The 57,671-nt window shown below is 57.3% G+C and carries 48 protein-coding genes (2 of these 48 running past the window's edge); 42 read left to right on the top strand and 6 right to left on the bottom strand.

Annotated features, from left to right (window positions below):
• The 18 genes from ACP26L_RS19110 to ACP26L_RS19025 all read left to right on the top strand — a co-directional run.
• Nucleotides 1-3,584: the 3' portion of an endo-1,4-beta-xylanase gene (locus ACP26L_RS19110; RefSeq protein ID WP_426445457.1), read on the top strand. Its footprint begins 2,230 nt before the window's first position; only the last 3,584 of its 5,814 coding nucleotides appear in the window; its start codon lies beyond the left edge, outside the window; it ends in the stop codon at nucleotides 3,582-3,584.
• Between the two features lie 277 nt (nucleotides 3,585-3,861).
• Entirely contained in the window at nucleotides 3,862-5,469 is a 1,608-nt protein-coding gene (locus ACP26L_RS19105; RefSeq protein ID WP_426445455.1) for an AraC family transcriptional regulator, read from the top strand.
• A 98-nt stretch (nucleotides 5,470-5,567) separates the two neighbouring features.
• On the top strand, nucleotides 5,568-6,566 hold the full coding sequence (locus ACP26L_RS19100; RefSeq protein WP_426445453.1) for an ABC transporter substrate-binding protein: 999 nt from the start codon (nucleotides 5,568-5,570) through the stop codon (nucleotides 6,564-6,566).
• An 11-nt stretch (nucleotides 6,567-6,577) separates the two neighbouring features.
• Nucleotides 6,578-7,585, top strand: coding sequence for a FecCD family ABC transporter permease (locus ACP26L_RS19095; protein WP_426445451.1), 1,008 nt, complete (start codon nucleotides 6,578-6,580; stop codon nucleotides 7,583-7,585).
• A 28-nt stretch (nucleotides 7,586-7,613) separates the two neighbouring features.
• The gene (locus tag ACP26L_RS19090; protein WP_426445450.1) at nucleotides 7,614-8,603 is read left to right on the top strand and encodes a FecCD family ABC transporter permease; all 990 of its coding nucleotides are present in this window, start codon (nucleotides 7,614-7,616) and stop codon (nucleotides 8,601-8,603) included.
• Nucleotides 8,604-8,791: 188 nt separating this feature from the next.
• Complete coding sequence (locus tag ACP26L_RS19085) at nucleotides 8,792-9,667, top strand: alpha/beta hydrolase (protein ID WP_426445448.1); 876 nt, start codon at nucleotides 8,792-8,794, stop codon at nucleotides 9,665-9,667.
• A complete protein-coding gene (locus tag ACP26L_RS19080) occupies nucleotides 9,664-10,449 on the top strand; it encodes a 2,3-dihydro-2,3-dihydroxybenzoate dehydrogenase (RefSeq protein WP_426445446.1) in 786 nt (261 codons plus the stop codon). Before ACP26L_RS19085 ends, ACP26L_RS19080 begins: the two co-directional genes overlap by 4 nt.
• 27 nt (nucleotides 10,450-10,476) lie before the next feature.
• Nucleotides 10,477-11,703 carry an isochorismate synthase DhbC gene (gene dhbC / locus ACP26L_RS19075; RefSeq protein WP_426445444.1) on the top strand — a complete coding sequence of 409 codons (1,227 nt, stop codon included), beginning with the start codon at nucleotides 10,477-10,479 and terminating at the stop codon, nucleotides 11,701-11,703.
• Nucleotides 11,704-11,743: 40 nt separating this feature from the next.
• The gene (locus ACP26L_RS19070) at nucleotides 11,744-13,378 is read left to right on the top strand and encodes a (2,3-dihydroxybenzoyl)adenylate synthase (RefSeq protein ID WP_426445443.1); all 1,635 of its coding nucleotides are present in this window, start codon (nucleotides 11,744-11,746) and stop codon (nucleotides 13,376-13,378) included.
• Between the two features lie 42 nt (nucleotides 13,379-13,420).
• The gene (locus ACP26L_RS19065) at nucleotides 13,421-14,374 is read left to right on the top strand and encodes an isochorismatase family protein (RefSeq protein WP_426445440.1); all 954 of its coding nucleotides are present in this window, start codon (nucleotides 13,421-13,423) and stop codon (nucleotides 14,372-14,374) included.
• Between the two features lie 24 nt (nucleotides 14,375-14,398).
• A complete protein-coding gene (locus ACP26L_RS19060; protein WP_426445438.1) occupies nucleotides 14,399-21,625 on the top strand; it encodes an amino acid adenylation domain-containing protein in 7,227 nt (2,408 codons plus the stop codon).
• The gene (locus ACP26L_RS19055; RefSeq protein WP_426445436.1) at nucleotides 21,622-21,858 is read left to right on the top strand and encodes an MbtH family protein; all 237 of its coding nucleotides are present in this window, start codon (nucleotides 21,622-21,624) and stop codon (nucleotides 21,856-21,858) included. The genes ACP26L_RS19060 and ACP26L_RS19055 overlap by 4 nt, the downstream gene beginning before the upstream one ends.
• Nucleotides 21,855-23,297 (top strand): DHA2 family efflux MFS transporter permease subunit, encoded by a 1,443-nt coding sequence (locus ACP26L_RS19050; RefSeq protein ID WP_426445434.1) that lies wholly within the window; start codon nucleotides 21,855-21,857, stop codon nucleotides 23,295-23,297. The genes ACP26L_RS19055 and ACP26L_RS19050 overlap by 4 nt, the downstream gene beginning before the upstream one ends.
• 41 nt (nucleotides 23,298-23,338) lie before the next feature.
• A complete protein-coding gene (locus ACP26L_RS19045; RefSeq protein WP_426445432.1) occupies nucleotides 23,339-26,443 on the top strand; it encodes an S-layer homology domain-containing protein in 3,105 nt (1,034 codons plus the stop codon).
• 209 nt (nucleotides 26,444-26,652) lie between these two features.
• On the top strand, nucleotides 26,653-27,399 hold the full coding sequence (locus tag ACP26L_RS19040; protein WP_426445430.1) for a PadR family transcriptional regulator: 747 nt from the start codon (nucleotides 26,653-26,655) through the stop codon (nucleotides 27,397-27,399).
• A gap of 28 nt (nucleotides 27,400-27,427) precedes the next feature.
• Nucleotides 27,428-27,760: an antibiotic biosynthesis monooxygenase gene (locus ACP26L_RS19035; RefSeq protein ID WP_426445428.1), complete on the top strand. Its 333-nt coding sequence runs from the start codon at nucleotides 27,428-27,430 to the stop codon at nucleotides 27,758-27,760.
• Nucleotides 27,726-28,043, top strand: coding sequence for a response regulator (locus ACP26L_RS19030; protein WP_426445427.1), 318 nt, complete (start codon nucleotides 27,726-27,728; stop codon nucleotides 28,041-28,043). Before ACP26L_RS19035 ends, ACP26L_RS19030 begins: the two co-directional genes overlap by 35 nt.
• Before the next feature lie 90 nt (nucleotides 28,044-28,133).
• Nucleotides 28,134-28,760 carry an esterase/lipase family protein gene (locus ACP26L_RS19025; RefSeq protein WP_426445425.1) on the top strand — a complete coding sequence of 209 codons (627 nt, stop codon included), beginning with the start codon at nucleotides 28,134-28,136 and terminating at the stop codon, nucleotides 28,758-28,760.
• Nucleotides 28,761-28,911: 151 nt separating this feature from the next.
• Here ACP26L_RS19025 and ACP26L_RS19020 read toward each other — a convergent pair whose 3' ends face one another.
• Nucleotides 28,912-29,673, bottom strand: a complete 762-nt coding sequence (locus ACP26L_RS19020; protein WP_426445423.1) for an SDR family oxidoreductase — start codon at nucleotides 29,671-29,673, stop codon at nucleotides 28,912-28,914.
• Between the two features lie 181 nt (nucleotides 29,674-29,854).
• Here ACP26L_RS19020 and ACP26L_RS19015 point away from each other — a divergent pair, with 181 nt between their 5' ends.
• Nucleotides 29,855-30,769 carry an AraC family transcriptional regulator gene (locus tag ACP26L_RS19015; protein ID WP_426445421.1) on the top strand — a complete coding sequence of 305 codons (915 nt, stop codon included), beginning with the start codon at nucleotides 29,855-29,857 and terminating at the stop codon, nucleotides 30,767-30,769.
• Here ACP26L_RS19015 and ACP26L_RS19010 read toward each other — a convergent pair.
• On the bottom strand, nucleotides 30,766-31,611 hold the full coding sequence (locus ACP26L_RS19010) for an AraC family transcriptional regulator (protein WP_426445419.1): 846 nt from the start codon (nucleotides 31,609-31,611) through the stop codon (nucleotides 30,766-30,768). The genes ACP26L_RS19015 and ACP26L_RS19010 overlap by 4 nt on opposite strands.
• A gap of 179 nt (nucleotides 31,612-31,790) precedes the next feature.
• Between ACP26L_RS19010 and ACP26L_RS19005 the strand changes: the two genes are divergently transcribed.
• Entirely contained in the window at nucleotides 31,791-33,848 is a 2,058-nt protein-coding gene (locus ACP26L_RS19005) for a beta-galactosidase (RefSeq protein ID WP_426445417.1), read from the top strand.
• Nucleotides 33,849-34,058: 210 nt separating this feature from the next.
• Here ACP26L_RS19005 and ACP26L_RS19000 read toward each other — a convergent pair whose 3' ends face one another.
• Nucleotides 34,059-35,282 carry a low temperature requirement protein A gene (locus tag ACP26L_RS19000; protein WP_426445415.1) on the bottom strand — a complete coding sequence of 408 codons (1,224 nt, stop codon included), beginning with the start codon at nucleotides 35,280-35,282 and terminating at the stop codon, nucleotides 34,059-34,061.
• Nucleotides 35,283-35,442: 160 nt separating this feature from the next.
• Nucleotides 35,443-36,084 carry a hydrolase gene (locus tag ACP26L_RS18995; RefSeq protein ID WP_426454999.1) on the bottom strand — a complete coding sequence of 214 codons (642 nt, stop codon included), beginning with the start codon at nucleotides 36,082-36,084 and terminating at the stop codon, nucleotides 35,443-35,445.
• 343 nt (nucleotides 36,085-36,427) lie between these two features.
• Here ACP26L_RS18995 and ACP26L_RS18990 point away from each other — a divergent pair, with 343 nt between their 5' ends.
• Genes ACP26L_RS18990 through ACP26L_RS18980 form a run of 3 tightly spaced genes read left to right on the top strand, consistent with a single transcriptional unit; the run spans nucleotide 36,428 to nucleotide 38,697 of the window.
• Nucleotides 36,428-36,598: a DUF1427 family protein gene (locus ACP26L_RS18990; RefSeq protein ID WP_426445413.1), complete on the top strand. Its 171-nt coding sequence runs from the start codon at nucleotides 36,428-36,430 to the stop codon at nucleotides 36,596-36,598.
• A 48-nt stretch (nucleotides 36,599-36,646) separates the two neighbouring features.
• Nucleotides 36,647-38,482 carry an amidohydrolase gene (locus ACP26L_RS18985; protein WP_426445411.1) on the top strand — a complete coding sequence of 612 codons (1,836 nt, stop codon included), beginning with the start codon at nucleotides 36,647-36,649 and terminating at the stop codon, nucleotides 38,480-38,482.
• A 20-nt stretch (nucleotides 38,483-38,502) separates the two neighbouring features.
• On the top strand, nucleotides 38,503-38,697 hold the full coding sequence (locus ACP26L_RS18980; protein WP_426445409.1) for a CDGSH iron-sulfur domain-containing protein: 195 nt from the start codon (nucleotides 38,503-38,505) through the stop codon (nucleotides 38,695-38,697).
• Nucleotides 38,698-38,874: 177 nt separating this feature from the next.
• Here ACP26L_RS18980 and ACP26L_RS18975 read toward each other — a convergent pair whose 3' ends face one another.
• The gene (locus ACP26L_RS18975) at nucleotides 38,875-40,095 is read right to left on the bottom strand and encodes an MFS transporter (protein WP_426445407.1); all 1,221 of its coding nucleotides are present in this window, start codon (nucleotides 40,093-40,095) and stop codon (nucleotides 38,875-38,877) included.
• 198 nt (nucleotides 40,096-40,293) lie between these two features.
• Here ACP26L_RS18975 and ACP26L_RS18970 point away from each other — a divergent pair, with 198 nt between their 5' ends.
• The 13 genes from ACP26L_RS18970 (at nucleotide 40,294) to ACP26L_RS18910 (ending at nucleotide 51,382) form a co-directional block, all read left to right on the top strand.
• A complete protein-coding gene (locus ACP26L_RS18970) occupies nucleotides 40,294-40,731 on the top strand; it encodes a Dps family protein (protein WP_426445405.1) in 438 nt (145 codons plus the stop codon).
• 339 nt (nucleotides 40,732-41,070) lie between these two features.
• The gene (locus ACP26L_RS18965; protein WP_426445403.1) at nucleotides 41,071-42,021 is read left to right on the top strand and encodes a ring-cleaving dioxygenase; all 951 of its coding nucleotides are present in this window, start codon (nucleotides 41,071-41,073) and stop codon (nucleotides 42,019-42,021) included.
• Nucleotides 42,018-42,638, top strand: coding sequence for an alpha/beta hydrolase (locus tag ACP26L_RS18960; protein WP_426445401.1), 621 nt, complete (start codon nucleotides 42,018-42,020; stop codon nucleotides 42,636-42,638). The genes ACP26L_RS18965 and ACP26L_RS18960 overlap by 4 nt, the downstream gene beginning before the upstream one ends.
• A 36-nt stretch (nucleotides 42,639-42,674) precedes the next feature.
• Nucleotides 42,675-43,673, top strand: a complete 999-nt coding sequence (locus ACP26L_RS18955; protein ID WP_426445399.1) for a type I glyceraldehyde-3-phosphate dehydrogenase — start codon at nucleotides 42,675-42,677, stop codon at nucleotides 43,671-43,673.
• Nucleotides 43,674-43,858: 185 nt separating this feature from the next.
• Complete coding sequence (locus ACP26L_RS18950) at nucleotides 43,859-44,089, top strand: DUF896 domain-containing protein (RefSeq protein WP_426445397.1); 231 nt, start codon at nucleotides 43,859-43,861, stop codon at nucleotides 44,087-44,089.
• A gap of 432 nt (nucleotides 44,090-44,521) precedes the next feature.
• A complete protein-coding gene (locus ACP26L_RS18945) occupies nucleotides 44,522-46,039 on the top strand; it encodes a malate:quinone oxidoreductase (protein WP_426445396.1) in 1,518 nt (505 codons plus the stop codon).
• 267 nt (nucleotides 46,040-46,306) lie between these two features.
• Complete coding sequence (locus ACP26L_RS18940) at nucleotides 46,307-46,414, top strand: serine O-acetyltransferase (protein ID WP_426445394.1); 108 nt, start codon at nucleotides 46,307-46,309, stop codon at nucleotides 46,412-46,414.
• On the top strand, nucleotides 46,402-46,806 hold the full coding sequence (locus ACP26L_RS18935; RefSeq protein WP_426445392.1) for a hypothetical protein: 405 nt from the start codon (nucleotides 46,402-46,404) through the stop codon (nucleotides 46,804-46,806). The genes ACP26L_RS18940 and ACP26L_RS18935 overlap by 13 nt, the downstream gene beginning before the upstream one ends.
• A complete protein-coding gene (locus ACP26L_RS18930; protein ID WP_426445390.1) occupies nucleotides 46,803-48,014 on the top strand; it encodes a beta-ketoacyl synthase N-terminal-like domain-containing protein in 1,212 nt (403 codons plus the stop codon). Before ACP26L_RS18935 ends, ACP26L_RS18930 begins: the two co-directional genes overlap by 4 nt.
• A gap of 32 nt (nucleotides 48,015-48,046) precedes the next feature.
• A complete protein-coding gene (locus ACP26L_RS18925) occupies nucleotides 48,047-48,622 on the top strand; it encodes a TetR/AcrR family transcriptional regulator (protein ID WP_426445389.1) in 576 nt (191 codons plus the stop codon).
• Between the two features lie 297 nt (nucleotides 48,623-48,919).
• The gene (locus ACP26L_RS18920; RefSeq protein ID WP_426445387.1) at nucleotides 48,920-49,249 is read left to right on the top strand and encodes a PadR family transcriptional regulator; all 330 of its coding nucleotides are present in this window, start codon (nucleotides 48,920-48,922) and stop codon (nucleotides 49,247-49,249) included.
• 11 nt (nucleotides 49,250-49,260) lie between these two features.
• Nucleotides 49,261-50,124 carry a pentapeptide repeat-containing protein gene (locus ACP26L_RS18915; RefSeq protein WP_426445385.1) on the top strand — a complete coding sequence of 288 codons (864 nt, stop codon included), beginning with the start codon at nucleotides 49,261-49,263 and terminating at the stop codon, nucleotides 50,122-50,124.
• 13 nt (nucleotides 50,125-50,137) lie between these two features.
• On the top strand, nucleotides 50,138-51,382 hold the full coding sequence (locus ACP26L_RS18910; protein WP_426445383.1) for a serine hydrolase domain-containing protein: 1,245 nt from the start codon (nucleotides 50,138-50,140) through the stop codon (nucleotides 51,380-51,382).
• A gap of 442 nt (nucleotides 51,383-51,824) precedes the next feature.
• Here ACP26L_RS18910 and ACP26L_RS18905 read toward each other — a convergent pair whose 3' ends face one another.
• Nucleotides 51,825-52,367, bottom strand: coding sequence for an alpha-hydroxy-acid oxidizing protein (locus ACP26L_RS18905; protein ID WP_426445381.1), 543 nt, complete (start codon nucleotides 52,365-52,367; stop codon nucleotides 51,825-51,827).
• A 252-nt stretch (nucleotides 52,368-52,619) separates the two neighbouring features.
• On the opposite strand from ACP26L_RS18905, the gene ACP26L_RS18900 reads away from it, so the two are divergent.
• From ACP26L_RS18900 to ACP26L_RS18875, 6 genes are all read left to right on the top strand, one after another.
• Nucleotides 52,620-53,075 (top strand): MarR family winged helix-turn-helix transcriptional regulator, encoded by a 456-nt coding sequence (locus ACP26L_RS18900; protein ID WP_426445379.1) that lies wholly within the window; start codon nucleotides 52,620-52,622, stop codon nucleotides 53,073-53,075.
• Nucleotides 53,076-53,164: 89 nt separating this feature from the next.
• Nucleotides 53,165-54,037: an aldo/keto reductase gene (locus tag ACP26L_RS18895; RefSeq protein ID WP_426445377.1), complete on the top strand. Its 873-nt coding sequence runs from the start codon at nucleotides 53,165-53,167 to the stop codon at nucleotides 54,035-54,037.
• A 421-nt stretch (nucleotides 54,038-54,458) separates the two neighbouring features.
• Entirely contained in the window at nucleotides 54,459-55,097 is a 639-nt protein-coding gene (locus tag ACP26L_RS18890) for a hypothetical protein (protein ID WP_426445375.1), read from the top strand.
• A 490-nt stretch (nucleotides 55,098-55,587) separates the two neighbouring features.
• Entirely contained in the window at nucleotides 55,588-56,004 is a 417-nt protein-coding gene (locus tag ACP26L_RS18885; protein ID WP_426445373.1) for a hypothetical protein, read from the top strand.
• Between the two features lie 85 nt (nucleotides 56,005-56,089).
• The gene (locus ACP26L_RS18880) at nucleotides 56,090-56,518 is read left to right on the top strand and encodes a hypothetical protein (protein ID WP_426445372.1); all 429 of its coding nucleotides are present in this window, start codon (nucleotides 56,090-56,092) and stop codon (nucleotides 56,516-56,518) included.
• A 237-nt stretch (nucleotides 56,519-56,755) separates the two neighbouring features.
• A protein-coding gene (locus tag ACP26L_RS18875; protein WP_426445370.1) for an aminoglycoside phosphotransferase family protein crosses the window boundary here: on the top strand, nucleotides 56,756-57,671 show its 5' portion. It continues 119 nt past the right edge of the window; the window shows 916 of its 1,035 coding nt (coding positions 1-916); its start codon is at nucleotides 56,756-56,758; its stop codon lies off the right edge, out of view.

The following is a 57,671-nucleotide window of genomic DNA, read 5'->3' as shown; positions in this document are numbered from 1 at the left end:
CCGCAGCAGGACTGAAGCCGGTTCAAACGGACATCGACCGCTTGAAGGAGGTATATGCGGATTACTTCAAGATTGGGGCCGCAGTGGAACCGGCGCAGCTCGAAGGTGGTGTGCATGAGCTGCTGGATTACCATTACAGCTCCATCGTTGCCGAGAATTCCACGAAGCCGGCCTCTCTGAACTCCGCGCCAGGCGTATGGAAGTGGGAATCCGGGGATGAGATTGCGCAGTATGCGAAGGAGCACAATATGGACTTCCGGCTGCATACGCTCGCCTGGCATTCGCAGGCTGCCGAATGGATGTTCCAGGATGGCAGCGGCCGGCCTCTTGAAGCTACGCCGGAGAACAAGCAGCTCGTACTGGACAGACTGACGGCCTATATTCAAACCGTGCTGCGCCACTTCAAGGACATGGGAGCCGCCATCCATGCCATCGACGTTGTTAACGAGGTCATTGACGAAGGACAGCCGGACGGCATGCGGAAGAGCGAATGGTTCCGCCTGACAGGCAAGGATTTCATCCGTACCGCCTTCACCGTGGCCCGGCAGGAACTGCCCGGTGCCAAGCTGTATATCAACGATTACAACACGCAGGATCCGAAGAAGCGGGACTTCCTCTTCAACCTGGTTACGGAGCTCAAGGCCGAGGGCATTCCGATCGACGGCGTCGGTCATCAGACGCATATCAATATCAGCGGGCCATCCGTGCAGCAAATTTCCGATTCCATCCGGAAGTTCGCCGAAGCCGGCTTTGACAATCAGCTCACGGAGCTGGATGTGTCTGTCTACACGAACAACAGCACCAGCTACGATCCGGTTCCGGAGGAGATCCTGGTCAAGCAGGGCTACCGCTTCAAGGAGTTGTTCAAAGAACTGGTTCGGCTGGACCGGATGGGACAAGAGGCCGGCAATCCGGAGGGATGGATCAGTAGCGTGACGCTGTGGGGGATTGCGGACGATCACACCTGGCTGCACAACCGGGGAACGACCCGTCAAGACGCTCCTTTCCCGTTCGACAAGCAGTACCAGGCCAAATATGCTTATTGGGGCATGGTGGAAGCGGTGAAGCCCCTTACGCCTTCCAAGCTCCCGGTATCGGCCAAATCTGCGAATACCGCACAGGGCACCCCGGTGATCGGTCAAGAATCGGATCCGGTCTGGAACACGGTTGCGGCTCTGAAGACCGAGCGGCTCGGAACACTGGAGGCCGACGTGAAGACGCTGTGGGATGCGGAGCATCTCTATGTCCGGGTAGCGGTAAAAGACAGCACACCGACCGACACCGATGGGATCGAGCTCTTCGTAGATGAGAATGGAATCCGAAAGCTGACATTCGCGCGGAATCATCCGGCGGTAACTGAAGCGGCTGGCGGCTATGTGCTGGAGACGGCCATTGCGCTGCAGGGAGCATTGGGCAAGCAGGTCAAGTTTGATGCGAGGGTAACCGATAAAGGGATGAACGACGGGACAGAGCAGGGCGGCAACGGCGCCATCGTATCCTGGAGCGACCCTCGGAGTGCGCAGGACAGCGACAGCCAAGGGTATGGAATCCTTACTTATACGGAAGTGGTCCGAACCGCAAGCGCCGCCTACGGCACACCTTCCATTGACGGAGAAATGGATGGAGCGTGGGCCAAGGCGCCGGTTTATTCGACGGATGTACGGGTCGAACAGAACGGCGGCGCCAACGCCCGAGCCGAATTCCGCACGTTATGGGACGAGGGGCATTTGTATATCTATGCCGTTGTCCGTGACAGCGTATTAAGCGATGCCATTGCCAACGCCTGGGAGCAGGATTCGGTCGAAATCTTCGTTGACCAGAACAACGGCAAAACAGCCGCCTACGAGGAAGATGACGGCCAATACCGTATCAGCTACAAGAATGTGAAGACGGTCGGCGGCCATGCGGCGGCCAGCAATTATGCTTCGGTCACGAAGCAGGTCTATGGGGAACAAGCTGGTTATATCGTGGAAGCCGCAGTAGCGCTGGATACGATTACGCCCGCGGAGGGGACCGAGATCGGGTTCGACTTCCAGGTGAATAACGACCAGGACGGCGGCAGCCGGGACAGCGTGTTCACCTGGAATGATCCTACCGGCCAATCGTATGCGAATACCTCGAGATTCGGGGTAGTGCGGTTTGCGCCTGTCGGGGGCCTTGACCCGGGTACCGATCCGGGTACTGATCCGGGTACTGACCCGGGTACTGATCCAGGTACTGATCCAGGTACTGATCCAGGTACCGATCCGGATACCAATCCAGGCACCGACCCGGGGACTAACCCGGGTGCTGATCCAGGTACCAATCCGGACACTAACACGGATACCGGTTCGGACTCTGGCTCCGATTCGGGCACCGGCTCAAGCTCAGGGTCTGGATCTGGAATAGGTTCCAGCCCAAGTCCAAGCCCAAGCCCGGCTCCGAACAAAGGCCCGGCCGTCTCGGCCCATCCAGTGACTGCCGTCTTGGATGCCCAGGGCAGAGCGGAGGCCGTTGTAGGCGCGCAGGCTTTGACCGAGGCTTTGAAGCATGCCTCAGCCGGCCGCATCCGCCTGGCCGTCGAGGTGCCTGACGGCGCGAAGACCATCACCGTCAGGCTGCCTGCCGAACAGGTGAGAGCGGCAGCGGGTGCCGGCGTCCAGCGGATTCAGGTGGACATGGGTCTGGCCAAGCTTGAGCTTCCCATATCCTTGTTCGCCGGCTCTGAGCAGGCCGCCGACATGGAAGTAAGCGTGAGCTTGGTGGAACCCCGCACCCTGCCGGAAGCCCTGCGCAGCAAGCTTGGAAGCGGCCGGGTGCTGGACTTGAGCGTAAGCGCGGATGGCAAGCGAATCGGCGAATTCGGCGCCGGCCGGGCGGTTCAGGTGTCCATCCCTTACAATTTGAAGCCAGGTGAGAAACCGGGACAAGTTGTAGTCTACTCCATCTCGGAGAACGACGGCCTCAAGGTGGTCAAGAACGGACATTATGTTCCTTCTACGGGAACGGTAGACTTCAAAGCCCTTCATTTCAGCAGATACGCGGCCGCACCGGTTCAGGTCACCTTCTCGGATGTGACACAGACGGCTTGGGCTGGGGACAGCATCTCCGCACTGGCGGCCCGCGGCATTGTAGATGGCGCCGCCCCCGGACAGTTCGCACCGGAGAAGGAAGTAACGAGGGCCGAATTCGTGCAGATGCTTGTCCGGACACTGGATCTACCAGCGAAGGAGGCGGTGAATCCGTTCAGCGATGTGCTGGATGGCGAGTGGTATTACGAGGCAGTGGCGGCGGCCCGGCAATCCGGTGTCGTCACAGGTCAAACTCCGGGGGTATTCGGCGTCCATGACAAGATCAGCCGGCAGGATATGGCCGTCATGACCTACCGGGCCATGACAGCCGCCGGGCTGACCCTGCCGCACGCCAAGGAAGCGGCGGCATTCAGCGACGCCGCGCACTTCGCCGACTACGCGCAGGAAGCGGCGGCGTCCCTGCAGCAGGCGGGACTGATCAGCGGCATGGGTGACGGCACATTCGCTCCGGAGGCTTCCGCCACCCGGGCGCAGGCAGCCGTCCTCCTCAGCGAACTGCTCAGTCAAAACTGATCCCATCCGAAGCGGTGGTACAAGCAGCTCCGGCTAAAGATTCTTAAGAAGGCTGTCATGCTCACCGGGCCGCTGGCCCTAAGGCATGACGGCCTTTTTCTGCCGTCTGCCTTTCTTTTCGTGTCATGGGTCGTATGCACAGCGTGAATGCCTGTTGATCCCCTTAATAGGTTCATTTTTGTGCGTTCATCAAGGATTTGAGTGTTGACTAGTTCACAGCCGTATGATAACTTATCGTCGATAATGATTCTCATTTTCGATTGCAGGGAGGCTATTCATGTTGTATGCCCAGGACTTTGAACACATTTCTACGATGAATCCTATCCTGATCCATTTTCGTTCCGCCCAGCTCATTCAGGATGGGGACTTCGAGCCCCGTTTGCTTACTTCTTATTGTGTCGTTGCGGTCAAACAAAGCGAATGCTATTTGAGCCTCGATCTCCAGAAGGAATGCCGTTTAACTCCGGATGCCGTGTACATCGCCGCCCCGGGCCATACGTTAGCCATTCATCCTGAGACCGGCCGGAAGCCTCATGTCTTTCTCATCGAGTTCGATCTGGGGCAGGGGGGACAGGCGGATGGCGCATTTCCTCTGACGGGAGAAACACCTGTCCGTTATGACCTGCGAATGATTCAGTTATGCGAACACCTCTGCGAATGCAGCCAAAGTGGAAAGGGCATCGAATGGCTGCACGGGCAGTCTCTGCTTTATGAGCTGCTGTATTGGATTCTGACCCACCGATCGCAGAGCCAGGAAAGCCTGGATTCGCGGGCCTCCATGGAGCGGACCAAAGAGTACATCGATGCAAACTACAGTGACAGTCTGAGCCTGGAGCAGCTGGCCCAAATGGCCGGGATCTCCCCCAAATACTACGGCAGCCTGTTCAAAAAAAGGTTCGGCAAAACAGCCATCGATTATTTGACCGAGGTTCGAATCCACAACGCGAAACGCATCATGATGCAGTCGGACGTCCGCCTGAAGGATGTTGCGTTCAAGGTCGGCTATCACGACGAGTTTTACTTCAGCCGGATGTTCAAACGGGAGGTCGGCGTGTCGCCAACCGCTTATCTGAAGAACCGGAAGCACAAGATTGCCGCTTACTCCGCGCCCGTTCTGGGGCAGCTGCTTACACTCAACATCATGCCTTACGCTGCACCGCTGCACCCCAAGTGGACTTCGTACTATTATGACAAGTACCGTTCGGAGATCCCGCTGCACCTGAGCGGCTTCCGCACGAATGAGAATTGGGAGGCCAATCTGGAGACGCTGTCGGGCAGTGATGTCAACTTCATCATTACTACGGATCAGCTGCATCCGCTGGAGAAAGAGCGGCTCGAACATATAGCGCCGGTACATACGATTCCTTTATACGATGAGACATGGCGCGAGCAGCTGCGAAGAACCGCGCGAATCGTGGGCGCCTCCGACCAGGCCGAGGCCTGGCTGGACGGATACGAACGGAAAACGGCCGTTGTTCGGGAGAAGCTGCAGGATCTCATCCGGGAGGAGAGCGTGCTGATCGTCAGCCAGTTTAAAGACGCTTACCATATTTACCCGACCCGGGGAATGAAAGAGGTGATCTACGGAGATCTTCAGATGAAAGCTCCCGCGGAGGCTGAGGGGTATGCCACCGGGCAGAAGCTGAGCCTGCAGCAGATCGCTGCCATGGATGCGGATCATCTCTTTCTGAATATATGCCAGGAGACGGAAACCCTGCAGCACTGGGCGCAGATTCAGACCACCGCGCTGTGGAGGAACCTGAAAGCGGTGAGAACGAACAAGGTGCATTTGATTTCGTCCGACCCTTGGCGGGAATACTCCGCCTATGCCAGCGAACGGATGATGAATGATCTCGATCATCACTTATGCGGGAATTGTACATGAAACTCTCGGTACATCGTTCATGTACCAGAAGGCGGTCATCCACTATACTCTACTGAGAATGATTATCATTAACAGCCAGAAAGAGGGGGACTTTTTTTATGAAAAAAATATGGACTATCGGCGCCGCGACGCTGACACTGATGACACTCATGGCGTGCGGCAAAGCGGAGCCGACCGCAGCGGTCAATACGCCGTCACAGCAAACGGGCAGCACGCCACAAGCGGCAGGGGAGCCGGCTTCCACCAGCACTAAGGTCATCCAATACGGCGGCAAAAGCTATACCGTTCCGGCCCAAACGCAAAAGCTGGTCATTACCGGGGCGCTGGAATCGATGGAGGATGCCCTGCTGCTGGATGTGAAGCCGATCGGTGCCATTACGGTCGGGGGAGTGTTCCCGCCGTTGTTCGCCCCCATTACGGATAAAGCGGAGGGCATCGGCGAGAAATCCCAGCCGAACCTGGAGGCCATTCTCAAGCTGAAGCCGGACGTGATCCTCATGAGTACGAAGTTCCCGGCCGAGACGATCGAGAAAATGAGCAAGATCGCCACCACCATTCCAGTATCCCACATTGCCAGCGACTGGGAGAATAACCTGGGCCTGCTGGGGGAGCTGACCGGCAAGCAGGACAAGGTCACGGAGGTTCTGGCCCAATACAAGGCGGATACGGCGGCCCTCAAGGACAAGATCGGCCCGGTACTGAAGGATAAGAAGGTGCTCGCCATCCGCGTGCGGGCAGGCAGCATGTTCGTTTATCCGCAGGATGTCTTCTTCAACCCGTCGATTTATGCCGAGCTCGGCGCCGCCGTTCCGGACGTCGTCAAGCAGGCGAAGGCGCAGCAGAACATTTCCCTCGAGAAGCTGTCGGAGATCAATCCGGATTACCTCTTCGTGCAGTTCTCCGAGGACGAGAATAAGGAAACGCCGAAGGTGTTTGAGGAATTGAAAAGCAATCCGATCTTCCAGAGCATTCAAGCTGTAAAAACCAACCATTTGTACACGAACCTTGTTGATCCCCTGACGCAGGGGGGGACAGCCTACAGCAAAATCAAGTTTCTGGAAGCGCTGAGCCAAAGCAGAATCGTGCAGGCCAAGTGATCCAGGCTGTCATGAAACGCAGAGTTCCCGCGCATACCCTGATTTTGGCCGCAGCCCTTCCGGTCCTGCTCATCACTATCCTGCTGTCCGTCATGTACGGGGCCAAGAGCATGGAGGCCGGTCGAATCGTCGAAGCGCTGCTGCATTTTGACCCGGGCAATGTAGACCACCAGATCATTATGCACTCCCGGCTGCCCCGGGTGATCGGCGCGCTGCTCGTCGGCGCGTTCCTGGCGGTGTCGGGCGCACTCATGCAGGGAATGACACGCAATGATCTTGCTTCCCCTTCCATTATGGGGATCACCGACGGGTCCGCCTTCGCCGTTACGGTCTGCATGGTCGCCATGCCTTATGCTTCGTCGATGGGCATGATTCTCGCCTCGTTTGCCGGCTCCTTCCTGAGCATCGTACTGGTCTTCGGCATGGCCTCCCTGCTGCCCGGCGGAATGTCGCAGGTGCGGCTGGCGATCCTCGGAACGCTGACAGGCACCTTCCTGAGCAGCGCCGCGTCGGCCATTGCGATGTATTTTCAGGTGTCACAGAACATCAGCTTCTGGTACAATGCGCGCCTTCATCTGATGGACCCCAAGCTGATCGTGCTCGCGGTGCCGTTCGCGGCCGCCGGCCTGCTGATCGCGCTGGGGGTATCGAAGCACATCACGATCTCAGCGCTGGGGGATGAGATGGCGGTATCGCTGGGGCAGAATACCGCACGGATCAAGCTGCTGACCACACTCAGCGTCATTCTGCTTACCGGCATATCCGTTGCGATAGCGGGGCGGATCGGCTTTGTGGGGCTGATTGTTCCCCATCTGACACGCTTTCTTACCGGTCTGGATTACCGCCATATCATTCCGTGCTCGGCGGTCATCGGCGGCGTATTCCTCGCTCTATGCGACGTGCTGAGCCGGTTCCTGAACTATCCGTACGAGATGCCGATCGGCGTCGTCACCGCCATCATCGGGGTTCCCTACTTTCTTTATCTGATTCGGACGAGAGGAGGGAAGAGCTATCGGTAAAGCGTTAAGACTGCCCATTGCCGCACTTGTGACGATAGGCCTGGTGCTGGTGCTGCTGATCGCCTACATCTCGCTGACGAACGGTGTGTTCGACATCTCCGTGAGCGACACGGTCCGCACCCTGCTGCGGATGAATCCGCGGCAGGATTACGATCTGGTGATACTCGAGTTCCGGCTGCCCCGGATTGTGATCGGGGCCTTGGTCGGCATGGGCCTCGGGACGGCCGGAGCCGTGATCCAGAGCCTGACGCGCAACAACCTGGCCGATCCGGGCATTCTTGGGATCAATGCCGGCGCGGGTGCGGCGATGGCGGTGTTCCTGTTCTTCTTTCAGGGAAGCATCCAAGGCACCTCCTGGGGCGCCGTGATGGCGATGCCGCTGGCCGGCTGGGTGGGCGGCCTGGGCGCGGCTCTCCTGATCTATGTCTTCGCTCTGCGGCAGGGCCGGCTGGACCCGCAGCGCCTGCTGCTTACGGGGATCGCTGTGTCATCGGGGCTCTCCGCGGTCTCGGTCTTCGTTACCCTCAAGATGAACGCCCAGGACTTCGAGATGTCCGCCGTGTGGGTATCCGGTTCGATTTATAACGCGAACTGGAAGTATATTCTGGCGATGCTTCCCTGGCTGGCAGTGCTGATGCCGGTCCTCCTGCTGCGCTCGCGCAAGCTTGATTTGTTCCCGCTGCATGAAGACAGCTCCCGCGGACTCGGCCTCGAGGTCGAGAAGGAGAGGGTCCTGCTGCTTCTCTGCAGCATCGGGATCGTCAGCGCCTGCGTCAGCGTCTCCGGCGGCATCGGCTTCATCGGTCTGATATCTCCGCACATCGCACGACGGCTTACCGGACTTGCGCATCGGCGTCTGCTGCCTCTGAGCGCTGTCATCGGTGCGCTGCTGGTCATGGCGGCCGATTTGATCGCGAAGACGGTATTCGCTCCGGTCGAGCTGCCCGCAGGCATTGTGGTAGCCCTGATCGGTGTGCCTTATTTTGTCTGGCTGATGTACCGCAGCAAGCATTCGTAGAGAAGCCGCCCTTCGGTAGCAAGGGGCGGCTTCTTGCATGTTCAGAACGGATAACCCGCGTTCATCCATTCTGTACATAGTACATTGGGATATCCGGAGATCGTTCATGTTCCAACGGCGAAGATGGCCTTATAATCAATAATGATAATCATTCTCATAAAGAGTGATTGAAAAGAGGTGCAGACCAGTTGACCCGTTTTCAGGAAGCGCCCTCGCCGTCTCCGGACGAGGAGAAGGGCGGCGGAGCGTACGTGCTGCCCGGCACAGAGCAGTTTCTGCTGCAGGCGGAAGGGCGGCAGCAGCCTTACCGAATCATGGCGGCCGCACCGCTGCAGGAGCCGCCGCCGCAGGGCTACCCGGTGATGTATGTACTCGATGCGAACGCTTTGTTCGGCACTGTCGTGGAAGCCATGCGTGTACAGTCACGGCGCCCCGAGAAGACCGGTGTTCATCCGGCCGTCATCGTGGGGATCGGGTATCCGCACAACGAGCCGTTTGACCCGAGCCGGTTCTATGATTTTACGATGCCCACTTCCCTGGAGGTGCTCAGCGCCCTCCCCGTGAGGAGACCCGGACAGGAAGTGCCGCCCACCGGAGGGGCGGACCAATTCAGAAGCTTCATGGAGCACCGTTTGAAGCCCCGCATCGAGCAGGACTATCCGATTGACCGCAGCCGACAGTCGGTCATAGGCCATTCGCTGGGCGGGCTGTTCGTCCTGCAAACCCTGCTGACCCAGCCGCATACGTTTCAGACCTATATTGCCGGAAGTCCTTCGATCCATTGGAACAAGGCGATGATTGCGGAGCAGATGAAGCAGCTGTCTGCCCGTCTGCCTCTGATCAGCTCTCGGCTGAATCTGCTGATCACCGTTGGCGAGCTGGAGAGGGACCATCCCAGCCGGATGTGTGACAATGCCAGAGAGCTGTACGATCGCTTAGCCCTATTATCCTTCAAGGGCCTGAACACCGGGTTTCACGAATTCGAAGGGGAAGGGCACGTGACCGTGCTTCCGGGAATGGTCAGCCGGGGTCTGCGCTTCGCACTGGGAGGGCCGTCCTCATGAACCAAGATGAATTTAAAGATAAGGTCGTACTCGTCACCGGAGCCGCACAGGGAATCGGAGCGGCTGTCGTCCGGGCGTTCGCAGAACGCGGAGCCAAGGTGGCGGCTGTCGACATGCAGACCGCGGCGTTGGAACGGATGGCGGGCGGATGGTGCGGCGAAGGCCGGACCGTACTGCCCATATCAGCCGACGTCCGTAGGGCACAGGGCGCGCAGGTAGCCGCCGCCCGGGCGGAACGCGAGCTGGGGCCGATCAGCGTGCTGGTTCACGCCGCAGGCATTCTGCGTACCGGTCCGCTCGACACCTTCAGCAGCGAAGACTGGTCGGACACCCTCGCCGTCAATATCGGCGGAGTGTTTCACATGTCGCAGGCTGTCGCCGCGTATATGAAACCCCGAAGCAGGGGAGTGATCATCGCGGTCAGCTCCAATGCGGCAGCCGTCCCGCGGATGGGGATGGGCGCCTATGCGGCCTCCAAGGCGGCGGTGACGATGCTGACCAAGTGCCTCGGCCTGGAGCTGGCCGGCTACGGCATCCGCTGCAATATCGTCTCGCCGGGCTCGACCGATACGCCGATGCTCAGGTCCATGTGGACCGATGAGCAGGACAAGCAGGCGACCCTGAACGGTTCGCTGCCGAGCTACCGTACGGGCATCCCGCTGAACAAGCTCGCGACGCCTGAGGATATTGCCGCAGGCGTGCTATTCCTGGCCTCCGAGCAGGCAGGCCACGTAACCATGCATGATCTTCGAATTGACGGAGGAGCTACACTTGGGGTTTAACCCAGCAAAGGAGGCCAAATCCAGCCTATGAATACGAATATTCAGCTTCAACCTCCCCAAATCGCCGATGATCTCCTGGAGGAGTACCGGCCGGGAACTTCTTTCTTCTTCGCTTCCCCGAGCGCAACCCTGCTCGCTCAAGGGACATTGGCGGTCCTTCCGGGCACTCCCGGACCGAATGAGCTGGCCTCGCTGCCTCAGCGGGCGGCTCAGCTGCTGGCCCATATCCGGCAGCCGGGACAGGACATCCCGGTGCTTGTCGGAGCGGTGCCGTTCGATCCGGCGCAGCCGGCGCAGCTTGTCGTGCCCCTGGCCGTGCACAAGCTTGGCCCGCTCAGTCATCCACAGGCCGAGGGCGCCCATGCTCCGGTCGGAACCGATTTTGCCGCCATGCCGGTACCCGCTCCAGCCGCTTATGTAGGCGGGGTAGAGCAGGCGCTGAAGCGCCTGAGATCCGGCGAGCTGGACAAGATCGTCCTCGCCCGGTCGCTGCGTCTTACCTCCGCGGAACGGGTGAATATCCGCCAGCTGCTGCGCAACCTGGCACAGCATAATGCCCACGGCTACACCTTCGCCGTTGATCTGCCCAAGCGGATCGATGGCAGCGCACAGGCGCAGCCATCCGTTGAGGGCCGCACGCTGGTAGGGGCAAGCCCCGAGCTGCTCGTAGCGCGGAAAGGGCGTGAGATCACCGTCAATCCGCTGGCCGGTTCGATTCCGCGCAGCGAGGACCCGGCGGAGGATGCACGGCGGGCCCAGTCGCTGCTTGCCTCGCCCAAAGATCTGCGCGAACATGCGCTGGTCATCGACGCGGTTGCCGCTGCGCTGCGGCCCTACTGCGACCCGCTTCACGTGCCTGCGCCGGCCCTGGTGCAAACGTCAACGATGTGGCATCTCTCGACCGAGATCAAGGGCAGGCTCATCGACCCGAACGTCTCCTCGCTGGAGCTCGCGGTTGCCCTGCATCCGACACCCGCCGTCTGCGGAGCGCCAACCGAGCCTGCGCGTGAAGCGATCCGCGATATCGAACCGTTCGACCGCGGATTCTACACCGGCCTGGTCGGCTGGTGCGATGGGAGCGGAGATGGAGAGTGGGTCATTACGATCCGCTGCGCCGTAGCGGAGAACCGGACCTTAACTCTGTATGCCGGTGCCGGCGTCGTGGCGGAATCCAGCGCCGAATCCGAACTGAAGGAGACGACAGCCAAATTCCAGACCATGCTGCAGGCCATGGGGGTTACCCATAAGGAATGAACCCGCAGGCATGAGTATATAAGAACAAGGAGGGAAGCTAATGTTAAAGGGATATGTGGCATGGCCTGGAGCCGTGGCCGCCAGGTATAGAGAAGCAGGGCTGTGGCGCGGTCAGACCCTGGGCGCGATGCTCACCGAGTGCGCCGAACGCTTCGGAGAGCGGACCGCCGTGGTCAGCGGGAGTGAACGCTGGAGCTATAAGGAACTGGACGACAAGGTGGACGCCCTTGCTGCGGGGCTTCTGCTCCTGGGGCTGAAGCGGGAGGACCGGGTTGTGGTGCAGCTTCCCAACATAGGCGCTTTTTTCACTGTCATTTTCGCCTTGTTCCGGATCGGGGCGATCCCCGTCTTTGCACTTCCCCTGCACCGCCAGAGCGAGATCCGCTACTTTTGCGAACACAGTGAAGCGGCAGCGTACATCATTCCGGATATCGAGGGGAGCTTCGATTACCGGGGGCTGGCCGCAGACATTCGCAGCGTCGTTCCGACACTGCGGCATGTCCTTGTCGCCGGCGAAGCCGGTCCGTTCGTCTCGCTGGACGAAGCGGCCGTCATGGGGGGCGGCAGGGCCCCCGGCGGCTGGCCGGAGGTGAAGGCCGGCGATGTGGCCTTCCTGCAGCTCTCCGGCGGCAGTACCGGCCTGCCGAAGCTCATCCCGCGCACGCATGATGATTATGCCTACAGCTTCCGGCGGAGCGCCGAGATCTGCAGACTCAGCGAGCAGAGCGTCTATCTGGCGGCGCTTCCGGTCGCCCATAACTTCCCGCTGAGCTCCCCGGGCGTCCTCGGCACGCTGTATGCCGGGGGGACTGTAGTGCTCTCCCCAAGACCGGGACCGGACGACACGTTCCCTCTCATCGCGCAGGAGAGGGTTACGATCACCGCGGTGGTGCCGCCGCTCGCCCTGATCTGGATGGAAGCCGCCGCCTCCCGCGAATGCGACCTGTCGAGCCTGGAGGTGCTTCAGGTCGGCGGAGCCAAGTTCAGCGCGGAAGCGGCCGCCCGGGTGGGGCCCGTCCTGGGCTGCAGGCTGCAGCAGGTGTACGGGATGGCCGAAGGCCTCGTGAACTACACGCGCCTGGACGATCCGGATGAGCTCGTCCTCCATACGCAGGGCAGGCCGATGTCTCCCTGGGACGAAATTCGCGTGCTGGACGAGGATGGCCAGGAAGTGGAGCCCGGCGAGATCGGCGAGCTGGTCACCCGGGGGCCTTACACCATCCGCGGATACTACAAAGCGTCCGAACATAACGCCAGAGCCTTCACGGAGGACGGCTTCTACCGGACGGGAGACCTCGTAAGGGTCAATGCCGCAGGCTATATCGCCGTCGTGGACCGGGCCAAGGACCAGATTAACCGGGGCGGAGACAAGATCGCTGCCGAAGAAGTGGAGAACCATCTGCTGTCGCATCCGGGGATCTACAACGCTGCGATGGTATCGGTTCCCGACCGCTTCCTGGGCGAGCGCTCGTGCGCATTCATTATTACGCGCCAGCCGGGCACACCGTCCGCTGCGGAGATCAAGAGCCACCTGCGGGAGCGGGGGCTCGCGCCGTACAAAATCCCCGACCGAATTGTCTTTGTGGACCAATTCCCGCTGACGTCTGTCGGCAAAGTAAGCAAAAAGGCGCTCCGCGAGTCGCTGGCAGCGCAGGTGCCGCAGTTAAGTCAGTAACGAATCCATTCAAATTATGATGAAAACGAAAGAAGGTACATTATGGCACTTCCAAAAATCGCACCCTATGAGATGCCTGCAGCTTCCACGCTGCCGGACAACCGGGTATCGTGGACCATCGAGTCGCAGCGGGCCGTCCTGCTGATTCATGACATGCAGCAGTATTTTATCAATGCATTTAACGTTCAAGCATCGCCGGTGACCGAGCTGCTGGCCCATATCGGGCTCCTGCACAAGCAGTGCAGGGCGCTGGGCATTCCCGTCGTGTATACGGCGCAGCCTGCCGCACAGACCCGGGAGCAGCGCGGACTGCTCTTTGACTTCTGGGGATCGGGGCTTAACGATCATCCCGATCAAGTGCACATTGTTCCCGAGCTTACCCCGCTCGAAGGCGATATCCAGCTAACGAAATGGCGATACAGCGGCTTCCGGAAGACCGAGCTTGCCGAGATTCTGAAGAACAGCGGACGAGATCAGCTTATGGTCACCGGCGTCTACGCCCATATCGGCTGCCTGATGACCGCTTGCGAGGCGTTCATGCAGGATATCCAAGCGTTCTTCGTCGCCGACGCGGTTGCTGATTTCTCCCTCGAGAATCACCGGATGGCCCTGAACTACGCAGCCCAGCGCTGCGCGATGACGCTGACCACACAGGATATGCTGACGCAGCTGGGAGCCGGTTCTTCTGCCGGACTGCCGCAGGAGCCGCAGGTACTGGAAAGGGTGGAGGACGCCCCGCTGCCGTACAGCCGGCAGGCCCTGCGGGAGAAGATCGCGGGCCTGCTGTTCGAAGCGCCGGATACCCTAGGGGATGAGGAGGATCTCATCGAGCAGCATGGGCTGGATTCCATCCGGGTGATGAGTCTGGTGGAGAGCTGGAGACGGGCCGGTGTGGATGTGTCGTTCGTGGAGCTGGCGGAGAATCCGACGATTGCCGGCTGGTATGAGCTGCTCGCGTCCAAAGTGAAGGTTACGGTTCCCAATCTGGACTACTAGCGGAGAAGAGAGGAGGCAGCAAGTATGCTTGTCCAAGTAGAGACCCGGCAGCCTTTGACCGGCGCTCAAGCGGGCATTTGGTTTGCCCAACAGCTCGATGCGGAGAACCCGATGTATAACACCGGGGAGTTCATTGAAATAGGCGGTCCCATCGATCCTGCTGCGTTCGAGCAGGCGCTGAAGCAGGTGATCCTCGAGGCGGAAGCGCTCCATGTGACGTTCGGGGATGACGGTGACGGACCCTGGCAGATCATATGCCCGGAGCCCCGGTGGCCCTATCAGTACGTGGACCTGCTGGAGGAATCCGATCCATACGGTGCCGCACAGGAGTGGATGAAGAGTGATCTCTCGATCCCGTGCTCCTTAACGGAAGGACCGCTCTTCGCCGAAGCGCTGCTTCGGATCGGTACCGAACGCTTCCTCTGGTATCAGCGGATTCACCATATCGCGATCGACGGATACGGCTTTGGTCTGCTGGCCAAACGGGTGGCGGAAGTATATTCGGCCGCAATGAACAAGCAGCCGGCCTCGCACAGCTCCTTCGGATCGTGGCGGCAGGTGCTTGAGGAGGACGAAGCGTACCGCAGGTCGGAGAAAGCGGATCAGGACCGCCGGTTCTGGCTGAACCGCTTTACGGACGATCCGGATGCGGTCAGCCTCGCAGACCGCTCGCAGCGTCCTGCAAGAAGCTTCCTCAGGCAGTCGGCACAGCTGACACCGGACCAGACCGCACGGCTGCGCTCCGCCGCACAGCTACAGAATGTTACGTGGCCGGAGCTGGTGCTCGCCGCCACGGCAGCTTACATGCACAGACTCACAGGCTCACCCGATGTGATTCTCGGATTCCCGATGATGGGACGCATCGGCTCGGCGGCGCTCGGGACGCCGGGCATGGTCATGAACATCCTGCCTTTGCGGTTAACCGTACGCCCGGGGATGCTTGCTTTCGAGCTGGCAGAGCAGGCGGCCCGCGAGGTACGTTCCATCCGCAAGCATCAGGGATACCGGCACGAAGAACTGCGCCGGGACCTGAAGCGGGTCAGCGATAACCGGAGGCTGTTCGGTCCGCTTGTGAACATCATGCCGTTTGACAACAGCCTCCGCTTTGACGGCTACCCCGGCCGCAAGACCAATCTGTCGGCAGGTCCCGTGGATGATCTGACCTTCCACATTTATCCGCATACGGATGAGGGCAGCCTGCAGATCGATCTGGACGGACATCCGGGGCTGTATTCGGATGAGGAGCTGCTGGCCCATCTGCGCCGCTTCACCCGATTCTTGTGCGCATGGGGAGACGCTTCACCCGCGGAGCCGATCGGCCGGATGGAACTGATCTCCGGAGAAGAACGCCGGAAGGTGCTCCAGGAGTGGAACGAGACGAGCAGGCCCCCAGCCGCTTCCAGAACCAGCGTTCTCTTCGAAGCGCATGCGGCGGGAACCCCCGAGCAGCCCGCCGTTACCCATGGACGGGACACTGTCAGCTATAGAGAGCTCAACGAACGGGCAAACCGGCTGGCCCGGTTCCTGATCGAACTTGGAGCGGGGCCCCAGAAGATCATCGCCTTGTCGCTGCCCCGCTGCACCGAGATGATTGTCTGCATGCTGGCTGTACATAAGACGGGGGCGGGCTACCTGCCGCTGGATCCCGAATATCCGGCGGACCGCACCGGTTACATGCTGGAGGATGCCAAGGCGCTCGTGCTCCTGACGAACCGGAAGACGGCTGCCCGGCTCCCGGAGCTCCAGGGGACAAGTCAGGTGCTGCTCGATGATGCACAGACGCTGGGGCACCTCGAATCCCTGTCTTCCGCGAATGTGGAGAGCAGCGAGCTGCTCGGACAGCCGGCCCTTACCGATCCGGCTTACATCCTGTACACCTCCGGGTCGACCGGCCGGCCCAAAGGCGTGGTTATCCCCTTCGGCAGCCTGACGAACTTCCTGCTTGCGATGCAGGAAGGGCTCTCCCTCGGCACCGAAGACCATCTGCTGGCCGTGACGACCGTCGCTTTCGATATTTCCATCCTTGAGATCTTTTTGCCGCTGCTGAACGGGGCCCGGCTCACGGTGGCAAATAAAATCACCGTACAGGACCCGCTCGCCCTGTCCCGTCTGCTGACAGATACGGCTCCTACCCTGATGCAGGCGACGCCTTCGCTCTGGCAGTCGCTTGTCGAGCGGCCTGAGGCTCCGCTTCAGGGACTGAGGGTGCTGGTCGGCGGCGAAGCCCTGTCGCCGGAGCTTCTGCATGCGCTGCAGTCCCGGGGCTGCACGGTGACGAATCTGTATGGCCCGACGGAGACGACCATCTGGTCTACGGTTCATGACATCCCTGCCGGAACGGTCAAACCGACGATCGGCAGGCCGATCCGCAATACGCAGGTCTACGTCCTCGACAGCGGACTTCAGCCGCTGCCCGCAGGGGCCATCGGAGATCTGTACATTGCCGGGGAGGGTCTGGCGATCGGGTACAAGGACCGGGCGGCCCTGACGGCCGAACGGTTCACCGCCAATCCGTACGGGCCCCCGGGCTCACGGATGTACCGTACGGGCGACCTGGCCCGCTGGCTGCCGGACGGCACGCTGGACTACATCGGCCGGGCCGATCATCAAGTTAAGATCCGCGGGTTCCGGATCGAAACCGCCGAAATCGAGTCGGTCATCGGAAGCTATCCGGGAATTCAGAAGGCGGCGGTCGTCGTCCGCGAGGACCGGCCCGGCGACAAGCGGCTTGTCGCTTACGCTGTATCGCCAGAGGCCTCAGGCATCGACCCGACGGCCGTGCGGGAGTACGCCGGCCGGAAGCTGCCGGACTACATGGTGCCGGGCGCTGTCATGCTCCTGAGCGAGCTGCCGCTCACGCTCAACGGCAAACTGGACCGCAAGGCGCTGCCGGCGCCAAGCTACAGTTCGGCCGAAACGAAGCGGACGGCCCGCACTCCGCAGGAGGAGATCCTGGCCTCGCTGTTCGCCGAGCTGCTGGGGGTTCCGTCGGTAGGAATCGACGACGACTTCTTCGAGCTGGGCGGCCACTCCTTACTGGCCGGGCGGCTCATGAGCCGCATCCGCGACGGGCTCGGCGTGGAGGTGGGCATCTCCGCCTTGTTCGATTCGCCTACCGTCGCCGCCCTGGCCCGCAAGCTGGATCAGGCGGCAGCGGCACGGCCGCCGATCCGGGCGGCCGGGAGACCCCGGGAGATCCCGCTGTCCTTCTCCCAGAAGCGGCTCTGGTTCCTGAACTGCCTGGAAGGGCCCAGCCCGACGTATAACATCCCGCTCGTCGCGCGTCTTCATGGTCCCCTGGACCATGCGGTGCTGCAGGAGGCGCTCTTCGATCTCGTGAAGCGGCATGAGAGCCTGCGCACGATCTTCCCGGAGCATCAGGGAACGGCCCGGCAGCTCATCTTGGAGCCGGCCGATTCGCGTCCCCGCCTGATCACAGCGGAAGTATCAGCGAAGGAGCTTGACGAAGAGCTCCAGCTGGCGGTGCGCTACGGATTTGATCTGGCGGCGGAGCCGGCATTCCGCGTGAATCTGTTCCGTATTGTTCCGGAGCATCAGGCAGAGAGGGAAGAGGGCGGCAGCCAGGAGACGGAGGAGCATGTGCTGCTCCTGCTGCTGCACCATATCGCAGGGGATGGCTGGTCGCTTCACCCGCTGACGCAGGATCTGTCCGCAGCCTATACCGCGAGGGCCAGAGGAGAGGCGCCTGACTGGCCGCCGCTGCCCGTACAGTACGCCGATTATGCCATCTGGCAGGAGGCGCTGCTGCGCAGCGAAGCGGAGGCGGACAGCCTGATCGCCGGCCAAACGGCTTATTGGCGGCAGGCGCTCCGGCAGCTGCCGGACCAGCTGGAGCTGCCGACGGACTTTGCACGGCCGGCCGAAGCGACGCACTTCGGCGATACGGTCCGGATGAGCATCCCGCCGGTGCTGCACGGCCGGCTTGCGTCGCTGGCCCGGGAGTCGCGGACGAGCCTCTTCATGGTCATCCAATCCGCTCTTGCCGCACTGCTGACCCGCCTTGGGGCCGGAAGCGATATTCCCCTCGGCAGTCCGATTGCCGGACGCAGCGAGGATGCGCTGGGCGGGCTTATCGGCTTGTTCATCAATACGCTGGTGCTCCGGACGGACACCTCGGGCGATCCGAGCTTCCGCGAACTGCTGGAGCGTGTGCGCACCGCGAACCTCTTGGCGTACGAGCATCAGGACGTGCCGTTCGAACGGCTTGTTGAGGTGCTGAATCCGCCCCGGTCGCGCGCCAGGCACCCGCTGTTCCAGATCATGTTGGCTTTTCAGAATACGCCGGAGCCCCGTCTGCAGCTTCCGGGCATCCGCTCCGAGCTGGCGCTGCATACGGTCGGCCGGGCCAAATTCGATCTGACCATCGAATTCCGCGAGCGCCTCACAGCCGATGGCGCACCGGACGGGATCGACGGATGGCTGGAGTATTCCAGCGATCTGTATGAACGGGAGAGCGTAGAGAAGTTCGCCGAACGGCTGCTTCTGTTCCTGGAGCGCGCAGAGGAGCAGCCCGGCCGATCCATCGGCATACTGGACATCCTGACGCCGGATGAACTCGAGTTCAGGCGGGTCCGGCCGCAGCCGGAACAGGGCAGCGCAACCTTGGTGGACTTGTTCGAAGAGCAGGTGCGCCTCTATCCGGATGCCGCTGCAGTGGTATGCGGGGAAGAGTCTCTCACGTACAGCGAGCTGAACCGCCATGCCAACCGGGTGGCCAGGCTGCTGATGGCCCAGGGTGCAGGCCCGGGACACATCGTCGGCCTGATGCTGCAGCGCTCCGTCATGATGCTTGTCGGCATCCTCGGCGTGCTGAAGTCCGGTGCGGGCTACCTGCCTCTGGATCCCGACTATCCGGCGGACCGGCTGGCGTTCATGCTGGAGGATACGCGGCCGCTCTCGGTGATCGGCAGCAGTCAGAGCAAAACCCTGTTGGAAGAGCTCGGTGTTTCGCTGCCGGTTCTTCTCGACAATCCGAGCACCACGCAGCTGCTGTCACAGCAGCCGGACACGAATCCTGCCGGAGCCGAGCGGCATACCGGGCCTACTGCGGAGAGTACGGCCTATATCATTTATACTTCCGGCTCAACCGGGAGGCCCAAGGGCGTCGTAATAGAGCACCGGAATGTCGTCAGACTGTTCACGTCGACGGATGCGTGGTTCCGCTTCGGTCCGGAAGACACATGGACGCTGTTTCACTCTTACGCCTTCGATTTCTCTGTCTGGGAGATGTGGGGGGCCCTCTTGTACGGCGGCCGCCTCGTTGTGGTGCCGCATGCGGTCAGCCGCTCGCCGGAGGAATTCCTCCGCCTGCTTGCCGAAGAGCGCGTAACCGTGCTGAATCAGACGCCGTCCGCTTTCTATCAGCTCATGCAGGCTGACCGCGAGCATCCGGAAGTCGGGGCGAAGCTCGCCCTGCGGTACGTCGTATTCGGGGGAGAAGCCCTGGACCTGCGCCTGCTTGGCGACTGGTACGGGCGCCATCCGGAGGATGCCCCGCGCCTGGTCAATATGTACGGCATCACCGAAACGACGGTTCATGTAAGCTACAACCCGCTCTCCGTGGAAATGACCGAAAGCAAGGCGAACAGCCTGATCGGCGGAGCGATTCCCGACCTCGGCGTGTATGTGCTGGATTCGCACATGCAGCACGTGCCCCCGGGTGTGACCGGTGAGATGTTCGTCTCCGGCGCCGGACTGGCACGCGGGTATTGGCAGCGTCCCGGCTTAACGGCCGAGCGGTTCATCGCGGATCCGTACGGGGAGCCCGGCTCCCGCATGTACCGTACGGGGGATCTGGCGCGGTGGCGCAAGGACGGCACGCTGGATTACATCGGGCGGGCCGACCAGCAGGTCAAAATCCGCGGCTTCCGCATCGAGCTCGGCGAGATTGAGGCGGTCCTTACTCAGGCGCCGGGCGTGCAGCAGTCGGTCGTCATTGCACGCGAGGATGTGCCTGGGGACAAACGCCTCGTCGCCTATGTGATCCCCACGGCGGAGGCGGCGGGAAGCCTCCACTTCGGTGTCCTGCGGCAGACCGCCGCAGGCGCGCTGCCGGGCTACATGGTGCCGTCCGCTTTTGTGGAGCTCGAAGCCCTGCCGCTCACCGTGAACGGCAAGCTCGACCGCAAAGCGCTGCCTGCTCCTGAAGTCTCCCGTACGGCTGGAGGCCGAGGACCGCGCACCCCTCAGGAAGAGTTGCTGTGCAGCTTGTATGCCGAGACGCTGCATGTGACACGCGTAGGCATCGATGAAGGCTTCTTTGATCTCGGGGGGCATTCCCTGCTGGCCGTTCAATTGATGAGCCGGATCCGCGAATCCCTCGGGGTCTCCCTCGGCATCGGAACCTTGTTCGAAGCGCCGACGGTGGCGGAACTCGCGGAGCGGCTGGAGGGAGGAGGCAGCGGGAAAGCGCTGGAAGTGCTCCTGCCCCTGCGTCCGGGCGGTACGCGCCCGCCTCTGTTCTGCATCCATCCGGCAGGCGGTCTCAGCTGGTGCTATGCGGGGCTGATGAAGTCGCTGGGCCCGGGCTACCCGATCTTCGGACTGCAGGCACGCGGCATCGCCCGCACGGAGGATCTCCCGGGCAGTCTCCGGGAGATGGCTGCCGACTACATGGCCCACATCCGCAGCGTTCAGCCCAAGGGACCTTACTATCTGCTCGGCTGGTCGCTGGGCGGCAACGTGGCCCACGCGCTTGCACAGCTGTTCCAGGAAGCGGGGGAAGAGGTGGCTCTGCTCGTCATGCTCGATGCGTTCCCAAGCCACTTCCTGCCCCTGCGCGAAGGGCCGGACGAGAAAGAAGCGCTCATCGCCTTGCTGGCGCTTGGCGGATACGATCCGGACAGCCTGGACGGCAGGCCGCTGGATATGGAGGGAGCCATCGAGATTCTGCGCAGCGACGGCAGCGCCCTGGCAAGTCTCGAGCCGCATGTGATCCGGAGCCTGAAGGATACGTATGTCAATTCCGTGCGCATCCTGGCGGAATTCAAGCCCGGCGTATACAAGGGAGATCTGCTTTTCTTCCATTCGACCGTCATTCCCGACTGGTTCACGCCAATCTCGCCGGATACCTGGATGCCTTATATCGAAGGGGAGATCGAGCGGTATGACCTCGAGTGCCGGCACAAGGATTTGTGCCAGCCGGCCCCTCTGGCCGAGATCGGACGCATTCTTTCGGAGAAGCTGGAAGCCATGCAGCATCATCAACAGACAAAGGAGATCAAGCCATGAGCAACCCGTTTGAAAGTACGGACGACGCCTATGTCGTGCTGATCAATGAACTCGGCCAGTATTCCCTCTGGCCGGCATTCGCCCTAGTGCCTGCAGGCTGGACACAGGTGTTCGGGCAGGCCGCCCGGGAGGAATGCCTAACCTATATTGAAACCCACTGGACGGATATGCGTCCTCAGACCAGGCAGACGGAAGGTGCCGCTTCGGCAGCGGCCGCCGGAGCGCAGGGATGAAAGCCTCGGGCACGCTGACCCTCCGTCTCGTATATGTGGCGGCCATGTTCCTGGTCGCCATGGATGCGACGATCGTCAATGTGGCGCTGCTCACCATCGGGAGCGAGCTTCAGGTGCCGCCGGCGCGGACCGGCAGCATTAACATCGGCTACCTCATCGCGGTGGCCCTGACCCTGCCGGTGGCCGGCTGGCTCGGTGACCGATTCGGTGTGAAGCGGGTTCTCCTCAGCGCCATAACCCTCTTCACGGCGGCCTCGGTGTGCTGCGGGCTGGCCGTCAGCCTGGAGCAGCTTACCTTGTTCCGGATTATCCAAGGAGCCGGAGGCGGACTCGTTGCTCCCGTTGGGATGGCCATGCTGTTCCGTGCGTTCCCTCCGCAGGTGCGGGCCAAGGTGTCACGGTCTCTGATCCTTCCCATTGCCGCCGCTCCGGCGGTCGGTCCGGTGATCGGCGGATTCCTGGTCGATGAGCTCTCCTGGCGGTGGTGCTTCTACCTAAACGTGCCTGTCGGCCTCGCTGCCGTGCTTCTCGGAGGCTTGCTCCTCCGGGCAGAAGGGCAGCCATCCGCCGGGCGGCTCCACCTGCCGGGCTTGCTGCTCAGCGGACCGGGCTTCGCCATGGTGATCTATGCGTTGACCCAGGGAACATTCCTCGGCTGGACATCGCCCGCCATTCTGACCAGCGGTTTCGGAGGGCTCGTCATGCTGGCGGCCCTGGTCTTTACCCAGCTGCGCGCAAGCCAGCCGCTGCTGCAGCTCCGATTGATCGGAGACCGGCTCTTCCGCACGGCAGGACTTATCGCGTTCTGCCTGTCGGCCGGACTGCTCGGCATGCTGTATGTGTTTCCGCTGATGTATCAGGATGTATACGGAGCCTCAGCGCTGGCTTCGGGATTGACCACCTTCCCCGAAGCGCTCGGCCTGATGGCCGCTTCCCAGCTCATGCCGTGGTCCAACCGGCGTCTCGGGCCGCGCAGGCTGATGGTGATCTCCCTATTCGGAGCCGTGATCCTCTTCGCGCTGATGTGCCTGGTCCGGTCGGACACGAGCCCTTGGCTGATCCGGGTGCTGATGTTCGCGGGGGGCTTCACGCTGGGGCACGCCGTCGGAGCCGTCCAGCTGCTCGCGTTCGCCCGCATGCCCGGGCCCAGCATGGGCCAGGCCTCTACCTTATACCAGGTGCTGAACCGTCTCGGCTCGGCACTGGGCGTGGCGCTGCTCGGCAGCATCATGGCCTATGCGGGCGCAGCGGATCCGGCGGTACCGTCCGCCCCAGACGGATTCGCCTACCAAGCGGCGCTGCTGGGAGCCGCCGGCTTCCTGCTCCTCGCGTGGTGTCTGGCGCTGACAATCCGCAGGGAAGACGAGGAGGCCGTCCGCCCGGCATCCAAGCCCGCGGTACCCCCGGTACAAGCGGCGCCCGCCAAACCAACGATATAGAATACTACGAACGGGTTTATTATTAGAAAGGGAGAGACAGCATGAACCACAAATACATACCTATCCTCGTATCCGCAATGACCGCACTCACCCTGTTTACCGGAGCAGCCCTCGCCACAGGCCAGGCTGCCCCAGCGGACGCCGGAGGCGGCAGGACGTCCGCGGATTTTAAAGATTTGACGGACACCGATGCCGCCTTGAGAGCCAAGATCGATGCCCTGCTGAAGGCCGGCGTGCTGGAGGGGCCGGGGCCGGACACCTTCGGAATCCAGGAGAACCTGACCCGGGCCCAATTCGCCAAGGTGCTTGCCGGTATCTACGGCATTCCCGTCGATCACTCGCTGACCGCTTCTACCTTCACCGATGTACAGCCGGATGACCAAGCGAACGGCTGGGCGCTTCCTTATATCGAGGCAGCCAAGAAAGCTGGCCTTGTGAACGGCAAGTCCGACACCCTTTTCGATCCCGGTGCACAGCTGACCCTGGGCGAGATTGCGGCAGCGCTGCTGAGAGGCATCGGGGTGACGCCTGATGTTCAGGGCACACCTTGGTACCAAGATGCCATCCGGGAGGCCGCCAGCCATCACATGCTTCCTGATGGGGCGGACGGCTCCAGGACGGCAACCCGGGCCGATCTGGTGGCCGGTGCCTATGGCGGCCTGCAGGCTTATGCCACTGCGAAGACAACCGGACCGGTATCCGTCGCTTCCGTTCAGGCGACCGGGGTTAGTAAGGTACGGGTCACCTTCGACGGGGAGGTCGATACAGAGAAAGCCGCGCTGGTCCTGACTTCCGGTACGGCGACTATGGCTGCCGCAGTGAAGTTCGCGGAGGACAAGAAGTCCGCCGTACTGACGCTCTCGGACACCCCTCTCCGTTCGGGAGAATACAAAGTCACGCTGGGAGGGCTGGACGCTTCGTCTATAGGGACGAACTCCGGCACGTTCACCGTCCAGGACGAATATGTCAAAAAGCTGGAATTCATTCATGCGGGCGATACGGTTGCCAAGTCCACTCACGTCACTGTGAAAATCAAAGCGACCAACCAGTATGATGAGCCGGCGACATTGCCTGCAGGGAATTACACCGCTTATGGAGATATCGTCAAGCTGGCCATAAGCGCCGACGGCTACCTGCTGGCCACGCTGAACACCAGCGGTGCGGCTGCCGGCAGCGGTGTGGTTACCGCCTCGGTCGTAAACAATGACAGCCGGGTGAGCGCCGGCGCCTCGTGGAAGGTCGGCACAAGTCCGTTCCTGTCCAAGGTGGAGCTTGGGGCGGCGCAGTATGGGGATGGTACGGCCATACAGGGCGCAGGGGACCATGCCAAGTTCCCGCTCACCTACTCCGATCAATATGGCAGCCCGATGGACTACGACGCGGTCACCGAGCTGGACGCCACGCCTACGCTGCAGTGGAGAGATTATTTGGAGGGCCTGACCTACGAAGTGGAGGAAGATGGGGACGGACTTCCTGTGCTGGATATTACGCTGAACCGGAATGTGGATAAGGGCGGCGAGTTCCGTTTCTCCTTCCTGAATCAGGCCACTGCAGCGGATGGGGTTGTCTTAATCAAACCCGGCAAGCTGGCGGCCAAGGTGGAGCTCGGCGCACCTGCGGATGTCATTGCGGCGGGCGACCTGGCAGCCTACATCCCGTTTACCGCCTATGATGCGCAGGGACAGAAGCTGAGCACCGAGGACATTCTGAGTAAGGAGAACCTGAAGCAGATCAACATCAGTTCGAATGACTCCTCCGCAGCCATAGCAACCGCCGGCGAGCACAAAGGGAAAATCAAGATCGGCTCGGTCCCGGGCCGCAAAAACAGCTCTGTAACCGTCAGCATCTTCATTGCTTCGGCAAACAGCTCCAGCAGCGATTCGAAAAGCTTCCAGGTTCAGGCAGCCCGGATCCCGGAGCGTATCAAAGAAGTCACTGCGCCGCTGAAGGGAATGGTTCCCGGCGCGACTACGGTATTCACCTATGTGGTGCTTGACCAGTACGGCAAACAGCTCGACAGGCTGATTCCGGTGGACGATCAAGGCAATGCCGTTGCAAACGGAGGTTCCGCGTATCAAGTACAGATGACCGCCAAAACCTACGGCTCCAAGGACTCTTCGCCGGATGCGGTCACCGGGGACTTAACCTCAGGCGCTCCGGAGACCACAGGCACCCCGCTTTCACCGGAGCATCCGCTGCTCGTGATCGGGGATAAAGAAGCGGCCCTCGGCAACAGGGCACTGCTCGGCAGCGAACCGACCCTGCTGTTCAATCTGAGAAGCCAGATTAATAACAAGAAGTTCCGGTTTGCCGCCTTGAACAACGCTTCGGCCATTGATCACAGAATGGAGCTGGAGATCACCATCTTGAAAGACCAGACTGAGGTCAGCACGTTAAAGAGGACGGTGACCATCCTGGATCCCCAGTCCGCGGATCTGACCTACTCCCTGAACAACATCCCCGCGCTTTGGTATGCGAAAGACAGCGGGGCCGTATTCGACAATGTGTACAATTCCGTCACGGACGCAACGTATTCCTTCTCCGAGGACAGCCAGCTTCGTGCCGACAGCAAGTTCGGACGCGGGGTGGCTTACACAGCCAAGAATGCGGCAGGGGAAGTGATCGGCATGCGGCCGAAGCAGATCGTGTCGGTGGCAGCATCGGACCAGAGCATCGTGAATACCTTTACGAACGGTGCGGGTTCCGGATATGTGATCGGCAGCAAGGCGGGTACGGCCAAGGTGACGGTCAGCTTCAAAGCCGCCGACGGTTCGACCCGGACCCTGTCCACGAACGTCACGGTCAAAACCGATCCGCTGCGCATCGATAAGCTGACCTGGGACGACAGGGAATACAACGAAGGATTGGGCTTCAATGCGTTTACCGGCTTGAATGTTACGGACAATTACGGAGTTCTGTACGAAAATGCGGATGCCCAGAAATATAATCCGGCTCTGGGGGCTGCCTTCTCCATCTCCAACATCTCGGATGAGGGGCATTCGATCAGCATCGATCCTTACGGCAATGTAAAGATCTCCGGATCCGGACCTGTATCCTTTGACTTAACTGTAACCTCGCCGGCGGGCGTGTCGGCGACGGTAACAATCTATGCCTCACCGGAGACCACGGTACGAACAGCGCGTTGATCCCGGACTCGCCAATGCTCCAATGTCTAAAAGCATTACCTTATCATGCCGCCTTCGTGCGGCATTTTTGTTTTTGATTTTCTAGACCCACAAGGCCCTGCCTGGGCCCCCAAAGGGCATCTGCTCGAAAATCGGAACGCTTGGGATCTTGACTCAATACGATATATCGTTATATTATAACGATATATCGTATTGAAGGAGGAATTGGAATGAAGCATGACAAACACCATTCGTGGAAGGGACGTCATTCCCAGCATAGAAGATCCGACCTCGAGGGCGGTTACCCTGATTTGTTCCTGAGGCACCGGCATGACGGTCCGCGCGGCGGATTCGGCGGACGGGGAGAAGGGAAGCGGTTCTTCGAACGCGGACAGTTCAAGTTCGCCCTGCTGGAGCTGCTGGCCGCAGAACCGATGCACGGCTATCAGCTGATTAAGGCCATGGAAGACAAGACCGGCGGATTGTATTCGCCGAGTCCCGGCTCCGTATACCCCAATCTGCAGCTGCTTGAAGACATGCAGCTGATCGGCTCGAGCGATGCGGATGGCAAGAAGCTGTACCATATTACGAAGGCGGGGGAGGCCTATCTCCGCGAGAGAGAGGAGGCCGGTACACAGCCCCCGGAGAACCGCTGGGACCATCATGGACGTCATGGCGGGCATGGACACCATGGGCCGCACGGCAAGCATGGAAGGCATGGCGGGCGCGGCAAGCATGAGCTGCGCGGCTTGATGAAGGACTGGTCCGATGCGGTCTTCCTGATGGCGAAAGCCGCTGAAGCGGCGAAGGAAGCTCCATCCTCGAAGCAAGCAGCCCAGTTTCAGGAACTCATGGGCCAATTGCAGGAGAGTCTGAAGGGGCTGCTCGCCTCGATTCCCGAGTCCTCAGCCCAAGAACCGGCGGCACCGCCGACCGGGAGTGATTCCGCAGCAGAGGACAGCGGTGCCGGCCAATAACAGTTCATATTATAGGAGAAGTGATACCATGTTGATTCAAACAAGAACGATCGTTGTCCAAAAGGGCAAGTCGGATCTCGTCCTGGAGCGGTTTTCAAAAGAAAGCCCAATGGATGCGATGGAGGGGCTGATCGACAAAACCATCATGGTAAACCGGAAGAAGCAGGAAGATTGTGAGGAAGTCATGATCATGATCCGCTGGAGGTCCTTAGAGGACTGGAAGAACTGGGAGAAGAGCGATGCCCATATTCAAGGGCACCGGCAGAACAGAGGCCAGCCGAAGCCGGAACATATCATTAGTGTGACGGTGAATATGTACGAATTGAATGCGGTCCGGGAGGGCGCGAACGGAGCTCAGTAACCGCAGGATTGACCCTGGTAGAAGAAAAGCAGTCCCCTATCCCCACACCTGCCGAATTTGCTGCCAAGCACGGGTGTGGGGTTTTGACTGTTGTGACGACAGCCCTGACGTCCACGACACGGTAAACATGTATCTTCAAGAGGAAGGGATGGCATTCTCCTCGGCCTATTCCGGAACCGAAGCCCTGCGCATGTTCGAGCGAGTACAGCTGGTCCTGATGCTTCTGGATATCATGATGTCGGAAATGTTGGGGACTTTGCTCCTGAAATGTCCTTTGATGTAAATATGTGGGTCTTTAAGTCCTTTTTTCTACCTTTCTCTTTACATATAATCAAAAAGGTTTACTATTTAATTACATAGAGGAGATGCATGTATGAGAAAGAGCAAGGTTTTGATTTCCGCTTTCATCAGTATGGTTATGGTCTTTTCCTTGTTTTTGTTCACCCCGGCCTCCCATGCCGCCGGTGAAGAAGCAGTTGAAAATGCCACAACCGCACATACACCTATTGTTTTTGTGCATGGGTTAAGCGGTTCATCCAGCAATTTTATTTATATCAAAGCCTATTTGAAATCGCAGGGTTGGTCCGACGATGAGCTGTATGCTATCGAACTCCCAAGCAAGCAGGGGAACCAACTGTTAAATTCAGCTGCCCTGGACAGCTTCGTCGATAGTGTGCGGAGTAAGACCGGGCATACCCATGTGAACATTATTGCCCACAGCATGGGCGGGGCCAACAGTTTGTACTACATTCTGAACCGCAGCGGCTCCTCGAAGGTGGACAAGCTGATCACCCTGGGCGGCGCGAACCGTCTAACCACCAGCAGTGCTCCGGAAGGCGTGAACGTTACGTCGATCTACTCCACGAGTGATACGATTGTGGCCAACTATCTTTCCATTTTGACCGGTGCCAATAATATTCAAATTTCCGGCGTTTCTCATATCGGTCTTATCTTCAGTTCCCGGGTAAACGAGTTAATTCTCACTGCTTTGCAGCAGTAAGGGTGAAGGGGTCTCCAGTTGATAACGAGAGGCAGCCAATCTTGATTGGCTGCCTCTCGTTATCTTATCCTTCCCGAAATCCGAGCATAAACGTTCATTTCCATTCCGACTGAGGCAGGGGAGAAGAAGGTCTCCGAACAGCCCCGTCGCCTTATCCCTGCGCCGTCGGACGGATGACAATCTCGTTCACATCCACGTCGGCCGGCTGCTCGATGGCGAATCCAATCGCGCGGGCCACCGCTTCGGGCGGCATCGCCAGCTCATCCCGCATGGCGGCGAGCCGATCCCTTATTTCCCTCTTTGTTACCCCCTCTGTGAACGGAGTTCTCACGATACCAGGCGATATAATCGAAACGCGCAGTTGATCGCCTGCTTCTTGGCGCAGCCCTTCCGAGATTGCACGAACGGCGAACTTCGTCCCCGAATAAACCGATTGATCCGGTACCGTCCGATGTGCTGCCGTAGATGCGATGTTCACGAACTGCCCGAAGCCCTGCCTGCGAAAAATGGGGAGCGCGGCGGCAATGCCGTACAGCACTCCCTTCATGTTGATGTCGATCATCGCCTCCCAGTCCTCCACACGCAGGTCATCAAGGGGCGAGATCGGCATAACGCCGGCATTGTTGATGAGCACATCAAGCCGGCCGTACCGTTCGCATGCCAGAGCAGCCAGACGGGACATGTCTTCACGCCGACTGACGTCCGTGCTTGCGTACACGGCTTCGCCCCCATTACTGACGATGCGCTTCCCCAGCGCCTCAAGCCGGTCCGCTCCGCGCGCACCCAGCACGAGCTTCGCTCCACGTTCGGCGAGCAGAAGTGCGGCGGCTTCGCCGATTCCGCTGCTTGCCCCTGTAATAATGACGACTTTGTCCTTGATTCCTGCCGTGAACGCATTTCCTTCCAGGCCCATCTGCGATTCCTTCTTTCCTCTAAGCTATGGACCGCAGCTGTCCCTGCGATCCTGCACTTAGCATTATAGAAAGAATTCGATGGAACGAGGTAGATGATTCATGCGCATTTCTTGCCTGATCCTGTCCGGCTTGTTTACAATACGTTTATCAGACTGCATGGAACAGGAGGCGTGAATCCACATGACCCAGCACGATTCCCCGACAGCCATTTCGGCCTATCAAGAAGAACTGACAGAGCGCATTAAGCGGCATGCGACTGCTGACGGCACGCATCCCACCGCGATACCCGAGCTTTGTCTCAGACGGGCTTCCACGGAGTCGGAGCCGTTGCATACCATCCATCTGCCTTCGCTTTACTTGATCGCCCAGGGCTCCAAGACGGCTGTGCTGGCCGGGACAAGCTGCCGATGCGATTCCTCTTCCTATATGGTTACTTCGGTGCACCTGCCGGTCATCGGGAGAATTACGGGCGCCTCGCCCCAGATTCCCTATGTAAGCCTTCAACTCACGCTCCATCCGGATGTTCTCCTGGATGTCGTCAAGCATAGCCCGCCGCCGGGAAGCAGGGAGACCGGCAGCGGGATGCTGTTGAATCCGTCCACCCCTCCCTTGATGGAGGCGATCGTGCGGCTTGTCAGACTGCTGGATACTCCTGCGGATATACCGATGCTTTCTCCGCTCATCATCCGCGAGATATTTTACCGGGTGCTGCAGGACGAGCAGGGGGCATCGCTCAGACAGTTCGCCGTCATCGGAAGCTGTGCGCAGGGCATCTCCCAAGCCATACACCGGATTAACCGGGATTATTCCATGCCCCTCAACATTAGCGAATTGGCCAAAGAAGTAAGCATGAGCGCCACCTCGCTGCACAAGCATTTCAAAAAAGTAACGGCCATGAGCCCTTTGCAGTATCAGAAGGTCATTCGCCTGCAAGCCGCACGCCGGCTGCTGCTCACCGAAGGCTTGGATGCTGCTGCGGCGGGATTTCGGGTCGGGTACGAGAGTCCTTCCCAGTTCAGCCGCGAATACGCCCGCTTCTTCGGGCGCCCGCCGATGCGGGATGTCAAGCTCCTGCGCGATTCCAGTCTGATCTAAACCTGATGCCGATGCCGAAACTCCAGGGGCGTCATGCCCTCCAGGGTCCGAAAGCATCTGCCGAAATAGCTCGTTTGGGAGAAGCCGGTTTGCAGGGCGATGAGCTTGACGGATAAGCCCGTAGAAGCCAACAAGCGCTTGGCCTGCAGAATCCGGGATTCCATCAGGAACTCAGGGAAGGATTGGCCGAACGTCCTGCTGAACTTGCGGCTGAAGTAATGCGGACTGTACCCGGCAATGGCAGCCGCCTGTTCCAGGGTGAACGGCTCATGGCAGTGGGCACGCACATAGTTGGCTGCCGCACGAATCCGGTCTGCTGCCGGGTTGACGGGAACATTGAGCTGATCGGCCATGGACTGGATCCGGGTCAGCAGTTCATACAGCGTGGAGGCCATCGCGTATTCGTCATTCACTTCATACGCTCTCCCCAGGTGCAGCAGCCTTTCGATTAAAGTCACGACCGGCGCGGGATCCGAGAGTCCGAACAGCCACGGCTCGTCGAGCCCCTTGCCGCCGAGCAGCTCCTCCAGGCGCCCCCCGTAGAAATGGACCCACCGGATGTTCCATGGCTGATCGGAATCCGAGTGATACGTCTGCCTGAGGCCTGGCCCGTATAAAAAGCCTTGTCCGCGCGTCAGCTCGTAGGATCCTGTTTCCGTATGCAGAAAGCCTTTGCCGTCAAGGACAAGGTGCATATTATAACAGCGGTCCAAATTATTCTCCTTGGTTGCGTATTCACGCCGGACGGAGTGTTCGGGGTATTCGCTGTACCCACCGATAAAATCGGGAAAGCAGACATGCCGCGGGAAAACCGGTTTCGGCAGAAAAATGTGTTCTTTCATGCAGCACCTCGCGAGCTACGCAATATTTTTACACACAGAAAACAAAAGGATTGTTTTGTTCATAGGTGTCCGAATAATCAATGACAATATTTTAATATACTTCGCATGATTTTGTCATATCCATCTGCAGCGCCGTTTACTAGAATGAAGGTACAAGAACCGTTGGGAGGCAGGCATGGATGGCAAAATCGATACATATGGACGAATTAACGCTGGGCGTTTGTTATTATCCCGAACATTGGCCGGAGGAGCTGTGGGAGGATGACTTCCGGCGGATGCGCGAGATGAACATATCCGTGATCCGGATGGCTGAATTTGCTTGGTCGATCATGGAACCGGAGGAAGGGCGATTCGATTTCCGTTTCTTTCACCGGGTGATGGACTTGGCTCACCGGTATGGATTAAAGGTGATCCTGGGGACGCCGACGGCGACACCGCCCGCCTGGTTAACGCACCGCTATCCGGAGGTTCTCAACGCGAGCAAGGAGGGCGTGCTGTACCGGCACGGCATGCGCCGGCATTACAATTATTCGAGCCCCAAATACAGGGAGCTCTGCGGACGTATCGTCAGGAGCATGGTCGAGGCTTACAAGGATCATCCGGCTGTCATCGGCTGGCAGATCGACAACGAGCTCAACTGCGAGATCAGTGTGTTCTATTCGGAGGCCGATCATGCCGCGTTCCGGGCATGGCTTCAGAAGCGATACGGCACGCTGGACCATCTCAACGAGGCTTGGGGAACGGTCTTCTGGAGTCAGACGTATACGGACTGGGAGCAGATTCATCTCACACGGCCCATGGTTAACGATTCGCCTAATCCGCATCTGGCATTGGACGAGAAGCGGTTCATCTCCGACAATACGATTGCGTTCGCCAAGCTTCAAGTCGATATCATCCGGGAAGCGGCTCCGCATCACTTTGTCACGACCAACGGCATGTTCGGCCATCTGGACAATCACGAGCTGACGGATGAGCACTTGGATTTTTACTCTTACGATTCCTATCCGCAGTTCTCGACGATCTTCCCCGGCAGTGATGAGAATCCGCTGAGAGACCGTGCATGGAGCATGAACCTGTCCAGCGTCCGGTCAATTTCGCCGAACTTCTGTATCATGGAGCAGCAAGCAGGTCCGGGGGGCTGGGTGGACCGGATCGGGATGGGCACGCCAAGACCGGGACAAATCCGGTTATGGTCATACCAATCGGTGCTGCATGGAACGGATCTGCTTGTCTATTTCCGTTGGCGTACTGCGACGATGGGTACCGAGATCTACTGGCACGGGATCAATGATTACCACAACAAGCCGAACAGAAGAGTGCGGGAAGTCGCGCAGGTGGGCGAGGAGTTCTCGCGGATCGGTTCCGCCATCGCAGGAACGGTATACCAGGCGGAAGTCGCGATCATGCAGGACTATGATAACAACTGGGACGGGGAGCTAGACGAGTGGCATGGCCCGCTGCGATGGCAGAGCCTTCGCTCCTGGTTCAAGCAGCTCCAGTACCGTCACATCCCTGCGGACTTCATCACCCTGCGGCCGAAGACAACCCTGGAGGAATTATCGAGGTACAAGGTTCTTGTGTACCCGCACCCGGCGATCATGACGGAGGAAACGGCGGAGCTCCTTACCGGATACGTTGAGCAGGGAGGGAAGCTCTTCTTGGGTGCCCGTACCGGCTATAAGAATCCGAGCGGCCACTGCTATATGCGTCCCTTCCCGGGTCCGGCCGCCGGGCTGTGCGGGATTACCGTCGAGGATTATACGTTAATCAAAGGCTCCGTTACGCCGGCAGAGCTGCGCTGGGAGGGCAGCCGCCTGCCTGCGGGGGCCAAGGCCCTTGGATTTAACGAGGTGCTGCGGGTTGAGAATGCCGATGTGGAGGTGGTGGCCGAATACGCGACCGAATACTACCAGGGCATGCCGGCATTGACGCGGCGCGCGGCAGGTCTAGGGAAAGTGTGGTATTACGGCGCCGCTTACAGCGAAGAGGTCGTGGATGCGCTCCTCGACGAGCTCGGCCTGGCGTCTGCGGCTGGGGACTGGTTCGACATGCCGGCCGAAGTCGAGCTGGGGATCCGCTCATCGGACGAAGCGCGCTATGTGTTCTTATTGAACTACTCGGATCAGCCGGTCACGATCCAAGTCAAGAAGGCAGCCAGAGAGCTGCTGTCCGGTACAACCCTGCAGCATGAGGTTGACATGCCGGCTTACGGCGTACTGATCTTCGAGTTGGCGTGAGCAACTTTTTTATACCTCAAAAAACGGTCCCGTATAACTCCCGGGACCGTTTCATTTTGGCTTATAAAGAACAGCTATTTAGAGGCCTTGGCTGGGTATAGTTCGTTGATCTCCTTGATCTCGTCGCCGCCACCTCTTTTGCGCCAGAACTCTGTGGCGTCTCCAACGGCTTTCTCATCGGTTTGTCCTACGTTCATCTCTTCCTTCGATCTAACCCTTCATCGCGGAAGAGTCAAGATGCTTCATCCGGGCGGTGGACTGCTTCCGGAGCTGCTCCGAGAAGAAATGGCCCCATACGGAGACCAGGATGAGCACTACCGCAATAAGCACAGACAGAGCCAGCGGCGATAAGGAGCCGGCGAGAAGGGACAGCAGCAGGAGCACCAGGGAACCGGCTAAGTAGGGAGCCGGAACCACACCGGACACAATGTACATGAATAAGGCATTGCCCAGCAGGAACAGCCCGGGGCCCCCAAGAAGCACCAAGGCTGTCATAGCCTCGGTGTGGCCCGACGGATGGGCGAGCAGTAGTTCGCCTGCCACCGCAGTGACAATGATGCCTGCAACGAGCAGCAGGTGGGTATAGGTATACGCCGACCGCGCTAGTCTCCCCGGGTCGGACGAGTGGGCAATGAAATCATGCCCGGTCTTCGAGGTCGCATCGAAGTAGATCCACCACAAGGCGACCGTGATCACGAACGCCGAGACGAAGGCCGCCATCGTGGTGAGACTCCAGGCGGTATCGGCGAACGTGGCGCCGATCAGCAGGATGGACTCACCGAGCGCGATGATAATGAACAGCCCGCAGCGTTCCGCCATGTGGGAGCCTTCCACATCCCACACCGAAGTGGGAGTTCTGCCAAGACGCGGAACCCAGAATCCGAGAGAAGGGGCGGCATACTCGAGAACGATCGCCGCAATCCATAAGGCCAGCCGGTCCGTGCCCTCGGCTATTCCTCCTGCGATCCAGAAGACGCCCGATCCACTCAGCCATACCAGAATACGGATAAAGTTAATCCGGAGCTCCTTCAGATCTCGGCGGAGCATCCATACGGTATACGCGGTCCGGCCTACTTGGAAGAGCGTATACGCGGCGGCAAAGTAAAGTCCGGTCGACCCGAATGCCTCAGGTATGGAGGCGGACATAATGAGTCCGAGCAGCATCAGCACGATAAGCATCAGCCGAATCTGCCGCATCTCGGCATTGAACCAATTGATAACCCAGGCCGTAAAGATCCAAACCCACCATACGGCCATCGTCAGCAGCACCAGCTCGATGGCTCCCCCGAGCGATAAATGACCCAGGAACGAATGGGAGAGCTGGGTGACGGCGAAGACGAAGATCAGATCGAAGAACAATTCGATAAAAGAAACCTTCCCCGAGTCGCTGTTCCCCCTGCCGCGTAACAGGCCCGCTTGCGAAGGCGGCTTCATTTTCATTTTCCTCCTTATGTTCAAAATCAATGGCATCGCCGCCCATGACGGACGGTGCGAATTACTATATAAGATAACAGAATGGAGTCCCGGTGAGAATGAAATTCTTTCATTACAAAAAGGACAGCCCAAACCTCAGGACTGTCCTTGACCCGCGTTCTTATTGTCCTTCATGCCCGCCGAACATCGTATGCGCGTAGAAGACGCCGGCGCCGTAAGCACCGCTGTGCTGAAGGGCAATATCCATCACCGCATCATACGTGTCCTGTCTTGCCCAGTCGCGCTGATACTCGAGAAGAACCGACTGCCAGGTCACCGGAATCGCTCCCGCTTGAATCATCCGTTGAATGGACGTCTGATGGGCTTCATCGGTTGTTCCCGCGGATGCGTCGGTCACAATATACACCTCGTAGCCTTCCTTCAGAGCGGCAATCGTCGGGAATGCGAGGCAAACCTCGGTCCACAGGGCCGCCATGACCAGCTTCTTACGGCCTGTGCTTTTGACGGCAGCCACAAAGTTCTCGTCTTCCCAGGAGTTCATGCTTGTCCGGTCGATCGGCTTATACTCTGGAAACACTTCTTGAATGTGCGGGTGAATCGGGCCCGAGAAGGTTTCAGCCGCAACCGTAGTAAGGATAATGGGGGCTTGGAAGACCTTTGCCGTTTTGACCAGACCGACCGCATTATTGATAATGGTCTGCCGGTCGGCGCTCTGCACCCCGAATAACATCTGAGGCTGGTGATCGATAAGAATAATCGCAGAATTCTCCGCCGTGAGCAAATCAAGCTTGTCATTAAACATCTTGAATCTCCCTACTTTCATGTTTAGGTATGCTGGATTACAACAGTTCTGGAGCGGCTGCCCATGAACGAACGGCTGTTGTATGTACCCATAATATGTAAATCACCCCCAGCAAACAATCCGCATTTTTCTATACGTTCCATAGATGATACTTATACGTTTTGAGACCTGGGGCCGCTCTTCTCCCGGGAGAACACATTAGGATTTCCTATGCATGGTATAGTCACAGCTTTATTGATGGGATAGGCACTTCAGGATAAAATGCATGGTAATCGTCCGGCATCACCCCTGGGTGGGGGTGGAACCTGGGTCATGAAAACGGGATATAGGGGGGACAACGTCGATGTGGGGTTCCATGCTGCTTGCTTTAGCCACCGGTCTTATTATCGGAGTTATTTTTCAGTCGCTTAAAATTCCGTCACCCGCACCGCCATTCTTGGGCTTACTCGGCCTTCTGGGCATGTTTCTGGGACAAAATGCCGTACCGTGGATCAAAACGCTGCTGAACCACTAGTCCTCATCGGGATGGAACCAAATTGACCTTATAAGGAGAGTCGCAAGAATGAATCATGAATCAAACGCAGTTCAGGCCGATCTCTTGATCTTCAATGCCAAAATCGTAACGATGGATGAAGCCAATCCGACGGCTGAAGCGGTGGCTGTCAAAGACGGCCGTATTGCAGCGGTTGGGAGCGACGCCGATATCATGCGCTTCAAAGGCCCGGCGACCCGTGTGGTGGACGGCAATCAGCGTCTGCTCATTCCGGGGCTGAACGACTCCCATATTCATCTCATCCGGGGAGGATTGAACTATAACCTGGAGCTCCGCTGGGACGGCGTTCCGTCGGTTGCGGACGCGCTGCGGATGCTGAAGCAGCAGGTGGACCGTACGCCTGCGCCTCATTGGGTCCGGGTCGTAGGCGGATGGACAGAGTTTCAATTCAAAGAGCGCCGGATGCCTACCCTGGAGGAGATCAACCGGATCGCCCCCCATACGCCGGTGTTCATTCTGAATTTGTATCGTCAAGCGTTCTTGAACCAGGCGGCTCTGCGGGTGGTCGGCTATACGAAGGACAGCCCGAACCCGCCGGGGGGAGAGATTCAGCGCGACAGCAGCGGGAATCCGACCGGGATGCTCATTGCGCGCCCCAACGCAACGATTCTGTACGCCACGCTTGCCAAAGGCCCCAGACTTTCGTATGAAGACCAAATGAACTCCACCCGGCTGTTCATGCGGGAGCTGAACCGGTTCGGGCTGACCAGCGTCATTGATGCCGGCGGCGGGTTCCAGAACTATCCGGATGACTATCAAGTCTTTGCGGAGCTCGACAAACGCGGGGAGATTACCGTCCGGACGGCATACAATCTCTTCACACAGCATCCGAACCACGAGCTGGAGGACTTTCAGTCGTGGACGTCCACGACACAGCCTTATACAGGCAGTCCGTACTACCGGCATAACGGTGCAGGAGAGATGCTGGTCTACAGCGCGGCGGACTTTGAAGATTTCGTCGAGCCCCGTCCGGAGCTGCCCGCCGTATTGGAGGATGAGCTGTACTCCGTGACGCATCACCTGGTTCAGAAGCGCTGGCCGTTCCGTCTGCATGCGACGTACGGCGAATCAATCTCCCGCTTCCTGGACGTGTTCGAGCGCGTCAATAAGGACATTGCGTTCAAGGATCTGCGGTGGATCCTCGATCACGCCGAAACCATTCACGAAAGGGACTTGGAACGTGTCGTCGCGCTGGGCGGCTCCATTGCCGTGCAGAACCGCATGGCCTTCCAAGGGGAATATTTCGTGGACCGGTACGGGGCCGAAGCCGCAGAACAAACGCCGCCGATCAAGAAGATGCTGACGGCAGGCCTGCATGTAGGTGTGGGAACGGACGCTACGAGGGTGGCCAGTTATAACCCCTGGGTGGCGTTATATTGGCTCGTCACCGGCAGGACGCTGGGCGGGCTCCGGCTGTATCCCAAATCGAACCGGGTGGACCGCCACCAGGCTCTTCGCATGTATACGGCAGGCAATGCCTGGTTCTCGAAGGAAGAAGACGTGAAGGGTCAAATCAAAGCGGGGCAGTATGCGGACCTGTCGATACTGACGGACGACTTCTTCCAAGTGGCGGAAGAAGAGATCAAGCGGATCGAGTCCGTATTGACTGTCGTAGGCGGCAGGATCGTCTATGGCTCGCGGGAATTCGCGAAGCTGTCGCCGCCGGCACCTAAGGCCAGTCCCGATTGGGCGCCGCACAATTTCTTCGGCGGCTATTACAGCGAGCCCGCGTACGGAGGAGGCAGTCCGGGGCATCAGGCGCCGGAGCCTCACAGGCTTCACCACCGGGGCTGCAGCCACCATCATGGCAGCGGGTTCTGCGACCTTGATTGCTTTGTATTCTAAACCCCAGAGGAGACGGTCTTATGTCCGATATTACGATTAAAGTCATTGACAATGGTCCGCTTTGCATTACCGGCCGAGTCGAATTAACGGATGCCGAAGGCAGCCGGTTTGAAACCAAAGAAACCTTTATCCTATGCCGATGCGGGCTATCCGGCAAAAAGCCGTTCTGCGACATGACGCACAGAGGAAAATTTGAAAGCACGCCTCGCGCCTAAACCGCCCGGCTCGTGCATGCTGAGGCCAACCAGGCTTACTGGTTGGCTTTCTGCGTATCCTTTTCACGCTCCCCCTGCTCCCTGCGGGCAGGCTTCTTAAAGCAAAAAACTCACATCCATCGCGTGCCGAAACACAACGAAGGATGTGAGCCAGGTAGTAAATGAGTAAAACCAAACCTACATCTGATTAGTTCGGGCATGAACACCCGGCTGCGGTTGTCCTTCCAATCGGATGAAGAAAGGGACGGCCATGCTTACACAGAGCAGTAAAGCCAGCACGAGAAATGCGGGCAAATGCCCCGCCTGATCCACAAGGTAGATCGAGAGAATCGGCCCTAGGGAGGCGCCTATGAACAGCATGAACATGTGAAAGGAAACGGCAATCGCCCGAATTTCTCCAGCCAGGTGGCCTATTAACGAGATTAATGCGGGCAGGGTGACCGCAATCCCTGTAATGAATACAACGCTCATGAGGATCAGAAAGACAAGATTGTGCCACAACCCTAATAGACCAAGACCAACGGCCGCAATGAGCAGTCCGGACCACACGGTGTTCTTCATCCCGATGCGGGCAACCACTTTGCCATCGAAGGGAGAGACCAGCATGCCGATGATCCCCACCGCGCGGATCCATAAGATCTCCTGGTGGCTTAACCCGAACAGCGGGCTGCTCAAGTAGCTCCCCAAGGTTGTAAAGAAGCCTACGAGCGATGTGAACAGGGTAGCCGATATGATGTAGCACAGGGGCAGGCTCTTCTGGCTGAATATCGCGCTCATGCGGCGAAAAGGGGCAAAGAAGCTGCCGACGGCTGCATGGACCGGATCACGGGGCACCAGGAGAGCAACGAGGACAAACGAAACCAAGTACCCGGCGCTCAAAATATAAAATACGTACGGCCAACTGAACTGAAGAACCACCCAGGAGCTGTAGAGCTGCCCTGCAATGCTGGCCATCAGGAATGCCGTGCTGATAAAGCCGATAATCCCTACTTTTCTGCGAGCCGGGAACATCTCCATAGCGTACGCGAGTACCGAAGGAGGGAACATTGAGGCCGCCAGCCCCTGAATCGCCCGCAGGGCAATGAGCCAGGAGAGGTCGGTGGCCGTACCGATCAGTGGAGTGATCAGCGTGAGCATCAGCAGCCCGGACAGCATCATTTTCTTCCGCCCGAATCGGTCCGACAGGACGCCGAAGAACAATCCGCCGCCCGCAAAAGCGAACGAAAATGCGCTTCCCGCCCAAGCTGCCTCGGATGGGGCCGCCTGAAATGAATCCGCGAAGAGCGGTACCAGGGGAATCGTCAAAAAAACCGATGAGACAACAAGCAGGGAGCACCAGAATAAAATCCCCGTGAGAACAGAGTAGTTCGGGGAGCCGGACAAGGATTCGTCAGCCAAAATAAACCTCCTACATATTTAATTTGGTGGAGCGGAACGATGAGTATCCCCATCTTATTCGTTCCCCCGGCGCAGGATCAATAGAGGCCTTTCTATACTTCTTATTCAATTTCCCTATAACGGCCTTACATTTATATACAATAAAGAAGCGCTATGCTATTCTAGGTTTTGCCAAAAACCGAAGGGAGTTTTATATTCATGTCGACACAGCTGCTAGGGGTACTGAATACCCAAATTGCGAACTGGACGCTCTTGTTCACCAAGCTCCACAATTATCACTGGTATGTGAAAGGCCCGCAGTTTTTCACGCTTCACCTGAAGTTTGAGGAGCTGTACACCGAGGCTGCTCTGCATGTAGACAATCTCGCGGAGCGTCTGCTTGCGCTGGGCGGCAGTCCTGTAGCCACCCTGCGTGAAGTTCTGGAGCTCTCGGCCGTGAAGGACGCCCGGGGACAAGAAACCGCCGAGGAGATGGTCCGCTCGATTGTAGAGGACTTCGGCCTTGTGGTTGCGCAGCTGAAGGAAGGCATGAGCCTGGCTGCAGCCGAGGGGGACGAGACGACGGGGGACATGCTGCTTGCCATCCACAGCTCCCTCGAGAAACACGTATGGATGCTGCGCTCGTTCCTCGGCTGAAATGGGGAGCAGTAGGCTCTGCTCATTTGTATGGCTGAGCCGGAAGCCGGGGGGCCTGGGGATCGTCTCTCCGGGCTTCTTCTTTTTCGGAATCAAGCTGAAGGTATAGATGATTCTTATCCCTCCTATAGGGAAAATGGCATTGTTCCCCGTCTCCCTTACGAACTATGATGAGAACAGCATGACAGAAACCGCCAGAGTCGAATTCAAAGCAGCGTTTACCCATCGCTGAGCAAGTCAAGGATAAGAAGATCGCGGAATAACCGACCGGAGTCGGATAAGAAGCCTGATCCGATCGGAGGCAGGCCTGTCACCAGTATAAGCAGGGGAGAGATCGTCATGTCTTTACAAACGGCTGGGATTCATCATATTACGGCATTTGCAAGAAACCCGCAGGAGAACGTCGATTTCTATGCAGGCGTTCTCGGACTGCGGCTCGTCAAGAAGACCGTGAACTTTGACGCGCCGGAAGTGTACCATCTCTACTTCGGCGATCACGCGGGGCATCCCGGAACGATCATCACCTTCTTCCCATGGCCGACTTCCCGCAAGGGCCGGGTCGGTGGAGGTCAAGTCGGCATCACCACGTATGTCGTGCCTGTCGGTTCCCTTCCGTTTTGGGAGGCGCGTCTTAAGCACTTCGGCATTTCGGTCATGAAGGCCGAAAGATTCAATGAACAGTACCTTCAATTCAATGACAATGAAGGGCTGCGGCTCGAGCTGGTGGAACGCGAAGCCGGCCCGAAGAGCGAATGGGTATTCGGCGGAATCACAGCCGACCAGGCGATCAAGGGCTTCGGCGGGGCGGTGCTGTTCAGCACGAACGCGGAGAGTACGGCTTCGGTACTTGAATATGTGCTGGGATTGAAGAAGGTCGGGCAAGACGTAGGGTACAGCCGCTTCCAGGCGGCCGGTGACATCGGCAATCTCATTGACGTGCCCCTCACCGATGTCGAACGGGGCGCTGAAGGGGCTGGAACGGTCCACCATATCGCATGGAGGGCCAAGGACTTCGAAGAACACGAGCAGTGGCAGCAGGAGGTATTCAGCGCCGGGTTTATCCCGACCGACCTGATTGACCGCCAGTATTTCCATGCGCTGTACTTCCGGGAGAAGGGCGGGATTCTCTTCGAGATCGCCACCGATCCCCCTGGATTTGCTAATGATGAAGATCCCGATGCGCTCGGGCAGAAGCTGATGCTCCCGTCATGGTTTGAGGATCGAAGGGAAGCCATCGAAGCGAACCTGCAGCCGGTCCAGGTCCGGGAGTTAGAGGCAAAGTCCTCATGAAGCACTACTTTGAGCGCGGCCTGGATTCCAAAGCCCCTGTTCTTGTGCTCTTCCATGGAACCGGCGGGTCGGAACGTGATCTGGTGCCGCTCGCCAAGCTGATCTCGCCGGAATCGACCATTCTGAGTCTCCGGGGGAATGTGACGGAGAACGGCATGCCCCGTTTCTTCCGGCGCCTGGCCGAAGGCGTGTTCGATGAAGAAGATCTGGTCTACCGCACGAACGAGGTGCATACCTTTTTGGATCGGTCTGCTGAAGAATATGGCCTCGCCAGGGACAATTTCGTCGCGCTCGGCTATTCTAACGGGGCCAACATCATAGGAAGTGTGCTTATTCATTACGGTCGATCGTTTAGAGGAGCGATCCTGCACCATCCCATGGTTCCGCTGCGGGGAAGGGAACTGCCGGAGCTCACCCGCGTCCCGGTGTTCATCGGGGCGGGTACGAACGACCCGTTCAGCCCGGCCCGGGAGACGGAGGAGCTGCGAGACCTGCTGGCCGGGGCAGGAGCGGACGTGGAAGTGCACTGGGAACGATACGGTCACCAGCTGACGGATCCCGAAGTTATGGCGGCCCAAGCGTGGTACAGCAGGCAGTTCGCTGCCACGCAGCAGTAACCCAGGTACACAAAGAGAAGAGACGGAGGAGAGCTCATGAGCAATATCGCGATATTCGGCTTTGGACGCATCGGAAGACAGCTGCTGCGGGTGGCGCTGCAGAATGATCTGTTCGTCCCGGTATCCATCTCGGACATTAAAGACGAAGGCACACTCGCCGCTTTGTTCGAGGTCGATACCAACTACAAACGCTGGCACGAACCCGTATCCGGGGAGGAAGGCTCCCTCCGGATCGGCGGCCGGACGATCCGGTTCATCAATTCCTCCAAGGAAGTTCCGGACTGGCAAGCCCTTGGGGTGAGTTTGGTCATCGACTGCACGGGAAGAGCCGTGACACGGGCTGTCGCTCAAACCCATCTGAACCGCGGAGCCCGGCGTGTTCTCGTCAGCGGGCCCAGCAAAACGCTGGAGGACTGCGATGCCGTCCTGCTGAAGGGAATCAATCTGGACTCCTTCGACCCGGAGAAGCACAAGATCATCAGCATGGCCAGCTGCACGACGAATGCTTTGGCACCTGTCGTCAAATTGATCAAGGAACATTATGGCATTCAATACGGCTTGTTCTCGACCGTCCATTCCTACACGAATACGCAGTCGTTAACGGATCAGCCGATGAAGGACCGGCGGGATTCCTGGGCCGCCGCCGAGAATATCATTCCTTCTTCCTCGGGAGCAGCCAAAGCCCTGAAGTTCATCTGGAACGATCTGCAAATCACCGGCAAGGCGTATCGGATTCCCACCCGTACAGGAAGCATAGCGGAGCTGAATCTCGTTACGGACAAACCTTGCACGGCCGAAGAGGTCAACGATCTGTTCCGCCGATCCGCTGCGGAAGGGGAGCTGAAGGGTGTGCTCGACGTGCTCGAAGGCGAGTGGGCCTCCTCCCGTATCGTAGGCGATTCCCATTCCTCGATCATCGATCTGCCGCTGACCCAAAAGCAGGGAGAGATCTTATCCGTTGCCGCCTGGTATGACAATGAGTGGGGCTACGCATCACGCCTGGCGGAAGTGGCCGCTTATTTGGCTGCAAAGTAAATAGAGAGGAGAAGGGCTATCGCTTCGGTTGATTGTTCCATGGGCCGGAGCCGATAGTCCTTCTATTCTAAGGGTTAGGAGGGAGGAGTTGACAATTGTCTTGATATCATGTATCTTTAATTAAAGACATAATACAATGCACTCGGGTATCCCATTTCCCACCAATACAGAATGAGGTGAAGACGATGACGATGATTCCGTTTCTTGACCGAATCAACGAACTGAGCAGAAAAGACCGCAGCGAAGGTTTGACAGCTGCCGAGAAAGCCGAACGGACGGTGCTGCGGCAGGATTATTTGCGGTTGATCCGCGGGCAGGTAGCCACGACCATGCTGGGCATCTCTGTCGTGGATGCGGAGGGCAATGATGTCACTCCTTCGAAGCTGATCGAAGTGAAGACACGTCTGAACCCATGACGGATAAAGAGACGAAAGGCCGCGGAGATCGCGGCTTTTCTTGCGTTTTGAGGGGCGTTCCGGCCGCTGCCCATGATTAACGAAACCTTCAAATCCTACATAAGATGGAAGTACCATCGGAGTGCCGTCATGAAGAGGCTTTTCGGTTTAGATCGCCAAGGGAAAAGAGTACAAAATAGGGGCACAGAGGCCTGGGTATAAAAAGCTTATATCATAGGTATTAATAATGTTTTGTTGACTCGCCGATATAAACTACTGTATTTTCATATATGTGTGACAAAACAAAGGCAGCTGTCGAAATGCTGCGCTTCGGCGCGGCAGTTCTTGTCGAACGGCTTATAACTATCATATACTAGTAAATAAATAGATTTAGTTTTCCAGCAGGAGTGCTTACACCTTTTCTACAAATCTTGAGGTATAAGGAAGGTTAACATGAGCAATCGACAAACGAAAACAGACGTGATCTTAATTGGTGCCGGAATCATGAGCGCAACATTGGGCACGCTGCTCAAAGAATTGGTTCCGGACTGGAAAATTACAGTGTTTGAGAAGCTGCCCACCTCCGGTGAAGAAAGCTCCAACGAATGGAACAATGCAGGTACGGGGCACGCGGCATTATGCGAGTTGAACTATACGACCGAAAAACCGGACGGTTCCATGGACATCAGCAAAGCGGTCAAAGTAAATGAAGAGTTTCAGGTTTCCATGCAGTTTTGGTCTTATCTGGTGAAAAGCAAATTGATTCGCAATCCACAGGACTTTATCATGCCGCTGCCGCACATCAGCTTTGTCCAAGGGGCGAAGGATGTCACGTATTTGAAGAAGCGGTTTGAAGCCATGTCCGCCAATCCGCTGTTCCAAGGCATGGAGTTCTCCGATGACCCGGCGAAACTCGCGGAGTGGATGCCTCTCATGATGAAAGAACGGAATTCGCAGGAACCTATTGCGGCAACCAAAGTAGACTCTGGAACAGATGTCAACTTTGGCGCTTTGACACGTACACTGTTTGCCCATCTCAAGAGTAAGAATGTCGCGATCCAGCACAACCATCAGGTGGATGATATCAAACGCGCAAGCGACGGATCCTGGGAATTGAAAGTAAGAAACGTGAGCAGCGGCTCCGTTGAACGGCATACCGCCAAATTCGTCTTTATCGGCGGCGGCGGAGGCAGCCTGCATCTGCTGCAGAAATCCGGTATCCCCGAAGGGAAAAGCATTGGCGGGTTCCCGGTAAGCGGCCTGTTCATGGTATGTAAGAATCCGGAGGTTGTAGAGCAGCATCATGCCAAAGTGTACGGCAAAGCGAAAGTCGGTGCTCCTCCGATGTCCGTTCCGCATCTGGACACCCGTTTTATCGATAACAAAAAGTCGCTGCTCTTTGGACCGTTTGCCGGCTTCTCGCCCAAATTCTTAAAAACCGGTTCCATGCTGGATCTGGTAACATCCGTCAAACCGCATAATCTCACTACGATGCTCGCGGCGGGCGCTAAGAATATGGCATTGACCAAATACCTGATCAAACAAGTGATGCTGTCGAAAGAAGAGCGGATGGAAGAGCTGCGTGAGTTCATTCCGAATGCCAAAAGCCAGGATTGGGATCTGCTTGTAGCAGGACAGCGCGTGCAGATTATCAAAGATACGGCGGCCGGCAAAGGAACGCTGCAATTCGGTACGGAAGTGATCAATGCCGCCGACGGTTCGATTGCCGCACTGCTCGGCGCTTCTCCAGGTGCATCCACAGCGGTCTCCGTTATGCTGGAGGTCATCAACAAGTGCTTCCCGCAGCAGATCAAAGCCTGGGAGCCAAAACTCAAAGAAATGATTCCTTCTTATGGCGTATCGCTGCTCAAAAAACCGGAGATGATCCACGAGATTCACACGACCACGTCGCGGACACTCGGTTTGAGTGAAGATCAGCCGGTAGAAAGAGCACGCCGCACTGTATCTTAAAGTAAGTGAAATATTTCATTTGACCAAAGCCTTGCCGGCCAGGGACAGGGATTCGCATTCATGCGAATCCCTTTTTTATGTTCCCACCCCTGCATGGGGACAAGCTTCACTGCCGCGGCGCGCCCGATATCCGTTAGCCTGTCCCATTCCGTGGAATTTCATTAGATAGCCGTTCCATCAGCTATCCCATTTGGGATATAGCCCCGGTGGGCGTGGAAGCTTATCCTAATTCTATATAGCAGCAATTACAAAAAAGGGAGACGAATTATGTTTCGAATGGTTAGGCGGGACTTGTCGGCCGTACTCCAACGGGACCCGGCGGCAAGGCATGTGATCGAGGTGATCCTGTGTTATCCGGGGCCATGCTGGCCATGAACCGGGCGATGGAGGATGCGGGGCTCGGGCCAGCCGACATCTCGTATATCTCCGCCCACGGCACGGGGACACGCGCCAATGATTCCACCGAATCGGCCGCCGTCCGCCGGACCTTCGGCCCTCTGGCGGAGACCCTCCCCGTAAGCTCGATCAAATCGATGCTCGGCCATACGATGGGCGCCGCCAGCGCGATCGAGGCGGTCGCCTGCGCACTGGCCGTCCATAACGGGGTCATTCCGCCCACGATGAATGTGCAGACCCCTGATCCGGACTGCCTGCCCAATACGGTGGCGGGCCAGGCACAAACCATGCCGGTGGCGGTGGCCATGAGCAATGCCTTCGCCTTCGGAGGCAATATCTCGACAATCCTGCTGGGAGGTGCTCCCGAATGAACAAGGGGACAGATCAAGTGGTCGTGACGGGGATCGGTACCGTTTCTTCCTTTGGCGTTAGCAGCGATTCCTTGTGGGACGCGATTCAAAGCGGCCGGTACCATTCCGGCGATCCGGACGCAGAGAGCGGGCACCGCACGATCCGCGTGCCCCAGGATGATTTGGTGCCCATTCTCGGCACCAAAGGCCTGCGGTTCGTTCACGGCGCCTCCCGCTTTCTGCTCGCCGCAGCGGATGTGGCGGCGGAGGAAGCGGGTCTGACGGGTGATGCAGTGGACCCCGACCGGCTCGGCATCGTGGTGGGCAGTAACTACGCGAATCTGCATACAGCCGATCTGTACGACCGGACGCTGCTGACGGAAGGCCCGCGAGCGGTATCGGCCATGGAAGCACCGAATCTGCTGGTCAATGCGCCGGCCGCCCTGCTGGGCATCCGGCTGCAGGCAAGAGCGTGCAATACGACCATATCCACCGGAGCGTGCGCGGGACTCGACGCTCTCGGCTATGCGATGACCCTCCTGCGCCGGGGCAAAGCGGACTGTATCCTCGTCGGCGGCACGGAGGAAGTAAGCCGGCAGCTGCTCGGCATCTACACGATGGCCGGGGCCCTGCCTGCCGCTCCTACCGATGAGACCGGCAGGCCCTTCGACGCCTCCAGCCAAGGGATTACTCCGGGCGAGGGGGCCGTAGCGGTCGTGCTGGAACGCCGTTCCTTCGCGGAGGCGCGCGGGGCCCGGATCCAGGCGCAGCTCGCGTCCTGGACGTCCGGCTGCGCTGCGGGCCGCTCAGCGGCCAAGCGGGAGATGAGCTTGACCCGGGTCATCGGCGAGGCGCTCGACAAGGCCGAGGCCCATCCAAGCGAAGTCGGCCTCGTAGTCTCCGGTGCCAGCGGCCAGGCTTCCCTGGACGGCCCGGAGTCCGAGGCGCTGCAATCGGTCTTCGGCGGCTGGCGGACACCCATCACCGCCGTCAAAGGGGTGACCGGCGAGACCGCCGGTGCCGGCGGCTTGTTCCAGCTTTTCGCCGCCGTGCGTTCGCAGGTATCCGGAATCGTACCGGCCACTGCCGGGGCAAGGGTGACCGTCCCCGCCCAGTCGCCGCTCGGTCTCTCGATTCAGCCGGTACGGAGGGAGAGCGGGGAACGCAAGCCCGCCCTGCTGACCGCGCAGGATATGTCGGGAACCGTCAGCGCGGTGGTGATCCGCTAACCGGCCTTAGAAGAGCGGAAGGGAATGACGTCATGGCGGTGCGGGAAGACAAGAAAGAACGTATTATCGAGAAGGCCGTGGCGATCTTTGCCGAGAACGGCTATTACAAGACGACGACCGGTCAGGTCGCCAAAGCGGCCGGGGTGACGCAGCCGTATGTGTTTCATTTTTTTGCGAACAAGGAAGAGCTGTTCAAGACGGTCATCGGCAGAGCCTGCTTCCGGATCAATGAAGCGTTCGCCGAAGTAGAGGAAACGCCCGAACGCCTGAAGCATGCGATGGGCTGTGTCTTCAGCCGGGTCATGAGCGCGCACCGCAGTGAGATTCTGCTCGCAATGCAGGCCCATGCGATTGCCGAGCCGGAGATCCGGAAGCATGTCAAGGGGCAGTACCGGATGATCCATGAGACGGTAATCCAGAAGTTCAGGGAAGCGGGCGTCGATCAGGCCGAGGCGGAAGCCAGCCGCTTCGTGGGAGTCGGCTTCCTGATCGCCATCTCGGACGTCATGGAGATGCCGGAGCTGAGCGGTTTCTATGATTCGGAGGAAGAAGAGAAATCCTGCGCGATGAAAGCCGAATCGGACGGCAGGAGCGGAGTCTGTGTATAGCTCATGGATAGGGAAGGGGGGCGGGCCCGCATACGGCTGCTCCTCTTTTTGATATGACAAACTGTTCGCTAAGGAATGATCAGCAGAAAGCCGGTTATCTAAGTCCAGATGACCGGCTTTTTGTGTCAGGCATCCATTCTTAGAGCTATAATGAAAGCTTGATCGAATGAAATGCGCTCTTCGCGATTTTTTATTAGGGATGAACACATCATTTATTTTAGACAAAGTAATAAATTCAAAATAGTACCTTGACTGTAACAGTAATATGTCTTATCATGCAAGTATGGAGGTGATTGAATGAGTGAGAACAAGATCACATCCGACCTGCTGCGCGGACATACGGATACGATGATTCTGCGGCTCTTGTCCGAAGCGGACCGTTACGGTTACGAGATTGTCAAGCTGATTGCCGAGCGTTCGGGCGGCGAGTATGAACTAAAGGAAGCCACGATGTACTCCAGCTTCCGGCGGCTGGAGGCAGACGGCGACATCGAGTGGTATTGGGGCGATGAATCGCAGGGCGGACGCCGCAAATATTTTCGGATTACCGAAAGGGGCAAGAATACATACGCCCGGAACAAAAGCAACTGGGAGTATGCCAAACGCGTGCTTGAAAACTTATTGTAGGGGGCTTTGGTATGAATGAGAGATTGAACAGCTATTTAAACCGTGTGTTCGCACCTTACGACGGGATCAAAAGCGCCGCCGAATTAAAGGCCGACCTGCTCTCCGATCTGCAGGAGCGGTTCCGTGAACTCAAAGCCGAAGGCAAGGACGATGAAACTGCATTTGAGATGACCATTGACAGCATCGGAGACATTGAGCAGACGGTGCGGGAGGTCGCTAACCTATCCCGCTCGCTGGAACGGCAGGTGGTGACGAACTTTAGCGGGAGCAACCTGTCGAAAAGCGACTTTGCGGGCGTTACCGCGCATAAGGGGAAATTTACATCCAGCGCGCTGCGAGGCTCCGACTTCACGAACGCTGACTTGACCGGCAGCTCGTTTGCCAGCAGCGACGTGCGGGATGCCCGCTTCGACGGCGCAAACCTGACCGACTGTAACCTGTCCGCCCTTGACCTTGCGAATGCGAGCTTCAACCAATCCATCCTTGTGCGCACCAACTTCAGCAAGTCGTCGCTGGCCGGAACCAAATTCCTGGGCGTCAACCTGACCGACGTTAACCTGACTGCGACCGATCTCAGAAAAACCGTCTTTGAACACTGTATTTTTGACGGGGTGGACTTCACCAATACCGATTTGACCGGGCTGCGTCTTGACGGCCAAACCTTCATCGGCGTCAAGTTCGACAAAGCGGCGTTGAACGAAGCTTCGTTTAAGGGAGCGACGCTTAAGAATGTGTCTTTCCAAGGGGCCCTGTTGTCCAAGAAGTATTACCGCGCCATCAAAAGCGTCAGCTTTGACGGTGCGTTCATGGATAAGCTGACCTATGCCGCGCTGAATGGCATGGAGGCCGATTTGTCCAAGGTTACCGTTCGATAAGGAGGAACACCTAATGGAACAGAGTCCAGCGGGACAAAGCAGCGGCGGCTTCTCCGAAGCAGGGCTGCGCAGAATGCGCGATGTACTGGCACGGCACGTCGAGTCCGGGAAGATTCCTGGGCTCGTCGCCCTGATCAGCCGGAACAGCGAGACGTACGTCGAAGCGCTCGGCACGATGTGCCATGACGGCGGCGCGCCGATGCGCCGGGACACGATCTTCCGGATGGCGTCCACTTCCAAGCCGGTCGCGGTCGCGCCGGTGATGATCCTGCTCGACGAGTGCAGGCTGCGGCTTGACGACCCCGTAGAGACGTGGCTGCCCGAACTCGCCGACCGGCGGGTGCTGAAGCGGATCGACGGCCCGCTCGACGATACCGTTCCCGCGCGGCGGCCGATCACCGTACGGGACCTGCTGACCTCCACGTTCGGACTCGGCATGGATATGACGTTGCTGGGCACTCCGATCATGGGCGCGATCTTCGAGCAGGGGCTCACGCCCAATCTGCCGGAGCCGATGCCGGGGCCGGATGAGTGGATGCGCCGCCTTGGCACGCTTCCGCTGATGCACCAGCCCGGAGAGCGCTGGCAGTACCACATCAGCAGCGATCTGCTGGGCGTGCTCGTCGCCAGGGTTACGGGCCAGCCATTCGAGACATTCCTGCGCGAACGCATCCTCGACCCCCTGGGCATGAAGGACACCGGCTTCCACGTGCCCGCCGACAAGATCGACCGGCTGCCGCCCCTCTATGCCCCCGACCCGCAGACCGGAGAATTCATCGTGTGGGACGAAGCCAAAGGGGGACGCCACAGCCAGCCTCCCGCGTTCCAGAGCGGCGGGGGCGGTCTTTCCTCCACCGTCGACGACTACCACGCTTACTTCCAGATGCTGCTGAATCACGGAATGCACGGGAGGGAACGGATCCTATCCCGGCCAGCCGTCCAGCTGATGACCACGAGCCGCCTCACGCCCGAGCAGCAAGCCGCTCGACACGCCATGGCCAGCAGCAACGTCCATGTGTCATTCGGCCAAGGGCAGCAAGGCGGCTGGGGCTTCGGGATGGCGGTGCGCACCTACCGCGGGGACTACGCGTCCATCGGCCAGTTCGGCTGGGACGGCGGGAGCGGCACCTCGACCTACGCCGACCCGGACAACCAGCTCATCGGCATCCTGCTCACCCAGGTCGGGATGTCCACTCCGGATTCAGCGCGGCTGATCCACGACTTCTGGACCACCGTCTACCAGGCCATCGAAGACTGACAGGGCCGGCCTTTGTTGATCGATTAAAAAAAGGCCGGTGAATTTTCTCGGCCTTTTTGGAGATGAACCAAGATGTGACGCGAAAGCTTTTAGGCTTCAGGTGCATTCGCTCCAATTGGTTGGAATATCGGAAGCCGCTCTCTAGACCCAATGCATCCTTCAGGCCATTCGTTCTATAGCGGTACGGAGAACCGTACCCTGTGTAACGGCAAGTTTGAACCCTGCAGGGGCACGGCTGACTTTAGAACATAGTAATCGCGTTCCCTTTTGTACGCTCGGTCTCTACTATATCTGGGGATCCGGCAGGAACTCCAGCCGATCCCGGCGATCGACCACGACGCTCAGCGCTCCATGACTTGCGAGTTTCATGAGAAACGCCAAATTTGCGTTACAAGCAGCGCAGGTGGGCCAATTAAAGCTGGAGTTGAAACTCAGACTCATCTCACATGTTACTGCGTACAAGACAATTCCGGTTTAATGCATGGACATCGCGAACTCCGGAAATCCCCAGGTTCAGGTCAAAATCGGCAATAATATTTTCAAGCAGCCGTCTCACACCGGATTCTCCGGCCAGCGTCAAAGCATAGATGTAGGGCCTGCCGAAGAAGACCATTTTGGCTCCTAACGACAGCGCTTCGTAAATATCCGCGCCATGCCGGATGCCGCTGTCAAATAGAACGGGTATTTGACTTCCGACCTTCTCAGCGATAGCCGGCAATGCATCCAAAGCAGAGATTGCTCCGTCCCGGTGGCGTCCACCGTGATTGGAGACGATGATGCCATCCGCTCCGCAATCCATCAGATCGGAAGCCTCTTCGGGATGAAGGACACCTTTTACGAGAAGGGGCACCTTCAAACTTCGAACGGAAACATCCTCAAACAACCTTTGCGTAATCCGCCAATGATCAAACGATTCCAGGTTCGCTCTCAGAGCAGCCCCGCTGCCCGCACCGCCAGCCGCATAGTAAAATACCCGTTCATCCAAGCATTTGACGTGCCCGTTCCTGCCATTGCTCAAAAGCGATCGGGAGTTTTTTTGCTTAGGAGATATTCTTGATTGCGCATCATCCGGATCCGGGTTCCGAAGTTCATAACATCCCTCCACAGTATTATATGAGCTCAGAACGGGGATATTTGCTTGAGATATGGAGTTTCACCCCTGTAGGCTTTTCGTAATTGACACAGCTAAAAAACCCATTTATAGTGTAGACATCTACATGAATGGAGGGAGAAATTTATGCCAGGCATTTACGACATGTACCCCTATAGCCTATACATTAAGCTGATCGCGCAGCGGGTCCGGGAAATCATCGACCAGCTTCTGAAGGATCATGGCTTGAACAGCTCACAAGCGATTCTCCTATCGCATATTCATCAATCCATAGAAGAACGTATAGAGATCAACCGAAAGTTTCTTGAAAAAACGATGGCCCTAAGCGGTCCGTCCGTGACAAACTTATTGAATGGTCTGGAGAAATCCGGATTTATCACGCGCAGCAGCAACCCTGCCGACGGACGAAACCTCCGTATCGATATCACAGATAAAGCCAAACAATTTCTTAGCGAGAGGAGTGATGCGTTCTCGAAATCTGAAGATTTGATTACGCAAGGGATGTCTGATGCCGAAAAAGCCATGTTTGTTTCTCTGCTGACCCGTGCTTTTGAAAATGTTCAAAAACAGCCGCCGAAGTGATGCATTTGTCATCTATTTATATATTTTTTTATACAAATAGGTAGAAGGCTACATAATTTAAGTTTAATAAAGTTTAAGAGATGGTCCTAATGAATAATCAACAAAACAAACTGGAGCTATCCAGAATCGGACTGGGATGCGGTCATATGTCAAATGTCAATGAAGCTGTCAAAAGTGCTGGCATTGCCGCCATTCATGCCGCTTTTGAGAGTGGAATCAATCATCTCAACACAGGGGATTTTTACGGTGCAGGGCAAAGCGAGATGGTCATCGCCGAAGCACTGAAGGGGTATAAAAGGGATGATTATTTTATATCGCTGAAGTTTGGGGCATTGAATACGCCGGGCGGCCACTTGTACGGACTGGATGTCTCCCCGCATCATGTTAAGAACTTTCTCGCCTATTCGCTCAAACGCCTCAATCTTGACTATATTGATCTTTATCAGCCCGCAAGAATCGATCTGGGTATCCCTGTTGAAGAAACGATCGGTGCCATTTCCGAACTGGTTCAAGCCGGCTATGTCAGGCAGGTTGGAGTCAGCCAGGTCGACATAGAGACGTTGAGAAGAGCGCATGCCACGCATCCGATCAGCTGGGTGGAAGTCAAATACTCGCTTTTTAACCGAGGCATCGAGAGAGGGATTTTGCCGACTGCGAGGGAATTGGGTATCGGCGTTGTTGCTTTTGGGGTGTTGGCTCATGGTCTTCTTGCCGGCCATTGGACAGACGAGCGAATCCAAAAGAGCAAAGGCGGTTACGTTCCGTTGTTTTTTGAAGACAATATAAATAAAAACGTTGTCTTGGCCCAAAAGCTGGGCGGGATCGCCGCAAAAAAGCAAATGACGTTATCCCAATTGGCGTTTGCATGGTTGTTATCCAAAGGCCAAGACATCATACCGCTTATCGGTACCGTATCGCGGCTCATCTTCAAGAAGCTTTGCAGTCACTTCATATTCATCTGACTGAAGAGGATGTCAGGGAAATTGAAGATGCGATACCAGAACAGGAGATCGCCGGCGCTTCTTTTCCCAATATGCAATTTAGAAACGGTATGACGGTTCGTGTATAAGCAAAGATGATATCCCGCACGGTATTCAGCAGCCTCAAACCGCGATTGACACGGCAAAGAAGGCAGGGGCTGGTCGAGTGGTATACACAAGTCATATGGGCTCTTTATCATAGTGCTGGTAACTCAAGCTCTTAAAAGCAGGAACGAAAGCATTCTTCCAAAAAACAATATATAATTGAATGGGTTTACTATCTTGAATTGAATCAAGGATACTACTATTTTTGTGGGGGGTTCGATCAATAATGAGTAGCTCAAATGATGAGGTTCAAGAAACAAAAATGAATTCACTTCATGAGTACATTTCAGAGGGGAAAATGATCGTTGAATCATTTAAAAGTCTGAACGCCAGAGTACAGTTACACCAAATCTTTTCACTGCCTTCGCACCTTGATGACTATTTCTTTGATCCCGAGAGTCGATTCCTGGTCAGCAACGGACCACTGGTGTTGAATCAGCATCTGCCGCTCGATTGGGAAGAACTCGAACACCTGGCTCCTGAGGGAAACTGGGAATTAAATGGTCTGGTTGTTCTGGGTGATCTGACTATTGAGGGTAACGTGCTGAACACCAACATGGACAGTGGCCCACTGCTTCTGGTGCAGGGCAATGTCACTGCTCGCAACATCCTCTCCGGCGGCTCTGAAATCTATATCAACGGAGACGCCCACATCCGCGATGCCGTCTATGGATATTACAATCACGGTTCCATAGAGATTGTGGGCAATCTTTATGCAGGCTTGATCGTCATGGACGATCATATGTACAACATCAAAATAGAAAATATGCAGGTTCCAGCTCAGTACCTCGATGCCGATTTCACTGATGGTTCCGACGACCTGAAGGAGTTGAACCATATCCTCAGGCAAGAGATCAACTCTTTGCGAGATTTAAAAAATCAAATCATCGAGGGCGATGATATTCTGAAGCCCGAAGCGCAATACCAGCTCAAGTGAACGCCGTTCGGTACTTATTCTTAGACTTTCATTTTACTATCCTTGACCGTTAGTTTAGAGCCAACCAGGAGCAGTTTGCCACCGCGGCAGCTGCTTCATTTTTCGTTGAAGTAACGGGCAGGTGTGTGGAGAAATATGTTAATATTGGAACAGCAGGACTAGCATGAAAAATACAAGTGTTAGGTGATGAGTATAATAAAGCATATCCTTATTACATTATTTATTGGTGTTTTGCTGTTTGGAGGATTATTATACTCCCCAATAGGTTGGAATGTTAGAGTCAAGTTAGCGGAGAATGTTTCAACAACAAAATACCAACCATACGCATGGGTTTTTGTAGGTAAATCCAAACACGCTCAAATGCTCCAGGATCGGTTAGTACAACAATGCGGGTATATACCCGATATGAATCACCCATGTTTCTAACTTGAGTTAATTAAGGGAGCAAATCGCCGTTCGAAACTAAACGAAGTAGGGAGATCATTAAAATTTGAGCAAATTAATGATATATGGGTTACTATTCGTGTTGTTCTGTGGAATTGTTGGTTGTACTGAGAAAGACTCCGAGGATAAAATCACATCAATTAAATTAACAAGTACTGATGTTTGGGAAAGAGCAGAGAAGAAGCCGGCGTTTAAAGAAAAAATTTTTGACAGCCCTGACGATATAGAAGTTTTTCAAGAAGCAATAAAGCAAGCAAGCGAAGTGTTGGAATTAATTGATTATCTTAGCTTGTTCCATATGACTGTAACATTTGAGGATGGTAGTGAAAAGAAATATATATTGAACATCGTGGACGAAGAAGGGCAAAAAGGATTACTTGTTGATACAGCAACCAGTGAGCAGTCTTACATCATACCTGAGGGTATAAATGAAGGGTTAAGGAAGATAATCTTCACCAATTAAAATGACCTTTGCTACTGTTACGATGGCCGCTCTACTTTGGGTGATTTGAATCGATTTCTAGCTTTAAAGGGGAAGGAGGTTCAAAGTGAAGAAGGCAATTCAGATAGGATTTAGTATCTCCGTAATGTTACTGGCACTTTTTACAATTTTCCGGATTCCTCTAAGTAAAGCTTTTGTTGAGAAGGAGATAACTACTTTCCTAAACGGGGTTATCGCAAAAGATTTGGATGTGGCGTCCGACTTTTACACACATCATATAGAACTAGAGACGATCCAGCAAAATCTGGAACAAGACGGATTTGGTTTAATTTCCTTTAGCGATGTTGAAGGGGAATACGATGATGGATGTGTATGCACAGGACACGTCAACTTAACCTTTGACAATAACGGGGAACCACTATCGGTAAGAGCAGTCTTTACAGACAGCAAGCAGGTTTGTGCCATGAGCTCATCTAACGAACGATTTCCAGTAACGTCAAAATGGAATAAGTATGCGTACGGGGGCGACTTTTGAACTTTACACTTGGGAAGCTGCCAGCACATGATCGGCAGCTTCATTACGTTAACGGTCAGATTAGTTATAACTAAACTCTTCCCAAAATAAGGGATTACGTTTGATATAATCATCTAAACAGCCGGTATAACAGCTGCCGTCTTCTCAATAGATGGGTATCTATGCCCGTAACATGATAACGAGTATGTCCAGGATAATACGCGCTACCGCATCGACTAAGAAGAGATGGAGGAATAAATGAATATTAAACTCGAAGAGCTGATTTATGCCTTAAACCAAAGGTTCAAGAAGGATATCATCGCGGCCGACTACCAGACTGTGCCGTTACAGGGCGGAACTGTGGGAAATGTGTACCTGGTATCAGGGACCGCCGAAACCGGGGAAGGCGAAATATTGTCGTACCGTATCGTACTGAAAATACAGAAGAAGTGGGAGCGTTACGGAGATCCGGGTTCATGGCGCCGGGAATATGATCTCTATTCGTCTGACTTGGGAGCGACTTTCTCGGAAGCCCTTCGCTGGCCGATATGTTATCATGCCGAGTTCAATGCCGAAGTTAATGAATACCATCTGTGGCTGGAATATATGGATGGCGTAACCGGTTTAGACTTGACTGGTGAAATGTATGAAAAAGCCGCGCTGGAGTTAGGGCGCTTTCAAGGCAGGCTGTATGCGGAGCAACCCGCCGTGCTGCAGAGCCTGACCAACCTGAGTCAGGTTGATCTCATGAAGATGACGTATTTGCATTACCGGTCATGGCCTATCGTCTACGATTATATAAGATCGGATGACTGCGAATTGCCGCTGCATGTGCGGCAAATGCTCATCGAGATCGATGAGCAAGCAGACGAGATATTCGCCCGTATTGAAAAATTACCCCTTGTGCTATGTCACCGAGACTTCTGGGTAACCAACCTTATCTATGCTGACGGGAATTTCGCGCTTATCGATTGGGATACCAGCGGATGGGGCTACCTAGGCGAGGATCTCGCAAGCCTGATCGCGGATGAACCGGATATCGACCACATGGTCGAACACTACCAGCGATGCATCCCCATGTATTACAAAGGCTTTTCGGAGTATGCGGATGTGTCCCGAATCGCCGATCATTGTATCTACGAGATCATCCTTCTCTTATTCGGGTACAGGCTTG

Source organism: Paenibacillus sp. S-38 (assembly GCF_049942825.1).
In the GTDB taxonomy this organism is placed as follows: domain Bacteria; phylum Bacillota; class Bacilli; order Paenibacillales; family NBRC-103111; genus Paenibacillus_G.
The sequence above is the reverse complement of the archived record's forward strand: the minus strand, read 5'-3'. Positions and strand labels throughout refer to the sequence as shown.

Excerpts from the sequence above, each read along its gene's own strand:
- ACP26L_RS19095 (WP_426445451.1), top strand. The coding sequence starts at position 6,578 with ATGAAACGCAGAGTTCCCGCGCATACCCTGATTTTGGCCGCAGCCCTT.
- ACP26L_RS18990 (WP_426445413.1), top strand. The coding sequence starts at position 36,428 with ATGTGGGGTTCCATGCTGCTTGCTTTAGCCACCGGTCTTATTATCGGA.
- dhbC (WP_426445444.1), top strand. The coding sequence starts at position 10,477 with ATGAATACGAATATTCAGCTTCAACCTCCCCAAATCGCCGATGATCTC.
- ACP26L_RS18910 (WP_426445383.1), top strand. The coding sequence starts at position 50,138 with ATGGAACAGAGTCCAGCGGGACAAAGCAGCGGCGGCTTCTCCGAAGCA.
- ACP26L_RS19045 (WP_426445432.1), top strand. The coding sequence starts at position 23,339 with ATGAACCACAAATACATACCTATCCTCGTATCCGCAATGACCGCACTC.
- ACP26L_RS18895 (WP_426445377.1), top strand. The coding sequence starts at position 53,165 with ATGAATAATCAACAAAACAAACTGGAGCTATCCAGAATCGGACTGGGA.
- ACP26L_RS18900 (WP_426445379.1), top strand. The coding sequence starts at position 52,620 with ATGCCAGGCATTTACGACATGTACCCCTATAGCCTATACATTAAGCTG.
- ACP26L_RS19030 (WP_426445427.1), top strand. The coding sequence starts at position 27,726 with ATGCGGTCCGGGAGGGCGCGAACGGAGCTCAGTAACCGCAGGATTGAC.
- ACP26L_RS18965 (WP_426445403.1), top strand. The coding sequence starts at position 41,071 with ATGTCTTTACAAACGGCTGGGATTCATCATATTACGGCATTTGCAAGA.
- ACP26L_RS19010 (WP_426445419.1), bottom strand. The coding sequence starts at position 31,611 with ATGAAAGAACACATTTTTCTGCCGAAACCGGTTTTCCCGCGGCATGTC.
- ACP26L_RS18940 (WP_426445394.1), top strand. The coding sequence starts at position 46,307 with ATGTTTCGAATGGTTAGGCGGGACTTGTCGGCCGTACTCCAACGGGAC.
- ACP26L_RS19035 (WP_426445428.1), top strand. The coding sequence starts at position 27,428 with ATGTTGATTCAAACAAGAACGATCGTTGTCCAAAAGGGCAAGTCGGAT.
- ACP26L_RS18960 (WP_426445401.1), top strand. The coding sequence starts at position 42,018 with ATGAAGCACTACTTTGAGCGCGGCCTGGATTCCAAAGCCCCTGTTCTT.
- ACP26L_RS18955 (WP_426445399.1), top strand. The coding sequence starts at position 42,675 with ATGAGCAATATCGCGATATTCGGCTTTGGACGCATCGGAAGACAGCTG.
- ACP26L_RS18970 (WP_426445405.1), top strand. The coding sequence starts at position 40,294 with ATGTCGACACAGCTGCTAGGGGTACTGAATACCCAAATTGCGAACTGG.
- ACP26L_RS19105 (WP_426445455.1), top strand. The coding sequence starts at position 3,862 with ATGTTGTATGCCCAGGACTTTGAACACATTTCTACGATGAATCCTATC.
- ACP26L_RS18950 (WP_426445397.1), top strand. The coding sequence starts at position 43,859 with ATGACGATGATTCCGTTTCTTGACCGAATCAACGAACTGAGCAGAAAA.
- ACP26L_RS19020 (WP_426445423.1), bottom strand. The coding sequence starts at position 29,673 with ATGGGCCTGGAAGGAAATGCGTTCACGGCAGGAATCAAGGACAAAGTC.
- ACP26L_RS19005 (WP_426445417.1), top strand. The coding sequence starts at position 31,791 with ATGGCAAAATCGATACATATGGACGAATTAACGCTGGGCGTTTGTTAT.
- ACP26L_RS18980 (WP_426445409.1), top strand. The coding sequence starts at position 38,503 with ATGTCCGATATTACGATTAAAGTCATTGACAATGGTCCGCTTTGCATT.
- ACP26L_RS18985 (WP_426445411.1), top strand. The coding sequence starts at position 36,647 with ATGAATCATGAATCAAACGCAGTTCAGGCCGATCTCTTGATCTTCAAT.
- ACP26L_RS19060 (WP_426445438.1), top strand. The coding sequence starts at position 14,399 with ATGCTTGTCCAAGTAGAGACCCGGCAGCCTTTGACCGGCGCTCAAGCG.
- ACP26L_RS19000 (WP_426445415.1), bottom strand. The coding sequence starts at position 35,282 with ATGAAGCCGCCTTCGCAAGCGGGCCTGTTACGCGGCAGGGGGAACAGC.
- ACP26L_RS18935 (WP_426445392.1), top strand. The coding sequence starts at position 46,402 with ATGCTGGCCATGAACCGGGCGATGGAGGATGCGGGGCTCGGGCCAGCC.
- ACP26L_RS19015 (WP_426445421.1), top strand. The coding sequence starts at position 29,855 with ATGACCCAGCACGATTCCCCGACAGCCATTTCGGCCTATCAAGAAGAA.
- ACP26L_RS18930 (WP_426445390.1), top strand. The coding sequence starts at position 46,803 with ATGAACAAGGGGACAGATCAAGTGGTCGTGACGGGGATCGGTACCGTT.
- ACP26L_RS18890 (WP_426445375.1), top strand. The coding sequence starts at position 54,459 with ATGATCGTTGAATCATTTAAAAGTCTGAACGCCAGAGTACAGTTACAC.
- ACP26L_RS18995 (WP_426454999.1), bottom strand. The coding sequence starts at position 36,084 with ATGTTTAATGACAAGCTTGATTTGCTCACGGCGGAGAATTCTGCGATT.
- ACP26L_RS19100 (WP_426445453.1), top strand. The coding sequence starts at position 5,568 with ATGAAAAAAATATGGACTATCGGCGCCGCGACGCTGACACTGATGACA.
- ACP26L_RS19065 (WP_426445440.1), top strand. The coding sequence starts at position 13,421 with ATGGCACTTCCAAAAATCGCACCCTATGAGATGCCTGCAGCTTCCACG.
- ACP26L_RS19025 (WP_426445425.1), top strand. The coding sequence starts at position 28,134 with ATGAGAAAGAGCAAGGTTTTGATTTCCGCTTTCATCAGTATGGTTATG.
- ACP26L_RS18915 (WP_426445385.1), top strand. The coding sequence starts at position 49,261 with ATGAATGAGAGATTGAACAGCTATTTAAACCGTGTGTTCGCACCTTAC.
- ACP26L_RS19080 (WP_426445446.1), top strand. The coding sequence starts at position 9,664 with ATGAACCAAGATGAATTTAAAGATAAGGTCGTACTCGTCACCGGAGCC.
- ACP26L_RS19040 (WP_426445430.1), top strand. The coding sequence starts at position 26,653 with ATGAAGCATGACAAACACCATTCGTGGAAGGGACGTCATTCCCAGCAT.
- ACP26L_RS19055 (WP_426445436.1), top strand. The coding sequence starts at position 21,622 with ATGAGCAACCCGTTTGAAAGTACGGACGACGCCTATGTCGTGCTGATC.
- ACP26L_RS19050 (WP_426445434.1), top strand. The coding sequence starts at position 21,855 with ATGAAAGCCTCGGGCACGCTGACCCTCCGTCTCGTATATGTGGCGGCC.
- ACP26L_RS18925 (WP_426445389.1), top strand. The coding sequence starts at position 48,047 with ATGGCGGTGCGGGAAGACAAGAAAGAACGTATTATCGAGAAGGCCGTG.
- ACP26L_RS18920 (WP_426445387.1), top strand. The coding sequence starts at position 48,920 with ATGAGTGAGAACAAGATCACATCCGACCTGCTGCGCGGACATACGGAT.
- ACP26L_RS19070 (WP_426445443.1), top strand. The coding sequence starts at position 11,744 with ATGTTAAAGGGATATGTGGCATGGCCTGGAGCCGTGGCCGCCAGGTAT.
- ACP26L_RS18945 (WP_426445396.1), top strand. The coding sequence starts at position 44,522 with ATGAGCAATCGACAAACGAAAACAGACGTGATCTTAATTGGTGCCGGA.